A 54,527-nucleotide genomic window follows, 5' to 3' on the forward strand; every position below is an offset into this window, starting at 1 on the left:
TTCTGATAGCGCATCGTTGCCTCCTTCGCTTCCCGTTTCTAGGTTTACCGGCCTGCCTTGCCTTCTCCCCTTGTGGGTGATGGTGGTTTGGCGCGCAGCGCCAAGACGGATGAGGGGTGCTGGACGGAATGAGGCGATGCCTCGAGAGAGCTTGTGATGGACCAGAAAGTCGAAAACATCCCCTACGACGTCGAGGCGATCCGCCGCGACTTTCCGATCCTGTCGCGGGAAGTCTACGGCAAACCGCTGGTCTATCTCGACAATGGCGCCTCGGCGCAGAAGCCGCAGGCCGTGCTCGACGCCATCCAGCACGCCTACGCTCAGGAATACGCCAACGTCCATCGCGGGCTGCATTTCCTGTCGAACGCCTCGACAGATGCCTTTGAGAACGCGCGCAAGATAGTGCAGAGATTTCTCAACGCGCCAAGCACCGACAACATCGTCTTCACCTCGAACACGACCGCGGCGATCAACACCGTCGCTTATGGTTATGGCATGCCTAATATCGGCGAGGGCGATGAAATAGTCCTGTCGATCATGGAACACCATTCCAACATCGTGCCGTGGCATTTCATCCGCGAGCGGCAGGGCGCGAAGCTGGTCTGGGTGCCGGTCGACGATCTCGGCATCTTCCACATCGGGGAGTTCGAGAAGCGGCTGAGCGACCGCACAAAACTGGTCGCCATCACGCACATGTCGAATGCGCTGGGCACAGTGACGCCGATCAAGGAGATCGTCCGCATCGCGCATGCGCGCGGCATTCCGGTGCTGGTCGACGGCAGCCAGAGCGCCGTGCATATGCCGATCGACGTCCAGGACCTCGATTGCGATTTCTTCGTCTTCACCGGCCACAAGGTTTATGGGCCCTCTGGCATCGGCGTACTCTATGGCAAGAAGGACATGCTGGAGCGCATGCGCCCGTTCATGGGCGGCGGCGAGATGATCGAGGAGGTGACGCAAGACATCGTCACCTACAACGATCCGCCGCACCGCTTCGAGGCCGGCACGCCGCCGATCGTCCAGGCGATCGGGCTGGGTGCAGCGCTCGAATATATGGAAAAGGTCGGCCGCGAGCGCATCGCCGCCCACGAGGCCGATCTCAGGGATTATGCCCATCAGCGGCTGCGCGCCATCAATTCGCTGCGCATCTTCGGCGATGCGCCTGACAAGGGCGCCATCATCTCCTTCGAGCTGCAAGGCATTCATGCCCACGACGTGTCGATGGTGATCGACAGGCAAGGCGTCGCCGTCCGTGCCGGCACCCATTGCGCCCAGCCGCTGTTGAAACGTTTCGGCGTAACCTCCACATGCAGGGCATCGTTCGGCATGTATAACACCAGGGCCGAAGTCGACGCTTTGGCCGATGCGCTCGAAAAGGCGCGAAAGTTTTTTGGGTGACGATCATGAATGATGCAGGCCGCACCGCTGAGACCTCTTCGGAGACGACTGCCAACGGTCTGGATTCCGCCTCGGCCATTCCCGTCGACGAACTGGCGCGGCTGACCGACGACATCGTCTCGGCGCTGAAGACGGTCTATGATCCGGAAATCCCGGCCGACATCTACGAGCTCGGCCTGATCTACAAGATCGACATCGAGGACGACCGCTCGGTCAAGATCGACATGACGCTGACCGCGCCGGGCTGCCCGGTGGCCGGCGAAATGCCGGGCTGGGTGGAGAATGCCGTCGGCGCCGTCGAAGGCGTTTCCGGCGTCGAGGTCAACATGACCTTCGATCCGCCCTGGTCGCCCGACCGCATGTCGGAAGAGGCGCAGGTCGCGGTTGGGTGGTATTGAGGCGCACTTGCGCCAGGCAGAAAACTTCACCATTTTAGGTGAAGACTCATTCCGCAGGCCTTGAACCTGCGCGAACGCGGAGAAAAAGAATGGGACGCTTCGCCGTCATCACGATGACCGAAAAGGCTGCCGATCGGGTTCGCGAGATCGTCGCGACCCGTGAGAATGCGCATGGCATTCGCCTTGGCATCAAGAAGGGCGGCTGCGCCGGCATGGAATATACGGTCGATCTGGTGACCGAGCCCAACACCAAGGACGATCATATCGAGCGCGACGGCGCCCATGTCTATGTCGCGCCTGAGGCAGCGCTTTTCCTGTTCGGCACCGAGATGGATTTCGAGCAAACGACGCTGCGCACCGGCTTTACCTTCCGCAACCCGAACCAAAGCTCGGCCTGCGGCTGCGGCGAATCGGTGGAGCTCAAGCCGGCCGACCTGAAGGCCCTGGCCGAGGCGCGCGCATCGGCCTGATCTTCCCTTCTCCCCGTTTACGGGGAGAAGGTGGCCCGAAGGGCCGGATGAGGGGCAGAGCCGGCCTCAGTGATGCTTGCGCCGCCCCATAGCTTAGCTCCTCTCCCCGTAAACGGGGCGAAGAAATGCTAATCCAGCCACATTCCCGTCCGCTTGTGCCAGTCTGCGATCGATTCCTCGGGATAGACGTCGAAGACCTTGTCGCCCTTGCCGATCACGGGCTCGACCCAGTTCGCCTTGTATTTCAGCATGAGGTGCACCTTTTCAGGTGGTTTTGGCAGGTCTGTGTCGATCGCCGAGGCGAAGGGGTGGACCAGTTCCGGCCAGGTCCGGTCATAGAGCCACAGTGCCGAACCACATTTTTTGCAGAAATTTCGCTCGCCTGACGAGATCTCGCATTGCGGATGCTCGTCGTCGTCGATCTCGGCCTGGTAAACGCCAAGATGGCGCTTGCCCTTGATTTTCAGCGTCTCGAAATCGGCGCCGAGATTGATGGCAAAGCCACCGCCGCCCTGCTGCTTGCGGCAGATCGAGCAATAGCACAGCATGAACGGCACCGGCGTGTGGCTTTCCACCTCGAAGCGGACGGCATTGCACCGGCAGGACCCTTTGAGCAGAAGCGGCATGAAAAACTCCGACGAAATTGGCTTTCAACTTGTCAGGATGGTGCCGGCTGCGGCGATGACAAGGGGAAATCCGGGTGACATGATCGCGGCATGGACAATGAACGCATTGCCGAACTTTTCGAAGGCCTCGGACCGGTCAGCATTCGCAAGATGTTCGGCGGCAAGGGCATCTATTTCGACGGCGTGATCGTCGCCATCGTCATTCGTGACGAATTGATGCTGAAAGCCGATGCGGAAAGCGCGCCCGAATTCGAGGCGGCCGGCTGCCGGCAATGGACCTATACGGGGTCGCGGCACGGCAAGCTGGTGTCGATGCCGTATTGGAGCGTTCCCGACAGCGCCTTCGACGATCCGGATGAGATGGCGGTCTGGGCACGCCTGGCCTATGAGGCGGGGCTGCGTGCCGGCAAATAGGTGTGTCCGCTAGCCACTCAGCTAAAGACAATCGCTCCAGGTTGGCGCCGCCCCTCCCCGTGAAGGACGGGGAGAGGGGTCGCCGGCGTCGCGGCCAAGCCCCTTCTCCCCGTCCTTGACGGGGAGAAGGTCCCGGCAGGGGGTTGAGGGGCGGCGCCAACATCCGGGGTTTCAAGCCAGGTCGCGCGCCTCGGGCACGAATGCCAGCGCCTCGGCAAAGATAGCGCTCGTGAAGGTGGCGCTCTCGACGGCGAGCATTGCTGCGGCAACGCCTTCGCGCAGCGCTGCGCCCAGCGTTAGGCCGCGCAGCAGGGCGGCCATCGTCGCGCCCGCCAGCGCATCGGCGGCGCCGGTCGCATCCGCCGGCTTTTGTGACGTAGGCGGAGAGATCGAAAACGCGTCGGTTTCGTCGAAACCGAGCACTGGACCGTCGCCAGTGGTGACCACGCCGCCTCTGAGGCCCGCACGCCTCAGGCCGTCGATGATATCTTGCTCCGCAGCGTCGATACCGACAGCGGCGAGCGCGCCGGCCTCGCGCCGGTCCATGAAGGCCAGCGCCAGACTGCCCAGCACCGGCGCGAGCCGCGCCGCCTTGTCTGGTGAAGCGGCGAGGGCGAAGACAGGCTTGCCGGCGGCAAGCTCCACCAGCCGCTCGAGCGCCGCCGACGGCAGGTTTGCGTCGCAAAGGACTGCATCGGCGGTGCTGATTGCCTCGCGCACCTTGGCACGGCGGATCTGCTTGGCAAGCGCCAGGTCGTAGAGCGCCATGTCGGCGAGGCCGGCGATCAGCGCGCCGTCGCCGTCGATCAGCACTGTGTTGCTCGGCGTCGTGCGATCGAGGAACACCACGGAAAGATCGGCAATCCCCGCCACAGCAATGGCGCGTGAAACGGTATCGGCCAGAACATCGCCGCCGCGAACCGAAAGCAGCGAGCCGGAGATGCCGCGGCGCACGGCGCAGCGCAGGGCATTGAAGACGGCGCCGCCGACTTCCTCGCGCATCGTGCCGGGGTTCGACGCCGCCGGCACGAAGGCGCCCGAAACCTGGCCGCGCCGCTCGATATAGACGCCGCCTACTGCCAGGATCGTCGGCGACTTCATCATGCCGATGAGATGACCTTTGCTGTTCCCGGTGAGACTAGGTTGCCAGGCGGAACCCGGCAACCCGAAGCGCGATTCGGAAGATGCCCAGCAGAATCCTGCGGGGGAAACGGGATACATCCTGGGGTGAAAGCGCGAAACAAAAAAAGAACAAATCCGGATATTGTTGGTTTTTCAATCGGTTGTATCCCCTTGCCAATCGAGAACAAAAAAGGTACAAATTGATAGGGATTACGGATTGTCCGGCCTTCATTGACGACCAAGGGGTGATGTATCATGGCTCAGAATTCTTTGCGGCTTGTAGAGGACAAAACGGTGGACAAATCAAAGGCTCTGGATGCGGCGCTGTCGCAAATCGAGCGTGCCTTCGGCAAGGGCTCGATCATGCGGCTCGGCGCAAACGAGCAGGTCGTCGAGATCGAAACGGTGCCGACCGGTTCGCTTGGCCTCGACATCGCGCTCGGCGTCGGCGGCCTGCCGCGCGGCCGCATCATCGAGATCTACGGGCCGGAAAGCTCGGGCAAGACGACGCTGGCGCTGCACACTGTGGCGGAGGCCCAGAAGAAGGGCGGCATCTGCGCCTTCGTCGATGCCGAGCACGCGCTCGACCCGGTCTATGCCCGCAAGCTCGGCGTCGACCTCGAAAACCTCTTGATCTCGCAGCCCGATACCGGCGAGCAGGCGCTGGAGATCTGCGACACGCTGGTGCGTTCCGGCGCCATCGACGTGCTGGTGGTCGATTCGGTCGCGGCGCTGACGCCGCGCGCCGAAATCGAAGGCGAGATGGGCGATTCGCTGCCCGGCCTGCAGGCCCGCCTGATGAGCCAGGCGCTGCGCAAGCTGACCGCCTCGATCTCGCGCTCCAACACCATGGTCATCTTCATCAACCAGATCCGCATGAAGATCGGCGTCATGTTCGGCTCGCCAGAGACCACGACCGGCGGCAACGCGCTGAAATTCTATGCTTCGGTGCGCCTCGACATTCGCCGCATCGGCTCGGTCAAGGACCGCGACGAGGTCGTCGGCAACCAGACCCGCGTCAAGGTGGTCAAGAACAAGCTGGCGCCGCCCTTCAAGGTGGTCGAGTTCGATATCATGTATGGCGAGGGCGTGTCCAAGACCGGCGAGCTGGTCGACCTCGGCGTCAAGGCCGGCGTGGTCGAAAAGTCGGGCGCCTGGTTCTCCTACAATTCGCAGCGTCTCGGCCAGGGCCGCGAGAATGCAAAACTGTTCCTGCGCGACAATCCCGATACGGCGCGCGAAATCGAATTGGCACTACGGCAGAATGCCGGGCTGATTGCAGAAAAGTTCCTCGAGAATGGTGGTTCCGAAGGCGGAGACGATGGTTTCGAGGACGAAGCCGGCGCCATGTAGGCTTCGGCAGTGGCCGGAGTTTGGCCATGATTCCCGCGCATCAGCTCCAGCCTGTGTAATCGAGTCCTGTATTGTTGCGTTCGAACCGCCGGCCTAGCGCCGGCGGTTTGCGTTTCAGCGGTGGCGCCGAGATGACCGGCAAGCCGGCAACGAGATGACCGGCAAGCCGGCAACGAGATGACCGGCAAGCCCCGCAAATTGGCCCAATTCCGTGTTTCTGGACAGGGTGCAACGCGGCGGCTAAAAGGCCATGTCCATTTGCCGTCGGCCGCGCCGGCGGCTCTCTCTAAAAGCTAAAAGGCAGTATTCATGAGTGGCGTGAACGAGATCCGGTCGACATTCCTCGACTATTTCCGCAAGGAGGGTCACGAGGTCGTCGCGTCGAGCCCGCTGGTGCCGCGCAACGACCCGACACTGATGTTCACCAATGCCGGCATGGTGCAGTTCAAGAACGTTTTCACCGGCCTGGAAAAGCGACCCTATTCGCGTGCCACGACGGCTCAGAAGAGTGTTCGCGCCGGCGGCAAGCACAACGATCTCGACAATGTCGGCTACACCGCACGCCACCTGACCTTCTTCGAGATGCTCGGTAATTTCTCGTTCGGCGACTATTTCAAGGAGCGCGCCATCGAGCTTGCCTGGAACCTGATCACCAGGGAGTTCGGGTTGAAGAAGGACAAGCTGCTGGTCACGGTCTATCACACCGACGACGAGGCTGCCGGCTACTGGAAGAAGATCGCCGGCTTTTCCGACGATCGCATCATCCGCATTCCGACCTCGGACAATTTCTGGGCGATGGGCGACACCGGACCTTGCGGTCCGTGCTCGGAGATCTTCATCGACCGTGGCGAGCACATCTGGGGCGGCCCTCCCGGCAGCCCCGAGGAGGATGGCGACCGTTTCCTCGAATTCTGGAACCTGGTGTTCATGCAGTATGAACAGGTGACGAAGGATGAGCGCATCGACCTGCCGCGCCCGTCGATCGACACCGGCATGGGCCTGGAGCGCATGGCCTCCATTCTGCAAGGGGTCGAGAGCGTCTTCGAGACCGACCTGTTCCGTCACCTGATCGAGGCCGCGTCATCCGCGCTCGGCCGCGGTCCGGATGCCGACACCGTCGGATCGTTCCGCGTCATCGCCGACCATTTGCGTTCGTCCTGCTTTCTGGTGGCCGACGGCGTGCTGCCGTCCAATGAGGGCCGCGGCTACGTGCTGCGTCGCATCATGCGCCGCGCCATGCGCCATGCGCAGCTATTGGGCGCCGGTGATCCGCTGATGTGGCGGCTGGTGCCGGCGCTGGTGCGCGAGATGGGCCAGGCCTATCCGGAACTGGTGCGCGGCGAACAGATGATCACCGAGACGCTGAAGCTTGAAGAAACCCGTTTCCGCAAAACGCTGGTGCGCGGCTTGGGCCTGCTTTCGGAAGCGACGGAAAAGCTGGGTGCCGGCGACATGCTGGATGGCGAGACCGCCTTCAAGCTCTACGACACCTATGGCTTTCCGCTCGATCTGACGCAGGACGCGCTGCGTCAGCGCAACATCTCGGTCGATCTTGCCGGCTTCACCAATGCGATGGAGCAGCAGAAGGCCGAGGCGCGCAAGAGCTGGGCTGGTTCCGGCGAGGCGGCGACCGAAACAGTGTGGTTCCCGGTGCGCGAGAAGCATGGCGCCACCGAGTTCCTCGGCTACGAGACCGAGCAGGCGGAAGGCCTCATCCAGGCGCTGGTCAGGGACGGCAAGATCGTCGACAGCGCCGCCAACGGCGAGGCGGTTGCCGTAGTCGTCAACCAGACGCCGTTCTATGGCGAATCCGGCGGCCAGGTGGGTGATACCGGCGTCATTTCAGGCGAAGGGTTCTCAATCGAGATCTCCGATACGCAGAAGAAGGCCGACGGGCTTTTCGTGCATCTCGGCAAGGTGGCCGACGGCACGGTCGACACGGGCGCGACCGTCGAACTGAAGGTCGACCATGCGCGCCGCTCCAGGCTGCGCGCGAACCATTCCGCGACGCATCTGATCCACGAAGCGCTGCGCGAGGTGCTCGGCACCCATGTCGCGCAGAAGGGCTCACTGGTCGCGCCCGAGCGTCTGCGCTTCGACATCTCGCACAACAAGCCGATCTCGCCTGACGAGATCGAAGAGGTCGAGCGGATGGCGAACGAGATCGTCGTCCAGAACAGCCCGGTCACCACGCGGCTGATGTCGGTCGACGATGCCATCGCCGAAGGCGCCATGGCGCTGTTCGGCGAAAAATATGGCGATGAGGTGCGCGTCGTTTCGATGGGCACGGGCTTGCATGGCGCCAAGGCCAACCGGCCCTATTCGGTCGAGCTATGCGGCGGCACCCATGTCAGGGCGACCGGCGATATCGGTCTGGTGCGCATCGTGTCGGACAGCGCCGTCGCCGCCGGCGTGCGCCGCATCGAGGCGCTGACCGGAGAGGCGGCCAGAAAGCATCTCGACGAGCAGGACAAACGGTTGAAGGCCACTGCGGCGGCGCTGAAGATTTCGCCGACCGACGTGCCGGCGCGCGTCGAGGCGCTGCTCGACGAGCGAAAGAAGCTCGAGAAAGAACTGACCGAAGCGCGCAAGAAACTGGCGCTGGGCGACCGCTCGCCAGCCGGCGTGCCTGCCGAGAACGAGACCATTGCCGGTGTCGGCTTCCTCGGCAAGGCGGTATCGGGCGTCGCGCCGAAGGATTTGAAGCCGTTGGCCGATGCCGGCAAGAAGTCGCTCGGCTCCGGCGTCGTCGTCTTCGTCGGCGCCGGCGAGGACAACAAGGCCAGCGTCGTGGTCGGCGTCACCGACGACCTGACCGGCCGCTTCAGCGCTGTCGATCTGGTCCGCGTAGCGTCCGCGGCATTGGGCGGGCAGGGCGGCGGCGGTCGGCCTGACATGGCCCAGGCCGGCGGCCCGGACGCCTCGAGGGCCGAAGACGCGATCGCTGCGGTGAAGGCGGCCCTGGAGGCGGCCTGATCGGTTGCTGGGAGGCACCCCCCTCTGTCCTGCAGGACAGAGGGGGGTGCTGTCCCTCGGCCTTTCGGACTTTGTCACCCGGCCTTTTCAGTACGGGCAAAACTCTCCCGTCCGGCGATGCGAGCCCACCAGTCCCGAATATCGGCAAACTCCGCCAGCAGGTTTTGCCCCTCAGTGACCTTGACGAAATAGCCGATGATGGGTGCTGCATGCAGGTCGGCCAGCGTCAGTTGCTCGCCCAGCAGCCACGGCCCGGCGGCTTTCAGTGAGGTGAGTGCGCGAAGCACTGTCGCCGCCTGCAGAAGCCCATTGGCGATCAAAGCCTCGTCAGGCGCCGTTTTCTCCAGCCGCTCGACGGCGACATCCCAGACCATGGCTCGATAGGCATAGGCGTCGAGCATGCCGATGATCTGGTTCATACGTGCGCGAGGCCGGGCTTCGGCCGGTTGCAACGTGGGGCCTTCGAAGGCTTCGTCGACATAGCGGGCGATCGCGCCGGTCTCGAAGAGGCGGAACCCGTCATGCTCGAAGGCCGGGATGCGGCCGAACGGCTGATGGTCGAGATACCAGCCCGGAAAGCCGTCCGCCGCAAAGATGTCGACCGGCACGAGTTCGTAGCCGATGCCTTTTTCCTCGAGTGCGAGGCGGACGATGCGCACATAGACGCTGTAGTCCGCCCCGTAGACGACGGGCCTGCTCACAACGCTGGTCAGGCCATCGCCTTCTGCAGATTCTCGTCGATCTTGTCGAGGAAGCCGGTGGTCGAAAGCCATGGCTGGTCGGGACCGATCAGCAGCGACAGATCCTTGGTCATGAAGCCGGCTTCGACGGTCTGGATGCAGACTTTTTCCAGCGTCTCGGCAAAACGCATCAGCTCGGCATTGTCGTCGAGTTTGGCGCGGTGCGCCAGGCCGCGCGTCCAGGCGAAGATCGAGGCGATCGAATTGGTCGAGGTTTCCTCGCCCTTCTGGTGCTGCCGATAATGACGGGTGACGGTGCCGTGCGCCGCCTCCGCCTCCACCGTCTTGCCGTCCGGCGTCATCAGCACCGAGGTCATCAGGCCGAGCGACCCAAAACCTTGCGCCACGGTGTCCGACTGAACGTCGCCATCATAGTTCTTGCAGGCCCAGATATAGCCGCCCGACCATTTCAGGCTGGAGGCAACCATGTCGTCGATCAGCCGGTGCTCGTACCAGAGCTTCTTGGCTTTGAACTCGGCTTCGAACTCTGCCTCGTAGACTTCCTGGAAAATGTCCTTGAAGCGGCCGTCATAGGCCTTGAGGATGGTGTTCTTGGTCGAGAGGTAGACCGGGAAGTTGCGCAGCAGGCCGTAATTGAGCGAGGCGCGGGCGAATTCGCGGATCGAGTCGTCGAGATTGTACATGGCCATGGCGACGCCGGCGGCCGGCGCATCGAACACGTCATGCTCGATCACCTTGCCGTCCTCGCCGACGAACTTGATCGTCAGCTTGCCCTTGCCGGGGAAGCGGAAGTCGGTGGCGCGGTACTGGTCGCCGAAAGCATGACGGCCGACGATGATCGGCTTGGTCCAGCCGGGCACCAGCCGCGGCACGTTCTTCATGATGATCGGCTCGCGAAAGATGGTGCCGCCGAGGATGTTGCGGATGGTGCCGTTCGGCGACTTCCACATCTTCTTCAGCCCGAATTCCTCGACACGCTGCTCGTCGGGGGTAATCGTCGCGCATTTCACGCCGACCCCATGCTTCTTGATGGCATTGGCCGAATCGATGGTCACCTGGTCGTTGGTGGCGTCGCGGTGCTCAACGCTGAGGTCGTAATATTCAAGCTTGAGGTCGAGATAGGGGTGGATCAGCTTGTCCTTGATGAACTGCCAGATGATGCGGGTCATCTCGTCGCCGTCGAGTTCGACGACCGGGTTCGCCACCTTGATCTTCGCCATGGAAAGAATGCCTCATCGTTGGGGATCGGAACGGCCTTGCCCGCATGGCTTTGGCCGGGGATGCGGCCCGTATATCAAAGCATTTTTGGCCGCGCAAACGGCGATCCGCCCCAGCGGGCTCGCCCCTGGCATCGGGCGTTGCCTGCCAAAGCTTCATTTTCGCGGCCGGATATGGCAGGGGACGCTGAAATGCCGCAAACAGCAGTTCATTGAGACAATGCAAGCCAGCAACGACATCCTTCCTGCCACCGGCCCGGCGATCATCCTGGTCGAGCCGCAGCTCGGCGAGAATATCGGCATGGTCGCGCGCGCCATGGCGAATTTCGGTTTGTCCGAGCTGCGCCTCGTTAATCCGCGCGACGGCTGGCCGAGCGAAAAGGCGCGCGCTGCCGCGAGCCGCGCCGACCACGTCATCGATGCCGCTGGAGTATATGACGATCTGGCCTCGGCGGTCGCCGACCTGAACTTCGTCTTCGCCACCACGGCGCGCGCGCGCGATAATTTCAAGCCGGTGCGCGGACCGGTCGAGGCGGGCAGGGCGCTGAGAGCGCGCCAGCGATCCGGACAGCGCACCGGCATTCTGTTCGGCCGCGAGCGGTTCGGGCTCTACAATGACGAGGTCGGCCTCGCCGACGAGATCGTCACCTTCCCGGTCGATCCCGCCTTCTCCTCGCTCAACATCGCCCAGGCTGCCTTGCTGATGTCCTATGAGTGGATGAAGTCGGGCCTGGAAGACGAGACCAAAACCAATTTTTCCAGTCCCGACATGATGCCGGCGGCCAAGGAACAGTTGCACGGCCTGTTCGCCTATCTGGAAGGCGCGCTCGAAGCGCGCGGCTATTTCCGCCCGGCGGCGAAGAAGCCGAAAATGGTCGACAACCTGCGCGCGGTGCTGACGCGCGCCGGCTTCGCCGAGCCGGAGCTCAAGGTGCTGCGCGGCATAATATCATCGCTGGACAGGTTTTCGCCGGCCATGCCGCGCGGCGACGGATCGCCGGGCGATGATCCAAGGCGGCTTCCGGCAGCGGCCCGCGCCGCCAAGGCGACAGACAAGGACCAGGCGTAAGAGACAGTCTCTAGCCGTAACCGAATGTTATTTGCTGTGGTCCATCATCCAAAAATGATGGATCAGGATTTGTGACCATCTTCCCGCCGCGGACCCGCAGCCTTCTCCGCCTTCTCCTGTAGACGATGACAATGACCGATCCTTCAAGCGCCCGCCCGATCCTAATGTTCGATTCCGGCATCGGCGGCCTGACCGTGCTGCGCGAAGCGCGGGTGCTGATGCCCGACCGCCGCTTCGTCTATGTCGCCGACGACGCGGCTTTCCCTTACGGGGCTTGGGAGGAAGCGGCACTGAGGGCACATGTGTTGGAGCTGTTCGGCAAGCTGCTTGATCGTTTTTCGCCGGCCATTTCGGTCATCGCCTGCAATACCGCCTCGACGCTGGTCATCGATGCGCTGCGCGAAAGATTTCCCGGTCATCCTTTCGTCGGCACGGTGCCGGCGATCAAGCCGGCAGCGGAACGCACGCGCTCCGGGTTGGTTTCGGTGCTGGCGACGCCCGGCACCGTCAGGCGCCAGTATACCCGCGACCTGATCGGCAAATGGGCGCAGAAATGCCATGTCCGCCTGGTTGGCAGCGACCGTCTGGCGGGACTGGCCGAAGTCTATATGCGCGATGGCTTTGTCGATGAAGAGGCGGTGCGTGCCGAGATCGCGCCGTGCTTCGTCGAACATGACGAATTGCGGACCGACATCGTCGTGCTTGCCTGCACCCACTATCCCTTTCTGGCCAATCGCATGCGCAAGACGGCACCCTGGCCGGTCGATTGGCTCGATCCCGCCGAGGCGATCGCACGGCGGGCGCTCTCGCTGCTTGCGCATGCCGAGGCCAGCCACCGCGGCGAGGCGTTGCCGGAAGGCGCCGACCTTGCTGTCTTCACCTCGATGCGGGTCGATTTCCCGACTCGCCGCCTGATGCAGGGGTTTGGGCTGGCGATTTCCTGATATCCGGGAACATCACCACGACCGCTGCGTTTTTCCCGCATCGCAAGACGGGAGAAACGATCATGCCAGCCAGTTCAAAAGCCCAGCAGAAAGCCGCCGGCGCGGCATTGTCCGCCAAGCGTGGCGAGACCAAGAAGAGCGAGCTCAAAGGCGCTTCGAAGGGAATGTACAAATCGATGAGCGAAAAGCAGCTCGAGGAGTTTGCCGAGACCAAGCGCAAGGGCCTGCCCGAGAAGAAATCGAAACACTAGCCGCTCGTCCGCAGCCGAGGTCCGGTCCCATGGTTGGATAGCCGCGGTCAGCACGTCCGCGGGGGGAACTGCGGCTGCCATCACCGACGCCAGTGGCGAGCTTGACACCAGTTGAATCTCCGTCTAATCAGCCCACCAACACCGGGCCGCAATGTCCGGTGGTTTCTTTATGTGCGCAAGACATTTGGGAAGCCGCTCTATTCCTCCCGGAGTCTTGTCTAGAATGACGTGTCCCGTGGGTTTTCCGCCGCGTTGCGTGGGAGAACCCTGTCAGGTCTCGAAAACGGGGGCCAGAGGAGGGCGCGTTTCCTTCACCCGGACCATGAGGTGCCGGGTGTGTCTTTTTGAAAGGGAATGCGATGAGCAAGCGCGAATCCGCGAAATACAAGATCGACCGCCGTCTCGGCGAAAACATCTGGGGCCGCCCAAAATCCCCGGTCAACAAGCGCGAATACGGTCCCGGCCAGCACGGCCAGCGCCGCAAGGGCAAGCTTTCCGATTTCGGCCTGCAGCTGCGTGCCAAGCAGAAGCTGAAGGGTCACTACGGCGACGTGTCGGAAAAGCAGTTCCGCAAGGTCTATGAAGAGGCGAACCGCCGCAAGGGCGACACCTCGGAGAACCTGATCGGCCTGCTCGAGTCGCGTCTCGACGCGGTCGTCTACCGCGCCAAGTTCGTGCCGACCATTTTTGCCGCTCGCCAGTTCGTCAATCACGGCCACATCAATGTCAACGGCAAGCGCGTCAACATCGGCTCGTACCGCTGCAAGCCGGGCGATGTCATCGAAGTGCGCGAAAAGTCGAAGCAGCTGGTGATCGTCCTGGAATCGGTAGGCCTGGCTGAGCGCGACGTGCCTGATTACATCGAGGTCGATCATAACAAGATGACGGCGTCCTTCGGGCGCATCCCTGGCCTGTCGGATGTTCCCTTCGCCGTGCAGATGGAACCGAACCTGGTCGTCGAATTCTATTCGCGCTGATCGATTTTTTTCATCTGCGACATCATCGAAGGCCGCCCTCGAGGCGGCCTTTTCTTTGCGGTTCCGAAAATCGATTTCGATTTGCGGGCCGATGCGCTACTCCGGGCAGCAACAAGGATTTTTGGGGCCGCCGCGCCATGAACATGCTGCCAGAAACAATCGAACCGATCACTGACGCCGCACGCGGCTTTCATCCGCTGTTTGCCGATGTGCCGTCCTCCGTCGAATTCAACAAGCTGCGCAAGCGGCTGCTGCGTCTCGCCCGTCAGGCGATCGACGATTTTTCGATGGTCAGGCCCGGCGAACGCTGGCTGGTCGCCTTGTCTGGCGGCAAGGATTCCTACGGCCTGCTTGCGTTGCTGCTCGACCTCAAATGGCGCGGGCTGCTGCCGGTCGACCTGCTGGCCTGCAATCTCGACCAGGGCCAGCCGAACTTTCCAAAGCACATTCTGCCCGATTATCTCAACACATACGCCATTGCGCATCGCATCGAATATCAGGACACCTATTCGGTGGTGACCGACAAGCTTCCCCAGGGCAGCACCTATTGTTCGCTGTGCTCGCGGCTCAGGCGCGGCCATCTCTACCGCATCGCGCGCGAGGAGGGCTGCTCGGCTTTGGTGCTCGGCCACCACCGCGAAGACATTCTCGAGACCTTTTTCATGAACCTGTTGCATGGCGGGCGCCTCGCCGCCATGCCGGCAAAACTGCTCAACGACGACGGCGACGTCATGGTGCTGCGGCCGCTTGCCTATTGCGCCGAGGCCGATCTCGAAAAATTCGCCGGCGCCATGAAGTTCCCGATCATCCCGTGCGATCTGTGCGGCAGCCAGGACGGCTTGCAGCGCAATGCGATGAAGGCGATGCTCGACGACCTGGAAAAGCGCATGCCCGGCCGCAAGGACACGATGATCCACGCCATGACCAATGTGCGGCCCTCGCATCTGCTCGACAGAAAGCTGTTCGATTTCGCCGCACTCAACGAAACCCTGACCGCAAGGCAAGACATTCCCGATGACATTTGACGATACCGCGATCGACTGGCTCGCCACGCTTCTGTCCGACGCTGCCATTGCCGAGATCATGCCGCGCTTTCGCCGGCTGGATGAGGGCGACGTCCGCCAGAAGACCTCGGCAGCCGATCTGGTGACGGAGGCCGATGTGAGTGCCGAGCGACTCATCACCGTCAGGCTGCGTGAGCGCTACCCGCAGGCGATGATCGTCGGCGAGGAAGCCTGCTCCGACGACCCGGCGCTGCTCCAGGGCCTCGGCGAAGCCGATCTCGCCTTCGTCATCGATCCCGTCGACGGCACTTTCAATTTCGCCTCAGGCGTGCCGCTGTTCGGCGTCATGCTCGGCGTCGTCGTGAAGGGCGAGACCATCGCCGGCATCATTCACGATCCGATCGGCAAGGACTGGCTGATCGGCGCCAAGGGTGCTGGCAGCCACATACGGCATGCGCATGACACTTTGGAGAAGGTGCATGTCGCCGAGCCTGCGCCGATCTCGCAAATGACCGGCGCGTTTTCCTGGCAATACATGCCCGAGCCGGAACGGTCACGGCTGGCGAGCAACCAGACGAAATGCTTGTCGCAATTCGGCTATCGCTGCGCGGCCCACGAATACCGCCTGCTGGCGAGCGGCCACGCCCACTTCGTCGTCTACAACAAGCTGATGCCGTGGGATCATCTGGCCGGTGTGCTGATCCATGCCGAGGCCGGTGGTTACGCGGCGCGTTTCGACGGCAGCACCTATCGGCCGTCGCATGTCGGCGGCGGCCTTCTTGTCGCACCGGACGAAGCAAGCTGGCGCGAACTGCGCCGGGAACTGTGGGCGGAATAGGCCGTTTGGCATCGATCCGATTCGGGCCATGCCCGGCCGATCCGATTTTTGGGATCATGCGCTAATGCGGCGGTCAAACTCGACGCGCTTTAGGCGGAGCTGACGCCCAGGTTTCCGCTATGGCGACTACCGCGGCATTGATGGGTCCGCTCGGGATCGTCGGCATCACCGACGCGTCGACGATGAAGACGTTGTCGAAGCCGTTCAGCCGCAAATCCGGGTCGATGACTGCGTCGGCATCCCCGCCCATCCTGCACGTGCCGGCAGGATGATGATGTGTGGAGGCAGCGCTGGCGATGAAAGCGTCAAGCTCGTCGTCCGACTGCACCTGTGATCCCGGCAGGATTTCCACATCGCGCCACTCGTCGAGCGCTCGATGATGGCCAATCGCGCGCGCCGTCTTCAGCGCTATCCGGAAAACGGCCCGGTCATGTTCGGTTTCGAGATAATGCGGATCGATGATCGGTGCATCGTTCCGGCCCGGCCCGCTCGGTGCGATGCGCCCACGACTGGTCGGCTGGGTGACGCCGCAGAGTATCGTGAAAGCCGAGCCGTAGGGCGGCGCATTCAAGCCCACTGCGGCCGATGGAGCAACGACGCAGGCGAGTACGATATCGGGGCTTCCCGTCGAACGGGTCGGGTCGCTGCCGTGCAGGTACATCAGCGATTCCGAGTGCTGCAGGCGCGACGGGGGCAGCGGCTTTTTCGTGCTGTAGACGTTGCCAAGGGCCAGCAGATGGTCCTGCAGATTGCGGCCGACATCGCGCCGGTCGGCACGACAGCGAATCCCCGCCCGCTTCAGCGTATCCGGATCGCCGATGCCCGATCGCATGAGGATGAGCGGCGACGACACCGCGCCGGCACAAAGAATGATCCTGTCGGCGGAGATCGTCATGCTCTCCCCATCGCACACGACAGCCACACCCGTGGCCCGCTGGCCTTCCAGCACGAGGTGCTCGACTTCGTGAGCGGTGAGCAGAGCGAGGTTCGGTCGCACCATGACCTCCGGCGGCAGATAGGCGTCGGCGACGCTCAGGCGCTTGCCGGCGCGGATGTTCAGCGAATTAGGGCTCGTGCCAGCGAGCTCGCCGCTGTTGTGGTCGGTCAGGACGGGAATCCCCATGGCCTGTCCAGCGGCTATATAGGCGCGGACGACGGGGCTGACCTCCGCCTCCGGCAGATAGACGTCCAACGGTCCGCAGCGACCGCGCGACGGCGCGTCGAAGGCGGTGAAAGCTTCGCTGCGGACGAAGCCCGGCAACAAGCCCGAAAAGGACCAGCGCTCGCCGCCTGCTACTGCCCAGGGCTGGAAATCATCGGGATGGCCACGCACATAGGCCATGGCATGCAGGCAGCTAGAACCGCCAACGATCTTCCCGCGCGGCCATTCGTGGACGCGGTTTGCGGTAAAGGGTTGCGGCACCGTCCGATAAGCCCAGTCATAGGCGCGGCCCTGCAGCATCGTCCATTTCAACGGGTCGGCGATATCGGGATCGGACGGCATGACCCCGGCTTCGATCAGGCCGACCTGGCACGCGCTGTCCTCGCTTAACCGGCTAGCCACCACCGAGCCGGCAGATCCGGCGCCGACGACCAGCACGTCGAAATGACGCATCAATTTGAAAGTTCCCGCGCGCAGGCTGTCTGGCTAGAATACGAGACGCTCATGCCGCAAAAGCGCCGGCATTCGACCGCTCCGTGATTCGTCTTTGCACGGATAGCAAATGCGCGCGCATGGCCGCTTCGGCTGCTTCGGGGTCGCGTTTCGAGATCGCTTCGGCGATCAGACGATGTTCGCCGTCGCGCTCGGCGATCCGCTTAGGGCAGGTGGGTGCTGCGGTCCGTGCGACCTTGACCCGCGCATCGATCCCGACCTGGCGCAGCATCTTGTAGAATTCGGCGGCAAGATGGTTGCGGGCGGCAGCGACGATGGCGGAATGAAAAGCGAAATCGACCGCGCCAGACGAGGCATTCTCCGGCGTGGTTGCCGCATCGATGATCCGGGCCGTCTCGAACGAGGAGGCGCGCAGCGATGCCAGCCGGGCGAGGCCCGGTTCCATGAGCAGGCGCAACTCCAGAACCTCGATGGGGTTGGTTACCCTGACAAGTTCTTCGCCATATCGGGGCAGGGCGGTCGGCGCACGCCTGGCGCGCGTCGGTTTCAAATCACCTGATTGGCGCAGCATCTCGAGCGCCTTGCGAAGCTGATGACGTTTCACGTTGAGATGTTCGGCAAGGTCACGCTCGGAAGGAAGCTTGCCGCCGCCCTGCTGCAACTGGCGGACCGCTGCGATGATGTCGTCGAGGTCCGAAGATACGACCTGCGGCTCGAATGCGCTCAAAACCAAATCTCCTGTCTGATCGGCAACGGTCGACTCGACGTCCCGATATCAAGTTGTGACACGGAATCGATGAGAACGGCACTCAACCAACTCAACCAATCTACATCTGCGCCCGGTGGTTGACAACACCAGTTGCGCGATGGTTGAGTACCGCAGTTGTTTCTTTGACGGCTCATATCTCGGCGGGGCCGTCTTCTCCCGAGGACAGTGCATGCCGTTTGGGGAAACTTTCGACTATGTCATTGTCGGAGCCGGGTCGGCCGGCTGCGTCCTTGCAAACCGCCTGAGCGAAGATCCTGATGTTTCCGTGCTGCTCCTGGAAGCCGGCGACTGGGATCGCGATCCGATGATCCACATCCCGCTTGGCTGGGGTAAGATCCTGACCGAACGCCGTCACGACTGGATGTATTTCTGCGAGCCCGAGGCCAATGTCGGCGGACGCAAGGTCGAATGTGCGCGCGGCAAGGTCATCGGCGGCTCCTCCTCCACCAACGCCATGGCCTATGTGCGCGGCAATCGCGGCGATTACGATCGCTGGGCGGCCAGCGGTCTCACCGATTGGTCATTCGACAAGGTGCTGCCCTATTTCAAGAAGCAGGAGCGCTGGGAAAAGGGCGAGAGCGACTATCGCGGCGGCAGCGGGCCGTTGAACACGCAGTTCTGCCGCTACAAGGACGAGCTGATCGATGCCTTCGCTACGGCGAGCCGGGATGCCGGATATCCCCAGACCGACGATTACAATGGCCCGGTGCAGGAAGGCTTTGGCCGCCTGCAGATGACGATCGCAAACGGTCGCCGCTGCTCGACCGCGTCGGCTTATCTGCGTCCCGCCATGCGCCGCAGCAATGTCAAGGTGCTGACCGGCGCGATGGCGACGCGGATCGTGCTGAAGGATGGGCGAGCGACCGGCATCGCCTATACCAGGGGCGGCGCGACCCACCAGGTGCTGGCGCGGCTTGAGGTCGTGCTTGCCGGCGGCGTCATCAACACGCCGCAGTTGCTGATGCTGTCGGGGATCGGCGATAGCGGCGAGCTCGCCGCGCATGGCATCGAGACGAAAGTAGATCGTCCGCAGGTCGGCAAGAACCTGCAGGACCATGTCTCGGTCATTCTGATGTATCGGCGCAAGCAGCCGGGGCCATTCCACAAGATGATGCGGGCCGATCGTATCGGGCTGGATTTCGTCAAGACCTATTTTACCGGAAAGGGCTTTTCGGGAGATGTGCCCGGCGGGGTCGTGGCGTTTCTGAAAAGCGATGCAAGCCGGCCGTTGCCGGATGTTCAGCTGCTTTTCACGGCTGCGCCGCTTGCCGCATGGCCTTACATGCCGCCATTCAAAGCTTCCTTCGCCGATGGCTTTGCGACCCGCATCGTCGCCGTCCAGCCGAAGAGCAGGGGGAGCGTGGAACTGGCGTCGAACGACCCGTTGGCCGCGCCGCTGATCCACCAGAATTTCCTGTCATCGCCGCACGATTGGCAGTCGCTTCGCGCCGGCTTCCGCGTCGCGCGCAACCTCGCTGCACAACCGTCGATGACGCCGTTCATCGCCTCGGAGTTCTTTCCGGGCTCGCAATGCCAGAGCGACGACGAGATCGATGAGCATATTCGCAAAACCTCGATCACTGTGCATCATCCGGCCGGCACCTGCCGCATGGGTGTCGACGCGGGCTCGGTGGTCGACCCGCAACTACGGGTGCGCGGCGTTGCCGGCCTTCGCGCGGTGGATGCTTCCGTGATGCCGGATCTCGTTTGCGGCAACATCAATGCGGCGGTCATCATGATCGCCGAAAAGGCCTCGGACCTGATCCGCGGCCGTGCTGAACAAAGCATGGCCGCCTGATTGCTGTCACCCGGGTTCAACCAAGTTCCTTTGGTTGAAAACAAAATTCGAGTTGGTTGGGCTGCCGAGCGATTGCCACGGCCGCAATGGTACGATCCGCCGGCCATTTTCTCGCATCTTTTCGACTTTCTTGCCCCCTTTTGGGGCCATTCGGCCTCCATAGGAGCACTCAACCAAAAATTTTTAAAATTCTCAGTTTTGGGATTGTCCAGAAAAACCAATCCGAATACGGTTGAGTTGGTTAAACACATTTTCTTCGTGAAGAGAGGTGTCAGAGATGTCCTTGGCGCAACCGGCAGACCTTACCGTCACCAACAAGAAGGCAGCGCTGAAGGGCCTTTATGACGCCCTCTACGAAAAGAATATGTTCCCGTTCTGGGCGACGTCGGAAGGCGTCGATCACGACGAGATCAAGCAGCTCATGGCGACCTCGAAGGCGATCCCCTTCGTCTGGTCCTATGCCGATATCGAGCCGCTGCTGCAGCGCGCCGCCGAACTGGTGACCATGGACGACAGCGAGCGCCGGTCGCTGATCTTGGTCAATCCGGGGCTCGCGCCCAAGCGCGCCTCGGTCAGCACCATGTACACCGCCTATCGCCTGAATGATCCGGACGAGATCATGCCGCCGCACAAGCATTCGCCGAGCGCCATACGTTTTGGCCTGACCGGCAAGGGCAATTTTACCGGCGTCGAGGGCGAGGACGTGGTTTTCGGCCCCGGCGACATGGTGCTGACGCCGAACGACGCCTGGCACAATCACGGCACGGTCGGCGGCGAACAGGCGGTCAACCTTTCGGTACTCGACCTGCCGCTGGTCGAGACGCTGCACGCCGTGCATTTCGATCACAAATACACCGAGATGGTCGACGGCAAGGAAGTCGAGAAGAAGGTGCAGACCGCGCGTTTTCCGAGCGATTATTCGCAGCGAATCTATGGCGAGGGCGGCCTGATGCCGCGCTTCGTCGACCACAAGCGCGGCGGTGGCCTGTCGTCGCCGATGTATGTCTATCGCTGGGAAAAGATGGAAGCGATCCTCGACGCGCACAAGGATTGGGACGGCGATCCGCATGAAGGCATCGTCATCGACTATGTCGACCCCACCACCGGCGGCCCGGTCTTCCGCACGATCAACTTCTACGTGCAGATGTTGCGGCCGGGCGAAAAGACGCTGCCGCAGCGCGAGACCGCCAGCCTGCTGTTGGCGCCTTTCCGCGGCAATGGCCATTCGATGATCGACGGCAAGCGCTACGACTGGAACCAGTTCGACACGATCGCCATACCGGGCGGTTGCTGGGTCGAGCATGTCAATGGCTCCTCGACCGAGCCGGTCATCTTTTTCGGCGCGACCGATGCGCCGACACAGAAGGCGCTGCTGCTCTACAAACGCTGGGGCCGCAACCAGGCCGGCGATCTGCTCCGCATCGTCTAGTTTGCAGCGGAAACCGTCCGCGCCGCCATAATGGCGCGGACATCGAACGAGACGGTTCAGCAGCAAGGGCGGATGCATTTGGTTTCGGCGTTCAACACAAAGCAGATCGGCCATGTCGACTGTCCGGGCGGTGGTCAGGTCTGGGTCGACGGCAACATTCTCTATATCGGCCACATGCGTCCGCCGAGCGGCACGACGCTTGTCGACATTTCCGATCCGCGCAATCCCAGGAAGGTCGCGACGATCGACGTTCCGCCCGGCTGGCACTCGCACAAGGTGCGCGCCCAGGACGGTCTGATGATCATCAACCACGAGCGCTTCGGCAATGCGGGCCCGGCCGATTTCGGCGGTGGCCTGGCGCTCTACGACACGACCCGACCGGCGGAGCCGAGGCTGATCTCGAAGTGGATAACCGGCGGCCATGGCGTGCATCGCTACGACTATGACGGCCGCTACGCCTATATCTCGCCGACCGCCGACGGCTATGTCGGCAACATCGTGATGATCCTAGACCTGATCGATCCGGTAAATCCGGTGGAAATCGGCCGCTGGTGGATACCGGGGCAATGGACCGGCGGCGGCGAGGAGTATCCGTGGCATGATTACGTCACGCCGCGCTGCCACCATCCGTTGCGCATGGGCGACCGGCTCTATGTCAGCTACTGGCATCACGGCCTGTTCATCCTCGACATTTCCGACATTTCGACGCCGAAGCTTGTCTCGCATGTCAATTCGAGCCCGAGCTTCCCGCATCCCACGCACACATGCCTGCCGATCCCGCAGCCGCTCAAGGGCCGCAACATCATGGTGGTGGCGGACGAGGATGTCGCCAAGCTCCGACCTTCGCCGCCGGCCTTCACCTGGATCTACGACATCACCGACGAAACGAACCCGCTGCCGATCTCGACCTTCCAGGTGCCTGGCCTCGACCCGGATGGCGAACCACAACCGCCAATGACCGGCTGCCATCAGCCTTCCGAGCGGTTCAAGGGCACCGTCATTCCGTTTGCATGGTTCGCCCAGGGGCTGCGGCTGGTCGACATCGCCGACCCGTTCGCACCCAAGGAGGTCGGCCATTTCGTGCCCGATACGCCTGAGGGCGCCGAGCGATCGTCTTCCAACGACGTCACCGTCGACGATCGCGGCATCGTCTACCTCATCGACCGCGTCCGTGGCGTCGATATCATCGAAACCAGCGTTCTCTAGGGGGATAGGTTGAGCGACAGCACGCGAAAATCCGCCAGCCACTACGCCATTGGCAAGAAGAATCCGAACCTGCCGTTTCATCCGGCGGTGCGTGCCGGCGATTTCATTTTCGTCTCCGGCCAGGTGCCGAAGGACGAGAACAACAACATGATCAGCGGCACGATCGAGGAAGAGACGCTGGCGACGCTGAGGACCATCGCGCGCGTCATTGCCGATGAGGGCGCAACGCTCTCCGATGTCGTGCGGATCACCACCTATCTCGAGGATACGCGCGACTTCGGCCGCTACAACAAGGCGTTTCTCGAAGGGATCGGCGACGCGGTGCTGGCGCGCACAACGGTGGAGGCAAAGGCCGTCATCAACACCAAGATCGAAATGGACGCTATCGTCTACAAGCCGCTGCCGGCCGGCAAGTAGGCAACGACACAATCGAGGAGATGATATGTACAAGCTCTTAGGCCGCCAGACATCGGGCAACGTTCAAAAGGTGCTCTTCATGCTCGAAGAGCTTGGCGCGCCATACAAGCGCGAAGATTACGGCCGCCAGTTCGAAAACACCCAGACGGCCGAATACAAGGCGCTTAATCCGACGTCGAAAGTCCCGACGCTGGTCGACGGCGACACCGTGATCTGGGAGTCCAACACCATCCTGCGCTATCTCGCGGCATCCGGCGGTGAGCGGCTGAATGGCGCCACCCCTGCGGAAAAGACCGAGGTCGAGCGCTGGATGGATTTTCTGCTGGCGGCGGTCAATCCTGGCTATATGGCTGCCTTCAAGGGCGCCAAGCTGACGCCAGAGGAACAGACCGCCGAATACGAGGAACAGGTCAAGGACCTGGTGGCGCAGCTCAAGATCGTCGACGGGCATCTGGCCGGCAAGGAATTCCTGGCGCTGGGAAAGCTGACCATTGCCGACATCGCCTGCGCACCGATCCTGAAACGCTGCATCGACTTCAAGATTGACCGGCCGTCGCTGCCCAATCTCGAGCGCTGGGTCGCCGCAATCGCCGCTCGTCCAGCCTTCAAGGCGGCAATCGCTGCGGCTCCCGCAAGGGCCGCATGATGATCAAGCGCGCCGCTCTCATCGGACTGGGAACGATGGGTCCGGGCATCGCCGCGCGGCTTTCGCGCGGCGGGCTCGACGTGGCGGCGTACGATGTTTCCGATGTCGCGGTCGAACGCGCCCGCGGCACGCTCGACATCGCCGGCGGGGTTCTGGACCGTCTCGACATCAAGGTGCCGGCAACGGGCGCCGGCACGGTGCGCTTCGTCCGCACCATCGCCGAGGCCGTCGATGGGGCGGAACTGGTCATCGAGAATGTGCCTGAGAATATCGACACCAAGGCCGAAACCTATCGCGCCATCGACCCGCTGATCGGCTCTTCGGTGATCGTCGCCTCGGACACGTCGGGTATTCCGATCACCAAGCTGCAGGCCCATATCTCGCACCCCGAGAGGATGGTCGGCATGCACTGGTCGAACCCGCCCCACATCATCCCAATGATCGAGGTGATCGGCGGCGAGAAGACCGCGCCCGAAACGGTGGCGACGATACGCGACCTGATCCGCTCGATCGGGCTGTTGCCGGTGGTCGTGAAGAAAGACGTTCCCGGATTCGTCGAAAATCGCGTGCTTTATGCGCTGCTGCGTGAAGCGGTGGATCTGGTCGAGCGCGGCGTCATCGAACCGGAGGATCTCGACACCTGCGTATCCTGGGGCATCGGCTACAAGATCGCCGTCATCGGGCCAATGGCGCTGCTCGATATGGCCGGCCTCGATATCTACAAATCCGTCTCTTCGTTCCTGAACGCCGATCTCTCCAATCGGGATGATGTGGCGCCGATGGTGCTGGAGAAGACCGGTGCATCGAAGTTCGGCATCAAGTCGGGCGAGGGCATGTTCTCCTACACGCCCGAACAGATAAGGGCGCTGCAAGGCGAACGGGCGCGCAAGCTGGTCGCGGTGCGCCGCATCCTTGAGGGCCGGGAGTAGCCGATGGCACGAGTTAGGCATGAGGCTGGCCATGCCGGGGACTTCACCCGGTTGGCCGTTCATGCGGACTGTGCCATCAAGACAGCGCTGCTGCCGCCAATCACGATGCATGGGGTGATCGACCATGCAGGTTGAAACCATTCGACCCGCCGGCGGCCGACCGACCCACATGCGCCACGACGACCTCATTTCCGCCAAAGGCGTTTCGGTGGTCATGGGCGCGGATCGGGACCGCCAGCTGATCCTCAGGGATATAGACCTTGCAGTTCCGCAAGGCTCGTTCGTTTCCCTGATCGGCCCTTCGGGTTGCGGCAAGAGTACGCTGCTCAAAGTGCTGGCTGGGTTGGTAAATCCGAGCAGCGGCAGCGTCTCGGTTGCCGGCGTTTCGCCAGGCGAAGCGGCGCGCAAGCGGATGATCGGTCTGGTCTTTCAGGATGCCAATCTGCTGCCGTGGAAAAACGCCGTTGACAATGCCTCGATGCTGCTCGGCATCGCCGACAAATCGATGTCGCGCTCGGCGCTGCGGGCGCGTGGACAGGAAATGCTGGACCTGGTGGGACTTGGCGATGCCGCCCACAAGCGCCCAAACGAACTGTCTGGCGGCATGCGGCAGCGGGTTGCCATCGCCCGGGCTTTGGCGCTCGATCCGGCGGTCTTGCTGATGGACGAGCCGTTTGGCGCCCTTGACGCGATCACCCGCGATTCGATGGGCCAGTCGCTGCTGGAGATCTGGCAGCGGACCGGCAAGACGATCGTCTTCGTGACGCATTCGATCGACGAAGCCATTCAGTTGTCGCGCCAGGTTCATGTGCTGGGAATCAAACCGGGGCGCATTACCCAGAGCCTGGACATTCCGCTGCCTTATCCGCGCGACGCTTCCGTGACCGAAGTCCCCGAGTTCGTCAGGCTGGTGCTTCAGCTTCGAACGATGCTGCGCTCCAGTCATCAGCCGGGAGGCGCGACGTGAGCAGGCAACCCCTCATGAATGTCTCATCGCCGCAACCGGTTTCCGGCTGGGACGCGGCAACAAGCAGCTGGCTTCCGGCGGCTATCCTTCTGCTGGTGACGATCGTGTTGTGGGAAGCCGCGGTGCGGATATTCTCGATATCTTCCTTTATCGTTCCTGCCCCATCCGAGATTGCGAAATCGCTGGTCGCGCAGTGGGGCACTCTCATGCAGGCGACGGTGGTCACGGCAGGCGAAATCCTGTTTGGCTTTCTTGTCTCGGTCATAGTCGGCATTGCGCTTGCTCTCGTCATCGTGCGCTTCGATTGGCTGGGCCGCGCGCTCTACCCGCTCGTCGTGCTGTTCCAGAATGTGCCGAAGGTCGCGCTGGCGCCGATCTTCATCCTCTGGTTCGGTTATGGGCTCGCTCCCAAAATCGGTCTGATTCTGGTCATCGCCTTCTTCCCGGTGACGCTGTCGATGCTGGCCGGCATGCAATCGGTCGACCGTTCGCTTCTGTCGCTGATGAATTCGGTCGGCGCCAGCCCGACCCAGATCCTGTTCAGGATCCGTGTCCCCCACTCGCTTCCGAGCCTGATGGCCGGGACCAAGATAGCCGCGACCCTGAGCGTGATCGGCGCCATCGTCGGCGAATTTGCCGGAGCCTCGGACGGGCTCGGCTACGTCATCCAATTCGCGTCGACCCAACTCGACACGGCCCTTGTCTTCGCGGCGCTGCTGCTGGTTTCAGTGCTCGGCATCGCCTTCTACTACGCAGCCGAAATTCTTGAACGTGTCGTGGTGCCGTGGGCGCCGAAATTCAGCCAAGCCTAGGATCTTTCGAACAACCAAACAAGGGAACAGACAATGCTGAGACGCTCTCTTATCAAGGCAGCCACCTTTGCGGCGTTTGTCGGCGCGCTTGGGTTCTCGAACGCGGCGCTGGCGGCGGACACGGTCAACGTCCAGCTCGACTGGGTGGTGCGCGGCAATCACGCCATGTTCTTTGTCGGCAAGGAAAAAGGCTTCTTCGCCAAGAACGACATCGATGTGAGCGAGGTCCGCAAAGGGTCCGGCTCGCCGGACGCCATGCGGCTGGTGGGCAACGGCAACGCTGAATTCGGCTTCGGCGATCTTCCCACGCTCGCCGTGGCAAGGTCGCAGAATGTTCCCGTCGTGGCGCTCGCGGCGGTCAACCAGCAGTCGCCGCTGGGCATTATTTCGCTCGCCAAGACGCTTAAGCTGACCAAGCCTTCAGACCTCAAGGGCCTGACCATCGGGATCCACCCGGCGGGCTCCACCTACATTTTCTTCAGGGGCTTCCTGGCTGCCAACGGCATGAGCGAGAAGGACATGACGCTCAACAGCGTCTCGCCGCCTTACGAAAGCTACCTGCTGCTCGGACGGGTCCAGACGGTCGTCGGTTATCTCGACGCCGAAGTGCCAGAACTTGAAGCCAAGGCTGGCGGACCAGGGTCGCTGAGCATCATGCTCGGCGCGGATCACGGGTGGAAGGCCTATGGCTCGGGACTGTTCACCTCTGAAGCGATGATCAAGGACAATGCCGATGTCGTGCGCCGCTTCGTGAAGGCCTACAGGGAGGCTTTCGACTATGTCGCGGCCCATCCGGAAGAAGCTGCCGAAATCACCGCCAAGGCCGTTCCTGGCTATGCGGAGAAGAAGGATGTGCTGCTGGCCCAGCTCAAGGCCGACATAGCTTCGACGTTCAACAGCCCGGCGACGAAGGAACACGGCCTCGGCTGGATGACGAAGACCCAATGGGAAGAGACCTTGAAGACGCTGACGGATCAGGGCGTGCTCAAAACGGCACTGTCGGCCGACGACGTCTTCACCGACAAATTCCTGGCGGCAGAGTGAAGGTCGGGGGCGGTGTCTGACCTGGCAAAAAGCGAGCGTCTACCGGCAGACCAGGCTGTCGTCCGCTCTGCTACAGGTGACGGCCATTTGCCCCTTTCTTGCACTGGTCCGGTCGAGCACGATTTGCACGCGCGTGGCGTATGCTTGTCTGGCGAGGCCGCACCACAGCCGCTCGACGGGCAGGTTTTCGCGCTTGTCGTTGAGGATCGCAAATGTCCCGGTTTCTGGATCGAACCACAGCTCGACACGGGCGCTCTTGCCAGGCGCCGCGGTGGCGATCGTGGCCGAATACCAGTGGGCGAAGTCTGCATTGCAGGAAAGCGCCTCACGCCCCGCATTCGAGATCGTCAGCGGCACCGGATCGAGCCCTTCGGTGCCGGTTCGCACAGTGATGTGCCGCAATTCAACCGCGTTGGCGAACGATGTGAACGCCAGAATTATCGGAAGAATGTATCGCACAACCACCTTGCCTGAACTCCGTGTGGAATTGTTCAGGCAGTCTACCTCGCTTTTGCGCAATAACAATAAGAATATCTTGGGTCAACCGAACAGAGAGGGTAACATGTCTAAGTTCCTGAAGGGTAGCGTAAGCGCTGTTATATTAAGCGGCCTCTTGCTGGGTAATGCACTTGCCGCCGAAGTCAAGTCCATTGCCATCCTGACGCCGGAAGAAGGCACCGATTATGGCTGGAACCAGCAAGGCATCGACGCTGCCAAGGCAGCGGCGAAAGCTGCCGGTGTCGAGATAGTGACGGCGCAGGGGCTCGGCTATGGCGACGTGCGCCCGACATTGCGCGAACTGGCAGCCGACGGCGCCAGCCTGTTGATTGCCCATGCCAGCGGGTACAACACCGCGGCTCCCGAAATCGCCAAGGAAACCAAGGTGCCAGTGGCGATCGTCGACACGCCGACCGGCCTGGAGGCCGGGCTCGTCGCAGACTACACGCTGAGCGGTCACGAAGGCGCGTACCTTGCCGGCCGTCTCGCCGCCAAGATGTCGCGTTCCAAGTCGGTCGGCATCGTCGTGTCCGGCGAGCCTCCGTCGTGGAACTCGCAGTCGGCGGCGTTCGCGCAAGGTGTGAAGGCCGAGAACCCGGACGTCAAGGTCACCTATGCGGTGATCGGACCCGCCGCCTACAGCGATGCGGCCGGCGGCAAGCGCGTTACCGAAAGCGTGATCGCATCGGGCGCCGACATCATCTTTGGCCAGGGCAACGGCTCGAGCTTCGGCATGCTGCAGGCGGTCGAGACGACCAAGGCCGGCGATGGCGGCAAGGTCTATTTCATCGACGTCATCGGCGACAAGACGCCGATCGACAAAGGCTTCCTGCTGTCGTCGGTGGTTTGGAACATCGAGCCGGTCTATGCGGCGATGATCGCCGACCTCAAGGCCGACACGTTCGGCACCAAGAGCTACTCGATCGGCCTCAAGGACGATTCGGTCAAGCTTCTGAAAACCGCTGCGATCCCGGACAATGTATGGGCGGAGATCCAGGCGCTGCGCGAGGACATCGTTTCCGGCAAGACCAAGGTCGATCCGGTCTATGATGCAGCAGCCGTCAGGGCGCTGATGACCAGCGTTGCCCAGTAAGGCGCTTCAATGCACGCTTCCGGAGGGGTGACAATTCACCCCTCCGGACCGATTTCATGTTTTCAAGGCCTTGGCTTTCATGAGTAGTGGGTCCTCATTGTCGGTCGACAAGCACGACATCGTCGCGCTTGAAGGCGTGACCAAACGGTTTCCCGGCGTCGTCGCCAACGACAGCGTCGATCTGGCGATCCGTCCGGGTGAAGTGCATGTGCTGCTCGGTGAAAACGGCGCCGGAAAATCCACCTTGATCGGCATGCTGTCCGGCCTGCAGCAGCCGGACGAGGGCCGCATATTGGTCGACGGCGAGCCTATCGCGATCACCTCGCCGCGCCATGCGCTGGCGCTCGGCATCGGAACCGTATTCCAGCACATGATGCTGGTGCCGACGCTGACGGTCGCGCAAAACCTGTTGCTCGGCGGCCCGTGGTGGCAGCGGCCCAAGACCGAGGAACTGGAAGCGCGCGTCGCCGAAATCACCAGGGCGCTCGGTATCACGGTCAAGCTGCATGCCAAGGTGTCGGAACTCTCGCTCGGCGAACAGCAGCAGGTCGAGATCCTGCGCGCGATGGTGCGCAACAGCCGGATTCTGATCCTCGACGAGTCGACCTCGATGCTGACGCCGAAAGGCATCGATGAGCTGGGAGCGCTGATGCGCCGCCTTGTCGAACAGGGGCTGGCAATCGTCCTCATCACCCACAAGCTCAAGGAGGCGGCGGCCTTCGGCGATCGAATCTCGGTGCTGAAACTCGGCCGCAAGGTCGGCGAAATTCCTCCCGAGCGGTTTCGGGCGCTAGGCGAGCAGGCGATCGTTTCGGAGATCGTCGAATTGATGTTCGGCAAGCAGAAACACGACCCGGAAGCGTCCGAGCGTCCGGTTCGCACCATTCACGCCGGAGCGGCTCCGCTGCTTCAGGTCCATGAACTCGCGGTCGCACCGACAGACGACGCGCCGGGCCTGTTATCGATTTCGTTCGACATCCGTCCAGGCGAGCTGCTGGGCATCGCTGGTATCGACGGCAATGGCCAGAAGCAACTGGCGGAGGCGCTGGCCGGCCAGCGGGCGACGGTGAGCGGTTCGGTGCGGCTGCAGGGCACGTCCATCGAGGCGCTGAGCGTCGGCGAACGCCGTGAGCGAGGCCTTCGCTACCTGACCGACGATCGGCTCGGCGAGGGCACGGTCGGGACTTTTCCGGTCTCGATCAATTTCTTCCTCAAGCAGGTCGGCGCCGCTCCCTTCTGGCGCAACGGCGTCGAGCAGCGCGCTGAAATCGACAAGCGCGCCGCTCAGCTCGTCCGCGAATACGACGTGCGCACGCCCAGCCTGAAAACGCCGGTCGCCCGACTCTCCGGGGGCAATATCCAGAAGGTGCTGCTGGCGCGCGAACTCGCCGAAGGCGCAAAAGTGGTGATCTTCAACAAGCCGACCTATGGCCTCGATCTCGCCAATACATTGGCTTCGCGCCAGCGAATCCGCGATACGGCGGCACGCGGCCTTGCCGTGCTGCTCATCTCCACCGACCTGGAGGAGTTGCTCAGCATGTGCGACCGCATCGCCGTCATCTCGAACGGCTCGCTGGTCGGCACGGTCGAGAATGTCGGCGATGCCCGCTCCAAGATCGGTCGCTTGATGATCGGACTTGCCGCATGAGCATCGACACCGTCCCAGCCGCCGGCGCAACCGCACTCGATGCCACGGCCGCTGTGGTCACGCGCCGCGATATCCAGCATCGGCTGCTGATGACCATCGGCCCTATACTGGCCGCGCTTATCATCGCCGGCTGCATCCTGCTTGCCGTCGGCGTCGACCCGTTTGCATATTATGGCTTTGTGCTCGAGAGAGGGCTTTTGTCGCCGCTCGGCATCCAGCAGACGCTGACGCGCATGGCGCCGCTGCTGTTTCTTGCCGCCGGCCTGATCGTGGCCTTTCGCGCCGGCATGTGGAATCTCGGCGGCGATGGCCAGTTCCTGCTCGGCGCGGTAACGGCCGCCGCCAGCGCTCCGGTTTTCGTGGAAGTCATGCCTGCCTGGCTGGCGCTAATCTGCTCGTTCGTCATCGCCATGGCGGTTGCGATGCTCTGGTCGCTGGTGCCAGCCCTTTTGCGGGCCTATCAGGGCGTCAACGAGATCATCACCACGCTGATGATGACGTTCCTGGGCACCTCGCTTGCCAATGTGCTGGTCAAGCTGATGATTCGCGATCCGGGCACGACCGTGCCGCAGACCCGCACCTTGCCGGTCGAGGACCGGCTGCCGCGCCTGTTCGACACGACCATCACCAGCGGCCTGCTTCTGGGACTGGCGGCGATCATCACCGTACATCTGGTGATGACGCGCACGGCCTTCGGCCTGAGGCTGAGGATCGTCGGGGCCAACCCACGCGCGGCCATCCATGCGGGGCTCGGCGTGCCGAAGCTCACCATTGCCGTCTTCGCCATTTCGGCCGGGCTGGCCGGACTTGCCGGCGCTGTCGATATCCTCGGCGTCCAAGGTAACGTCCGCGCCGACTGGAACCCCGCTTATGGGCTGGCGGTCATTCCCGTCGTGTTCCTCGCCCGCATGAACGGCTTTGCCGCCATCGGTTTCGTGTTCCTGCTTTCGGTGCTGTCGATCGGCGGGGAGAGCGCGGCCCGCCGCCTCGGCGTGCCCAATCATTTCACGCTGGTGCTGGTCTCCATCGTGCTGATCGTGCTCGCGCTCGCCGAATACGTCGATCACCGCTACAATCAGTCGCGGAGGGCCTGAAGTTATGACCGGGCTGTTCAGCGAAGTCTTTCTCAGCGCGCTTTTGTTTGGCGCCGTCACCGCGGCGATCCCGCTGCTGCTGGCTGGCCTCGGCGAACAGATGTCCGAAAAGGCCGGCGTGCTCAATATCGGCATCGAAGGCATGATGCTGGCCGGCGCCTATCTCGGCTTCGTCGGCGCCTTCTATTCCGGATCGCTGTGGCTGGGCTTTCTCACCGGCGCCGGCGGCGGTATCGCCGTGGCGCTGGTCATGGCGCTGCTTTGCGTGCGCATCGGCTTGAACCAGATCGTCACCGGCATAGCGCTGACATTGGGACTTGAAGGCCTGACGGCGCTGCTCCACCATTTCCAGTTTTCGCGCAGCTATCCCCGCCTGCCAGCGGTGGATGTGACCGTCATTCCGTTGCTGTCGGGCATTCCGGTGATCGGGCCGGCGTTGTTCAGGCAGCATCTGATCGTCTACCTGGCGGTAGCACTGGTTTTCGCCATGGGCTACATCTATCGGCGCACGCAGCTCGGCCTGAACCTGCAGGCGGCGGGCGACAAGCCGGCCGCGCTTGACGTCGCCGGCATCGACGTCGCACGAACCCGCACCATCGCCGTGCTGACGACTGGAGCGCTGGCAGGGCTTGGCGGCGCCTTTCTCGCCAATGTCGGCGCCGGCCTGTTCATTCCCTTCATCACCAATGGCGCGGGCTTTCTCGGAATCGTGCTGGCCATGCTGGCGCGTGGTCGCCCGGTCTGGGTGCTGTTCGGTGCCTTGTTGTTCGGCGTGTGCCTGTCGCTGATGACAGCCATGCAGGTGGCCGGCATCAACATACCAACCGACGTCATCCAGATGCTGCCGTTCCTGGCGGTGATGATCATGCTGGTTCTGTTCGGCCGGCGGGCCAGCCTGCCGGCAGCGCTCGGCATTCCATACGAGCGCGGCGTGCGCTGATCAGGTTCAGGCGCGGACGGGACCCGCGCCAACAGAGGAGAGAACAAAATGTCGGATACCAAGGTCTACCTGCTCGATGGTGGCTCGCTCGTTCTCGACGGCTATCACGTGTTCTGGAATCGCGGCCCCGGCGGCGAAGTGCGCTTTCCCGTCTATTCGATCCTGATCGAGCATGCCGAGGGCCGGTTTCTCATCGACACCGGCTACGACTACGACCACGTCATGAAGGTGCTGCCTTTCGAAAAGCCGATCCAGGAAAAGCACCAGACCATTCCCGGCGCCTTGGCGCTGCTCGGCCTCGAGCCGAAGGATATCGACGTCGTCGTCAACTCGCATTTCCACTTCGACCATTGCGGCGGCAACAAGTATTTTCCGCATGCCAAGAAGATCTGTCATCGCACCGAGGTGCCGCAGGCCTGCAATCCTCAGCCTTTCGAGCACCTTGGCTATTCGGATCTGAGCTTTTCAGCGGAGGCTGCCGAAGCGCGTGGCGCGACCGCGCAATTGCTGGAGGGCACGACGCGGGCCAACTCGACCTTCGAGGGCATCGACGGCGATGTCGAGCTTGCCAGGGGGGTCAAATTGATCTCGACGCCCGGCCATTCTATCGGCCATTACAGCTTGCTTGTCGAATTTCCCAAGCGCAAGCCGATCATGTTCACCATCGATGCGGCCTACACGCAGAAGAGCCTTGAAACGCTGTGCCAGGCGGCCTTCCATATCGACCCGGTGGCGGGTGTCAACTCGATGCGCAAGGTCAAGAAGCTCGCCGAGGATTATGGGGCCGAGCTGATGTATTCGCACGACATGGAAAACTTCAAGACCTATCGGACCGGCACGCAATTCTACGGCTGACCGCCGCCAACGAAGAGACAAAGACCATGCGCTATCTCGAACACGCCGAACCGGTCATCACGCTCACCGCCGGGCCGGTGAACGCCTATCCCGATGTGCTGCGCGGCCTCGGCCGCACCGTGCTCTACGATTACGACCCGGCGTTCCAGCTCTTTTACGAGCGTGTGGTCGACAAGGCGCAGAAGGCGATGCGGCTGTCCAACAAGCCGGTCATTCTGCATGGCGAGCCGGTCCTTGGCCTGGAGGCCGCGGCAGCCTCCCTGATCACGCCCGACGACGTCGTGCTCAACCTTGCCTCGGGCGTCTACGGCAAGGGTTTTGGCTATTGGGCAAAGCGCTATTCGCCGCATCTGCTCGAAATCGAGGTGCCCTATAACGAGGCGATCGACCCGCAGGCGGTTGCGGCAATGCTGGAAGCGCATCCGGAAATCAACATCGTTTCCGTCTGCCATCACGACACGCCGTCGGGCACCGTCAACCCGATCGATGCCATCGGCGCGCTGGTTTCGGGGCATGGCGCCTATCTGATCGTCGACGCCGTTTCGTCCTTCGGCGGCATGAAAACGCATCCGGAGGACTGCAAGGCCGACATTTATGTCACCGGCCCGAACAAATGCCTCGGCGCGCCTCCCGGGCTGACGATGATGGGCGTCAGCGAGCGGGCCTGGGCGAAAATGAAGGCCAATCCACTGGCGCCGCGCGCGTCGATGCTCAGCATCGTCGATTGGGAGCATGCGTGGTCGAAGGACAAGCCGTTTCCGTTCACGCCGTCTGTCGCGGAAGTGAACGGGCTCGACGTCGCGCTCGACCTCTACCTCAATGAGGGACCGGCGGCGGTGTGGGCGCGCCACGCGCTCACCGCCAAGGCCATGCGCGCCGGCGTCGCCGCGATGGGTCTGTCGATCTGGGCGGCCAGCGACATCATCGCATCGCCGACCACGACTGCCGTCCGGACGCCCGAAGGCATCGACGAGGAGGCGCTTCGCCAGGCTGCGCGCGCCCGTTACGGCGTGGTGTTTTCGTCGGGCCGGGGCGAGACATTGGGCAAGTTGACGCGCATCGGCCATATGGGCCCGACCGCCCAGCCGATCTATGCGATCGCGGCGCTGACGGCACTTGGCGGCGCGATGAATGCTTTGGGCGAAAAGCTCGCGGTCGGCAAAGGCATCGACGCGGCGCTCGCCGTTATCGACGCCGACGCCTGAGATGAAGTCACAGATCACATGGAGCACGGAAATGACTGAACGGCTTGCGGGAAAGACCGCCCTGGTTACCGGGGCCGCACAAGGCATCGGCAAGGCGATCGCCGCGCGCTTGGCCGCCGATGGCGCGACCGTCATCGTCAGCGACATCAATGCGGAAGGCGCCGAAGCGGCGGCGGCGGCGATCGGCGCAAAAGCGAAGGCGATCGCCGCTGACATCTCCGATCCGGCATCCGTCAAGGCGCTGTTCGCCGAGATCCAGGCACTGACCGGTGGCATCGATATCCTGGTCAACAACGCCAGCATCGTGCCCTTCGTCGCCTGGGACGATGTCGACCTCGACCATTGGCGCAAGATCATCGACGTCAATCTGACCGGAACCTTCATCGTCAGCCGCGCGGCAACGGACCAGATGCGTGCCGCCGGCAAGGCCGGCCGGGTGATCAGCATCGCCTCCAACAGCTTCTTTGCCGGCACGCCGAACATGGCGGCCTATGTCGCGGCCAAGGGCGGCGTCATCGGCTTCACCAGGGCGCTCGCCACAGAACTCGGCAAATACAACATCACCGCCAACGCGGTGACGCCGGGCCTGATCGAGAGCGATGGGGTCAAGGCGAGCCCGCACAACGAGGCGTTCGGCTTCGTCGAGATGCTGCAGGCTATGAAAGGCAAAGGGCAGCCGGAACATATCGCCGATGTGGTGTCGTTCCTGGCCTCGGATGACGCACGCTGGATCACCGGCCAGACGCTGAACGTCGACGCCGGCATGGTGCGCCACTAAAGCGCCGACGTCTGAAAGGATCCATCCGCAGCGCTGATACTCGATGGAAGCTTTCGTCGATAAATTCGATTACATTTATCGCGCGAAACCGGAGACCCGAGATGAAACCTCGGTCCGCAATTGTCGCCCTTACCCTTGCCCTGGTTGCCGGGCCTGACGCGGCAACATCGCAGGAACGCGGCTGTCGCAATCCCGATCCCATCAACACCATAAACGAGATGTTCTCCGCGATCGTCGCCTGCTGGGAGCCGCCGCCCGGAACCGCGGGCATGACCCTGACGCTGCAGTTCTCAATTCGCCGAAACGGCACACTTATCGGCAAGCCTCGCGCCACCTACTCCCGTCTGGGGGATGATGGCAGCCTCAACCGGGCTTTCGTCGCCTCCGTCCTCGAGGCCCTCGACAAGGCTCTGCCACTGCCGGTTTCGGACAGGATGGGTGGGGCGATCGCAGGGCGTTTGCTGTTCCCTCGCTTCACCGCAGCGAGCGGGGATGAATCCTGAAACGCGCCCGGCCTTAAACCGGCGGGTTCTGCGGCTGGAAGAATTTGCCGCGCTCGGCGATCAGCACCATCACCAATGCGCCAAGCGAAACGCTGCAGAATCCGGCGGCCAAGGGCGTCACCGTGCCGTTGAAGGCTTGGCCGATCAGCGTGCCGAGCACGCCGCCGAGGAAGGTCTGCATGAAGCCCAGAATGGACGACGCCGTCCCGGCCAATTGGCCGAGCGGCTCCATTGCGAGTGCGTTGAAATTCGCGCCGAGTGCGCCGAACGGGACCATCGTGCCGGCAAAGAAGGTGATGAAAAGCCAGAGCGGCATCTTCATCTGGATGGAAACGACCAGCCAGGCGAGGCTGATGGCCAGAAACAAGAGCAGCGCGCTTTGCGACAGGCGGCGCATACCGATGCGGCCGACAAGGCGCGAATTCAAATAGCTCGAAAAGGAGAGCACGCCGGCGATCCCTGCGAAAATCAGCGGGAACATCTCGCCGACGCCGAAGACGTCGACATAGATCTGCTGCGCCGAGTTGATGAAGCCGAACATCGCACCGAAGGCAAAAGTGCTGGCGAAGGCATAGCATAGCGCGATGCGATTGGTCAGCACGATGCGGAAACCGCCAAGGACGGATGATGCCGTCAGCGGCCGGCGATATTCGGGATGCAGCGTTTCGGGCAGCCGCAGCAGCGACCAGGCTGAGACGACCAGTGCGCCTGCCGCCATGGTGATGAAGATCCAGTGCCAGGAGGCAAACAGCATGATGAACTGGCCGATGCCTGGCGCCACCACCGGAATCGCCATGAACACCATGAAGATCAGCGACATCACCTCGGCCATGCGCCGACCGTCGAACGTATCGCGCACGATCGAGACGGCGATGACACGTGTGGCCGCGGCGCCTATGCCTTGCACCACCCGGCACAGGATAAGCGTAGCGAATGTCGGGGCGATCGCCGCCGCACTCGCCGCTGCGACATAGATAACCAGTCCGACGACGAGCGGAGCGCGGCGTCCGAAGCGGTCCGAGATCGGCCCGAAGAAGAGCTGTCCGCCGCCAAAGCCGAGAATGTACGCGGCAATCACATATTGGCGGTGGTTTTCATTTTCCACGCCCAGCGAGGCGCCGATCTGCTGCAGCGCCGGCAGCATGATGTCGATGGCCAGCGAGTTGAGCGCCATCAACGCCGCGCACAGCGCGATGAATTCCCAGCGCGGAATAGGCAAGGTGCTTGCCTGTTGCTGCGCTTCTGCATGCTGATCCACGGCAAAGTCCGATCTTCAAACGAAAAAGCGCCGGCGCACCGGCGCATTCATTCGTCTTGTGCCCCGATACCGGGGAGATAGTCAGCTTGGCGAAGTGCCCTAAATGTTCGTCAGGCGGCGCCTTTGACGCTGACGCCCTTTTCGACGAGGAACGTCTGCAGTTCGCCAGCCTGGAACATCTCACGGACGATGTCGCAACCGCCGACGAACTCACCCTTGACGTAGAGCTGAGGGATCGTCGGCCAGTTGGAGTATTCCTTGATACCTTGCCGCAGCTCGGCCGAGGTCAGCACGTCGACGCCCTTGTAGTCGGCCCCGATATAGTCGAGGATCTGCACGACCTGACCGGAAAATCCGCATTGCGGGAAACCGGGCGTGCCCTTCATGAAGAGAACGACGTCGTTGGCCTTCACTTCGCTGTCGATGTAGTCGTTGATACCGCTCATAGAAAATCCTTTCATGCCCGCGGGAGCCGGGCTCGAAACATTCCCTTTCAAATAAACCCATAGGTTGCCTGAAACAAGACGTTTGCCGCCTTGTCACGCAAATGGCGCAAAGGATGGCCTGGGCCAAGAGCATCGGACGGCTATCTTCCCAAGCCAGCAAAGTCCTAAAAAAGCTTACTCCGGCACGCTGGTCTGCAGTGCGAGCGCGTGCAGCACGCCGCCCATATTGCCCTTCAGCGCGTCATAGACCATCTGATGCTGCTGGACGCGGCTTTTGCCGCGAAAGCTTTCGGCCACCACTTCGGCCGCATAATGGTCGCCGTCGCCGGCCAGGTCGCGAATCGTCACCTTGGCGTCCGGAATGCCTTCCTTGATCAACCGTTCGATGTCGTGCGCGTCCATTGCCATGCGAGGATTCCTTGTTCAGATCTCATAGATATGATCGAAACGGCGGATGAACCACACCGCAACGACCCCGCTCGATCAAATCAGGGGTCCACGACCTCATTTGCCATGAAGCGAGGAAACCAGGATTCGTGGGCAGCGGTCAATTCGCCGACAGCGATCGCCCGCGCCTCGCCGAGTTTCAGGTCGCTGCCGCCGGTCGAGCCGATCCACGGCGCGAAGATGCCGAGCTTGCTCTGCTCTTCGCGAATGGCGTCCCATTCCTCGCTTTGCGGATCGATCGACAGCGTCAAGAGGTAGCGGCCCTGATCCTCGCCGAACCAGACCGGGATCGGGTCGGTCCCGACCAGGCCGGGGACGGTTGCGCCGATGCCGGACGCCATCGCCATCTCGGCCAGCGCGACGGCAATGCCGCCATCGGAAACGTCATGCGCTGATGTGACGACGCCGGAGGCGATCAGAGTGCGTACATGGTCGCCGACGCGCTTTTCGTGGTCGAGGTCGACCGGCGGCGGCGGGCCATCGGTGCGGCCATGGATGTCGCGCATATAGGCCGACTGGGCGAGATGCGTTCCCCACATCGACGGCGCGCCGACCAGCAGGATCATCTGGCCCTCGGCGGCAAAGCCGATCCGCGCCATCTGGGACCAGTCGGCGATCAGTCCGACGCCGCCGATGGTCGGCGTCGGCAAGATGCCTTGCCCGTTGGTTTCGTTGTAGAGCGAGACATTGCCGGAGACGATCGGAAAGCCGAGCGCGCGACAGGCGTCGCCGATGCCTTTCACGGCGCCGACCAACTGGCCCATGATCTCGGGTCGTTCCGGGTTGCCGAAATTGAGGTTGTCGGTGGCCGCGAGCGGCAGCGCGCCGGTGGCGGTAAGATTGCGCCAGCATTCGGCCACCGCCTGCTTGCCGCCCTCGTAAGGGTCGGCCTCGCAATAGCGCGGCGTCACGTCGGAGGAGAAGGCGAGCGCCTTGGTCGGATGGCCCTCGACGCGCACCACGCCGGCATCGCCGCCCGGAAGCTGCAGCGAATTGCCCTGGATCAGCGTGTCGTATTGTTCCCATACCCAGCGGCGCGAGGACAGGTCGGGCCCGCCAAGCAGTTTCAGCAGCGCCTCGGCGACATCCGCTTGCGGTGCATCGCCGGCCGCCATCGGCGCCGGCTTCTTCGGCTCGGTCCAGGGACGGTCATATTCTGGCGCCTGGTCGCCAAGGTCCTTGATCGGCAGATTGGCGACTTCATCGCCCTGGTGCAGCACGCGAAAGCGCAGATCGTCGGTTGTCTTGCCGACGATGGCGAAGTCGAGGCCCCATTTGTGGAAGATCGCCTCGGCTTGCTTTTCCTTTTCGGGGCGCAGCACCATCAGCATGCGCTCCTGGCTCTCCGACAACATCATCTCATAGGCGCTCATGCGCTCCTCGCGCACCGGCACCTTGTCGAGGTCGAGCTCGATGCCGAGGTCGCCCTTGGCGCCCATCTCGACCGCCGAGCAGGTGAGGCCGGCAGCACCCATGTCCTGGATGGCGATGACGGCGCCGGACGCCATCAGTTCGAGGCAGGCTTCGAGCAGGCATTTTTCGGTGAACGGGTCGCCGACCTGAACGGTGGGCCGCTTCTCGTCGATCCTGTCGTCGAATTCGGCCGAGGCCATGGTGGCGCCGCCGACACCGTCGCGGCCGGTCTTGGCGCCGAGATAGACGACCGGCAGGCCGACGCCCTTGGCTTCCGACAGGAAGATCGCATCGGTCTTGGCCAGCCCCGCCGCAAAGGCGTTGACCAGGATGTTGCCATTGTAGCGCGCGTCGAAATTGACTTCCCCGCCGACCGTCGGCACGCCGAAGGAATTGCCGTAGCCGCCGACGCCGGCAACGACGCCGGCAACCAGGTGCCTGGTCCTGGGATGGTTCGGCGCGCCGAAGCGCAGCGCGTTCATTGCCGCGATCGGCCGGGCGCCCATGGTGAAGACATCGCGCAGGATGCCGCCGACGCCGGTCGCCGCACCCTGATAGGGCTCGATGAAGGAGGGATGGTTGTGGCTCTCCATCTTGAAGACGACGCAGTCGCCGTCGCCGATATCGACCACGCCGGCATTCTCGCCCGGGCCCTGGATGACCTGCGGCCCGGTGGTGGGCAGCGTGCGCAGCCACTTTTTCGAGGATTTATACGAGCAGTGCTCGTTCCACATCGCCGAAAAGATGCCGAGCTCGGTAAAGCTCGGCTCGCGCCCGACCAGATCGAGGATGCGCTGATATTCGTCGGGCTTCAGCCCGTGCGCGGCAATGAGTTCCGGAGTGATCGGCACGGAATTGGAAATGGTCATGGGCGTCAATTTATGTCCCTGGGATCGAGCCCCGTCTTATCGCAAGCTTTGCAGCCGATACACCCATCAAGCGACGAAAAACGATGGAAAGCGGTAAGAGACTGTTTTCGAAATTCGCTCTGGCGAGTCACATGGTGGTGGTTTCGAGAACCGGCGCGCAGCGGACATTTAGGTCCGTGAGCACCGGAAGCGCAGAAAACGCTGCCAGATGGCCGCCAGAGTAGAGTTTCCAAACGGTCTCGGTGCAGCAAGTAGCGAAAGATCGCCATTCGGCCCGCCGGTTTCAAGCCGGTTCAGGAGAAACTGTCGTAGCCGGCGCGGCCCTCGTCCAGCAGCCGCCGGATCACGCCGACGCCGCCCGCGATGTCCTCTCGTCGCTCCGGCTGTGAAACGCCAAACCGCACGCCGTGAAAAACCTGCTCGGAACGCCCGGCCTTGAACTCGTCCTCATCGTCGATGAGCACGCCATGTTCGAGACAGGCGTTCTTGAAGGTGCCGGAAAGCCATGGATCAGGCAGGGTGAGCCAGACGAAGGGCACATTGTCTAGTGCGTTGAAGTCGAACCCGGCTAGTGTCTCGCGCACGATCGCCACGCGCGCGTTGATCTCGACGATGCTGCGCTTGCGCATCTCGCTGGCCTGGCCGGACAGAACCAGTCGGCTACACACTTCCGCCAGCAGGAAGGGGAGGCCACCCGTCAGCATCTTGTGAGCGACCCGGATCCGGTGGCGATAGGCCGGCGGACAAGCGAGCCAGCCGCCGCGAACGCCGGCCGCAACCGATTTCGACAGGCCGCCGGCAACGATGGTCCGTTCGGGGGCATATTCGGCCAGGAGCGGCGTCGGGTCGTCGGTCAGATCGCCATAGAGATCGTCCTCGATCAGGATGACATTGTATTCGCGCGCGACGCGCGCGATGGCCTCGCGGCGCGTCGCCGACAGCGTCACCAGTGTGGGGTTCTGTGCCGTCGGCATCAGGAACATCATTTTCGGGTGTTTTTGCGCGCAGACGCGCTCGAAATCCTCTGGATCGAGCCCTTCCGCGTCCGACGTCACCAGCGCGGTGCGGCGACCGATCAGGCCGGCGCTGCGAGAAATCTGCGAATAGGTGAGGTGCTCGAAGACGATATAGTCGCCGGGCGTGGTCAGCGCGGCAATCGCCGCCATAACCGCGGCATGGGTGCCGAGCGTCGGAACGATGCCATCGGGGCTTGGGCGAAACGAATTTCGCGACAGCCAGCTGCAGCCGGCCTCGACCCAGCGGTTGGGAAAATCCCGCGTATAGCTTGAAATCTCGTACGGATGCTCCTGCGCCGTGCGCGAAAGCACATCGGCGACAATGGCGCCCTGGCCGGTATCAGGCGCAGCCGTGCTGTCGAAGCGCAGTTTGCCGCGAGGCGCATCGATATAGCGCGTGCCTTCCACCTGCGGGTCGGGCGCCAGCAGATCGGTCTTGGCATCATGCCGGCCAAGCACATAGGTTCCGCGTCCGACTTCGCCGCTCACCAGGCCCCGCTCGCGCAACAATTGGTAGGCCCTGCCGACCGTGCCGACGGTCGTGCCGATGTCGTATGCCAGATCGCGCTGCGGCGGCAATTTTGCCCCGGCGGCGATCAAGCCACGGTCGACGTCCGTTTCGATGGAATCTGCAAGCCGCTGATAGAGCGGCCCGGAGCCGGTGGAAAGGTCGGGAAGCCAATTTGTCATGGTGACAATTTTCTATATTGCACCGAATTAAGAGTCAATACATATGATTTGCGCGATAAAAGGGTACAATCTCGAAATTTTGGTGGCAAGAAAATGGCTGCAATCGATACAATCCGTTACAAAAGAGCTGAATTGCCCGGAGCGCGCCTGTCAGGCCGGCAAGGCTATGTCCGTCGCCTGGTTCGTATGGTCAGGTCACTCGCAAACCGGATCGACAGCCTGCTGGATCGCCGGCGCAGCCGGCTGGTCTTGCTGGAGATGACCGACGATCAGCTTAGGGATATCGGCATCTCGCGTGCCGACGCCCATCGTGAGGGTCTGAGGCCGTTCTGGGACTGAGAATACGCCGGCTTCGACTGCAGGCAGCGGCTCACTTCCCTATGCAGCCGCACCGCAGGCCGGATTGCCAGCCTGCCAGCGGGCAATGTCAGAACTGATGCGTGCGCCGAGCGGTTCGGCCATCAGCGGACCGTACACGTCCACCCGGCGTGAATTGCCCTGTGCCTGCACGACCAGCAACGGCTTTCCGCCATAATGCTTGACCGGGACCAGCAGGAAGCGCGGCGTGCCGGTGAACGAATTCAGCTCGTTGGCCATCTGATAGGGCTTGAAGGCGGGATCCTTGCTGGCGATCCAGCATTTGTGGGCGGCGATCGCCACCTGTTCCATGGCAAGCAGCGCCGCGCTCTTGCCAGAAGGCGCCGGCGCGTTCTTCGGCTTCGACTGGCAGGAGGCGAGCACAAGGCCGGCGGCGGCGACAAGAGCGAGGCGGGCGATCGTCTGTCTCGGGCTCATGCGGCGCCTATTTCGAATTCGGAAAAAAGATGAACGCTGAAGATATCAAGCGGCGATGCCAAGCGCGCTTTCGAACAGCGCCCGGCCGTCGCTGCCGCCATGCGCCGCTTCGATCAGGTTCTCGGGATGCGGCATCAGGCCGAGCACATTGCCCTGGCCGTTGATGATGCCGGCAATGTCGTTGATCGAGCCGTTGGGATTGGTGCCTTCGGCATAGCGGAACACGACTTGGCCTTCGCCTTCGAGCCTGCGCAGCGTCTCGGCGTCGGCAAAGTAATTGCCGTCATGATGCGCCACCGGCGAGCGGATGATCTGGCCCGGCTGGTAGCGGCGGGTGAACATTGTGTTGGCGTTGGCGATCTGCAGCTTGACCTGTCGGCAGACGAATTTCAGCGACGTGTTGCGCATCAAGGCGCCCGGCAAGAGGCCGGCCTCGACCAGGATCTGGAAGCCGTTGCAGACGCCGATGACCATCACGCCCTTGGCCGCCTTTTCGGCGACCGCCCGCATCACCGGCATGCGCGCCGCAATGGCGCCGCAGCGCAGATAATCGCCGAAGGAGAAGCCGCCGGGAATGGCGATCAGGTCGACGTCGGGGATTTCGGTGTCGGTCTGCCAGACCGTGACCGGCGGCGTTCCCGAAATCTTGGTCAGCGCCGCGATCATGTCGCGGTCACGGTTGAGGCCTGGCAGGAGGACGACGGCTGATTTCATTTCGGTTCGTAAGGCCTCTGGGCTTCGGCAAGCTCGCGCAGGTCTAAGCGGCGTTCAATATGTTCCAGGCGCTCGTCCTGGCGAGCCAGCACGCCATAAATGTTCTTCACGTCGCCCTCGGTGGCGATGAGATGGCCGCGGATAGAGCCAAGCTCGGACTTTACCTCCCCGAGCGTCAAATCCATCCTGTCCAGACGCGACTGAATGGACTTGAGGACTTCAAATATCAAGCTCCCATCAATCTCGGCCATCTGCCCTCCGGCACAACCTCAGGTAATGGCCACACTATAGTTCTCAATCACCGTATTCGCCAGAAGCTTGTCGCACATGGCTTTGAGATCGGCTTCGGCCTTGGCCTTGTCGCTCTCAGCAAGCTCGACGTCGAAAACCTTGCCCTGCCGAACCTGGCCGACGCCGTCAAAGCCCATCCCGGACAATGCGTGTTCGATCGCCTTGCCTTGCGGGTCGAGCACGCCGTTCTTGAGAGTGACGGTAATGCGGGCCTTGATCACGCTGGACATGCTCCTGTTCGACGTGTTGAGCGGCAAGAAATCTCAGTGCGGCTTGCCTTTGAGGCCATCGGTCGAGGCGACGAGCACCGGCCCGGCGGGACGCGGCGGCTCGTTCTCGTTCATGATGCCGAGGCGGCGGGCGACTTCCTGATAGGCTTCGACCAGACCGCCCATGTCGCGGCGGAAACGATCCTTGTCGAGCTTGTCCTGGGTCGCCACGTCCCACAGACGGCACGAGTCCGGCGAAATCTCGTCGGCAACGACGATGCGCATCATGTCGCCTTCGAACAGCCGGCCGCATTCGATCTTGAAGTCGACAAGCTGGATGCCTACGCCCATGAACAAGCCGGAGAGGAAGTCGTTGACGCGGATGGCCAGCGCCATGACGTCGTCGATCTCCTGCGGGCTTGCCCAGCCGAAAGCAGTGATGTGCTCTTCAGACACCATTGGGTCGTCGAGCGCATCGGCCTTGTAATAGAATTCGATGATCGAGCGCGGCAGCACAGTGCCTTCCTCGATGCCGAGACGCTTGGCCAGCGAGCCGGCGGCGACATTGCGCACGACCACCTCGAGCGGGATGATCTCGACTTCCTTGATCAGCTGCTCGCGCATGTTGAGCCGGCGGATGAAATGGGTCGGAATGCCCATCCGGTTGAGATGGTTGAAGATGTGCTCGGAAATGCGGTTGTTGAGCACGCCCTTGCCATCGACGATTTCGTGCTTCTTCTTGTTGAAAGCGGTCGCGTCGTCCTTGAAGAATTGGATCAGTGTTCCCGGCTCAGGGCCCTCATAGAGGATCTTGGCCTTGCCTTCATAAATGCGGCGGCGATTTTTCATCTGATCTTTTCTCTGGATTTCCGGGCAGGCGGCAAGCGACCAGTTCCTGTCCGTACGCCTAAATTAGTGCGGCAACGGTAGGGGTTCAATGCCGGTGTCTATCCCAATCGCAGTGTTTGCTCAATCGGCAAATCCTTTCAATCACCGCTTTCCGGAATGAAATGCCGCAGCGCAGCAAGTGATGTAGCATATTGACCGGCCCGCGGCCTTTTGGTTTGTGCTGGGCAAGACACATACTTCGACTGCCAACCAAATCGGATTTGACCGGAGGGATGCCATGAGCAGCATGAAAGATCGCGAGGAGGGCTTCGAGCGCAAGTTCGTAATCGACGAGGAACTCCGGTTCAAGGCTGCGGCCCGCCGCAACAAGGCGCTCGGCCTGTGGGCCGCCGAAAAGCTCGGCAAGGCCGGGGCCGACGCCGAAGCCTATGCCAGCCAGGTCGTCCTCGCCGATATCGAGGAAGCCGGCGACCACGACGTTTTCCGCAAGATCCGCAAGGATTTCGACGAAGCCGGGGTCGTCCAGTCGGACCACCAGATTCGCCGCACCATGGACGATCTGATGGCGCAGGCAATCGAGCAGATCAAGAACACCTGACCCTTTGCTCTTAGCCAATCGACACGCTGGACCAATCGACCGCCTCGCCCCTCCGGGCGGTTTTTCTTTGCCTTTGCAGCTGTTTCCGGCTGAACTGCATTAGAGCGACGTGCATCCATTCGGAAAGTACGCTCTAAAACTTTGACTCCTCGCGTCGGGCCGACTTTGTCGGCGATTTTGGGCCGATGCGAGGTCGAATAAGGAAGGCGCCCATGTCCCTCAAGTCACGCCTTGCGGCCGATGAAACCTTGTGCACCGCATGGTCCGGCGTGCCTGATGCCCTGACGGTCGAGATTCTTGCCAGACAGGGGTTCGATGCCGTCACGCTCGACATGCAGCATGGCGGACATCATGAGGACAGCGTGCTGCGCGGCCTTGGGCCGGTGCTGGCCGCCAACAAACCGGCGCTGGTGCGCATTCCGGTCGGCCGCTTCGACATGGCCAGCCGCGCGCTCGATTTCGGCGCCGAGGCGGTGATTGCGCCGATGGTGAATTCGGTGGCGGACGCCAGGCTGTTCGCTACCGCCATGAAGTATCCGCCGCTCGGCGAGCGTTCCTGGGGCCCGACTTATGCCTTTCCGCGTCATGGCAAGGGCGACTATGCCGACTGGCTGCGCGACAGCAACGCGCGCACCATGGCCTTCGCCATGGTCGAAACGCGCGCCGCGCTCGATGCACTCGACGGCATCCTCGACACGCCGGGTATCGACGGCATCTTCCTCGGGCCATCGGATTTTTCGATTGCCTGGTCGAACGGCGCCGCCGTCAACTCGACGCTCGAAAGCATGATGGAAACAGTCGCCTCGATCGCCGAGCGGGCGCGCAAGGCCGGCAAGCATGCCGCGATCTACGTCATTGAGCCGGCCATCGCCGGCCGTGTGGTGTCGATGGGCTACCGGCTGCTGGCGATGGGCTCCGAGCATGCGCTGATCGGCCTGGGGGCAAAGACCCTGCTGAAGAGCGTCAGGGACTCGGTTGGCCCCTAAAGGTCGGTCAGGAATTTCGCAAAAGTCATCGAGCCTTCGGGCCACGGGCCGAAGCCGGCATCGGCGTTGAGATGTCCGGCCTCACCGGCGTCGATGAACAGCGAGCCCCAGGCGCCGGCAATGTCCTCGGCCACCTCGAAGGTGCAGAACGGGTCGTTGCGGCTGGCGATCACCACCGAGGGAAATGCCAGCGGCTCGCGCGGATAAGGGCCGAAGGTCATCAGGTGCCTGGGTTTTATCTCTGGGTTGGCGACGTCGGGCGGCGCCACGAAGAAGGCTCCGGCGACCGGACGCTGGAACTGTGGCATTGCCTGGATCACGGCGGCGACGCCGAGCGAATGAGCGACGACAACGACCGGTCGCTCGGCCTCGTTGACCGCCTTCGCCACGCTCGCCGTCCAGTCTTCGCGCACTGGCTTCGACCATTCAGCCTGCTCGACGCGCCGCGCCGTCGACAATTTCGATTGCCAGCGGCTCTGCCAATGGTCGGGGCCGGAATTGGTGTAGCCCGGCACGATAAGAATGTCTGCATCCCTGACTTTCATGGCGCGCATGTAGCGAGGGACACGGTTTCGTGCAACCGTGATGATGACCGGTGCGATACTCACAAATAGTGAACACCATGTTCGCTTCTTGCCGTCTTGTGTGAACGATCGCGATCGACGACCTGTTATCGGGAAAAGAAACAGCCGTGTAATGAGAACCAGGATTTGGAACTGACACGACGTACGATGGTAGGTGGCGCCGGGCTCCTGGTTTTGGGGATTTCGTCGAAGGCCGCCCAAACGGAGACTTTGATGAGTGAATTGCCTTTTGCCGCCACGACCCCGGTCAGCGTTGCCCGCGTCGGGCTGCGCGCGCGGAACGCTGAAAGCCTGGCCGCTTACTATCGCGATGTCGTCGGGCTGCGGGAACTGAGCCGCACCGGCGGCACGATCACGCTGGGCGCCGCCAATCGTCCCTTGCTCGACATCGAAGCGGATGCAGCGGCGAAGCCTGACGATCCGCGCAGCGCCGGCCTGTTTCACACTGCCTTCCTGCTGCCCAGCCGGGCCGACCTCGGGCGCTGGATCAACCACGCCATCGCCAACAATATCGGCATCGACGGCGCTTCCGACCATCTGGTCAGCGAGGCGCTCTACCTGACCGATCCCGAAGGCAACGGCATCGAGATCTATTCCGACCGCCGCCATGAGGACTGGAAGTGGAATGGTGACAAGATAGCGATGGCGACCGAACGGCTCAACATTTCGTCGGTCGTCGCCGACGTGCCCGCCGGCAATGCCGCCTGGCAGGGCATGCCGGACAACAGCATCATCGGCCATGTCCATCTGCGCGTCGGACGGCCGGAAGACGCCGAGGCCTGGTGGCACCAGGAATTCGGCTTCGATACCATGGCGAAATATGGTGGCGCGGCGGTGTTCCTGTCATCAGGCGGCTACCACCACCACATCGGCGCCAATTCGTGGCAGAGCGCCGGCGCCGGCCGTCGCGATCCTTCCCGGTCCGGCCTCGCCTGGGTCGAAATGCGGTCCGACAATGCGACTGATGCAGCGACGCGCGAGGACCCGTGGGGAACGGTGATCAGGACCGTTCCCGGCAAGGCTTGATTATTCGAACCTGACGGTGCGGCGAGGTCGATGCCGTCGTACCTTCTCCCCTTGTTTGTGGGAGAAGGTGGCCGCCCACGGGTCTTGCTTTCGGCAAGCCCGAGGACAGGCTCCGCGGTCCGATGAGGGGTGCTCCAGCTTGGAACCGCCGGCTGGGACCGGTCAAAACCGCGTGGCCTCACGCTTCTCCGAACACCCGCTTGAAGATCGTGTCGACATGCTTGGTATGATAGCCAAGGTCGAATTTTTCACGAATTTCGGCCTCGGGCAAGGCTGCGGTGACCTCCTTGTCGGCCAAAAGTTCGTCAAGGAAATCAGCGCCTTGCTCCCATACCTTCATGGCGTTTCGCTGCACCAGCCGGTAGGCGTCCTCACGGCTGACGCCGGCCTGGGTCAGCGCCAGCAGCACACGCTGCGAATGCACGAGGCCGCGGAACTTGTTCATGTTCTTCAGCATGTTGTCGGGATAGACGAGCAATCTGTCGATGACACTGGTCAGCCGCGATAGCGCGAAATCGAGCGTAACAGTCGCATCCGGGCCAATCATGCGCTCGACCGACGAATGCGAAATGTCGCGCTCGTGCCAGAGCGCCACGTTCTCCATCGCCGGCATCGCGAACGAACGCACCATGCGCGCAAGCCCGGTGAGGTTTTCGGTCAGCACCGGGTTACGCTTGTGCGGCATCGCTGACGAGCCCTTTTGCCCGGGCGAAAAATACTCTTCGGCCTCCAGCACCTCGGTGCGCTGCAGATGGCGGATTTCTGTCGCCAGCCGTTCGATCGACGAGGCGATGACAGCGAGCGTCGCAAAGAACATCGCATGGCGGTCGCGCGGGATCACCTGCGTCGACACCGGCTCCGGCTTCAATCCGAGTTGCTTCGCCACATGCTCTTCGACATAGGGATCGATATTGGCGAAGGTGCCGACTGCACCTGATATGGCGCATGTCGCAATATCCTCGCGCGCGTGCACCAGCCGCTCGCGGCAGCGCGAGAATTCGGCATAGGCCTGCGCCAGCTTGACGCCGAAGGTGGTCGGCTCCGCATGGATGCCGTGGCTGCGACCGATGGTGACGGTGTCCTTGTGTTCGAAGGCGCGGCGCTTGAGCGCCGCAAGCAGGCCGTCAATATCGGCCAGAAGGATGTCGCTGGCGCGGGTGAGCTGCACGGCAAAGCAGGTGTCGAGAACGTCCGAGGAAGTCATGCCCTGATGAATGAAGCGGGCGTCCGGACCGACGAATTCGCCGAGGTGGGTGAGGAAGGCGATGACGTCGTGCTTGGTGACGCGCTCGATCTCGTCGATCGCCTCGACGTCGAACTTGGCGGCCCCGCCTTTTTCCCAGATGGTTTTGGCGGCCTGCTTCGGGATCACGCCGAGCTCGGCCAGCGCGTCGCAAGCGTAGGCCTCGATCTCGAACCAGATGCGGAACCGGGTTTCGGGCGACCAGATGGCCACCATTTCCGGCCGGGAGTAGCGAGGGATCATCGGTCAGTCCTGACTTGCGAGGGCGTTCGCCCGCGTCGTAACAGAGGCAGACAAAATGCTCAACGCTGCTGCCGCGCAAACCAGATGCTGGCGAGAGCAAGCGCGATGAAACCGAGCGGAAAATAAAGCCGGATACCCAGCACGATGAATTGATAGAACGCCGTTGCCATGGTGTGCACGAACTGGATGGACCAGCCAATGGTCAGTGCAGGTTCATGCCACTGGGCATAGTAGGAACGGTATTGCAGCGCAAAGAGCCCACCGGTGAAGCCGATCGTGGTGGCAAGAAGGCAGACAAACGCGGCCGCCAAGGCTACTTGCCAATGCCGCCCGAGCGAGACGAGCCGCGCCAGGAACAGGCCAACCGGAAAGGCGAGCGCACCGCCCGCCGCATAGAGCAACGAGACGAAGCGGATATTTGCCGGGGTCACCCAGTCGTCCAGCAGCAGATTGACAAGTGCGCTGGCGCCCATCGCGGCGGCCCACAGCAGGGCGCCGCAAACTGCGGCGGACGGCGACGGCAAGGCCTTGCGGATGCGATCCAGGACGCCGTTGCGTATGGCGGGGAGCGACGTCACAGCCGGCCGGTCACCGCGATCCAGCGATAGTCAGGCCCTTCGAAGCCGTACTGGCGCACCGCGATCAGCACGGCATAGGCGCTGAGGCCCTGCATGGAAAATGTCTGCACCGCGCCGATTCGATAGCCGTTCGGGCAGCCTCGGCTTTTGGGGATCGACTTGTCCTCGTGCAGGAGTTCAGTCTTGCCGCCGCCTTTCGCCTCGATGCGCAACAGGCGAAAGCCGTTGATCTCGCCAAGGTTTTGGCAGGTTTCGGTATCGTTCATGCCGATCTCGTCGAGTCGGAACTCGAGCGGATCATCGACCGGCGAAAAGATCGGCCGCGGGTTGACCACCATGCGGAACGGATCGGCCGAAAGCTCGGTCACCGGGTTGGAGCCGGCCGTGATGCCGCGATTCGCCGTCAATTCCGCCTGTTTGATGATAGCTTCACCTTTCTGCCGGGCTGCAAGGCGCGCCGCGTCGAGCGTTGCGTTCTCGTCGTCAAGCCGCACCCTGATCGGTGTGCCCTTGAGAAAACTGTCGTCGGCGGTGTTGATGTAATAGCGATTGGCATAGGGAAACCCCGACCCGTCCTGGACACCGTACTCCTCGAAGGCGAAGGCGCCGCCATCCCCGGTGAAGCCGAGGATTTCAAGCTCGGCAACATCGCCGGCATGCGCGGCGAGCGAAGTTGCAAACTGGGCAAGGAGGGACACAGCAAACAGGACGAGAATTCGCATCGGATTTCCGTTTGAGCAGCCAGCATTGTTTCGATCACTATCACGACGTCGTCAAAACGTCGTGCCCTCTGAGACGCAACCCGATGCATCCAATCGTGCCGTCATTTGTTTATGTTGGCAGCTTCACCGCATCGACCCGAAAATCGGAATCGATATTCGGAAAGTACGATGCGTTGATTTAAAGTGTTAGGGCGTCCTTTGCGCGTCCAAAAGGACGCGCGGCGCTCTAATGGAGAACCCACAATGACCGATGCAGCCAGCATTCGCGAACATATGGAAGTGATCGGCGCCGACGGCGTCCATGTCGGCACTGTCGACAAAGTTGAGGGACAACGAATCAAGCTGACCAAGCGCGACAGCGGCGAGGGCGCCCACAGGGGGCATCACCACTTCATTCCGCTCAGCCTCGTAGCCGAAGTCGAGGGCCAGAAAGTGCGGCTGTCGGCAAATTCGGATGTCGCGGTCACGTTCGAGGAGGAAAAATCCGACCCCACCTGATGAGGGGCCACGGCAGCCCGCATTCAGCGCGACGACCAGACCGGAAACAGGTCGCCATCGGCGGGCGTTGCGGCAAAGACGCCGCGGCTGATGGCGCGCGCCATGGTGGCGCCGGCCGCGGCGTAAAGCTCGATGGCGTCGTTGGGCGCGAGCTCGATGCCGCTCTTGCCGGTCGCCAGCGCGAAAACCAGATCGCCGTCGGCCGGCGTATGTGTCGGCCAAATGGCGCGCACGAAGCCGTCATGCGCTGATATCGCCAGGCGTTTTGCGGCGGCCTTGGTGAGAAGGGCGTCCGTGGCGATGACGGCGATGGTCGTGTTGCCTCCGACGTGCTTGTCGCGAAATTTCAGCAGGATCCTTTTCGCGTCCGCCGGCATCGGCGCGGGATAACCAAGCCCGCCGAACTCGTCGCCGATCTCGAAGGGCGCTGCCCAGAAGTGCCTGCTTCGGGCGATCGTCACCGAGCCGGTCGGATTGACGGCGGCGAGTGCGCCGATGGTGACGCCGCTGTCGAGCATCGTCGAGGCCGATCCGAGGCCGCCCTTGAGGCCGGAACTCAGGGCACCGGTGCCCGCGCCGACCGTGCCGAGCGGAAAATCGATGCCGACTGCCTGTGCCGCCTCATAGCCGAGATCGCGGTAGGGCGGATAGCGGCCCCAGTCCTTGTCGCCGCCGTTGCGCAGGTCGAACAAGATCGCCGCCGGCACGATCGGCACGCGAAAGCCGCCGACCTCCACGCCGATGCCGTTTTCGCGCAGTGCCGCCTGCACGCCGGAGGCGGCATCGAGACCGAACGCCGAGCCGCCCGAAAGCACCACGGCATGGATCGCCTCGATTGAATTGTGCGGCTCGAGCAGGTCGGTCTCGCGGGTGCCCGGCGCACCGCCCAGGATCTGCACACCGGCCACTGCCGGCTCGTCGCAGACGATGGTGGTCACCCCGGACTTCAGCCTCGCATCGGAAGCGTTGCCGACACGCAGTCCGGCGACATCGGTGATGAGATTGCGCGGCCCGGTGCGAAACATCATTTGGCCTCCGCCGGCACGAAATTTGCGCCGTTGAAACGGAAGACCCGATAAAGGTTTTCGGTCAAGTCGCCCTTGCCGTCAAAGCGGATCGGCCCGATCGCGGTACTGAAGTCATGCGCGGCGAGCGCATCGGCCAGTGGCCTGCCGGAGGTTTCGGCCGTCGCCGCCCTGGCGATCTCGACCGCCGCATAGGCCGGCAGCGTGTAGCCCTCCGGCACGATCTTTTGTGCGGCAAAGCTTTCGAGCACCTCGGAGTCGGCGACATCGGCCCATTCGGGCGGCGCAAACATCAGCGTGCCCGGGGCATAAGGCACGTCGCCGGGCGCTGTGCGCAGCGCTTCGCCGCCGGCAAAAATGATGCCAACGTCGAGCTGGCCGGCGTCGCGGCCCATGATGGCGATGTCTTCGCCGTCGCCGCCGGCAAAGACATGCGTTGCGCCGGCCTTCCTTAGCCGCCCGATCAGCCCGATCTGGTTGTCGAGCTGCGGCCTGAATGTGTCGACGAACACCGGTTTCAGCGCCGCCTGCTCGGCTGCCGCCCGAAGCGTCTCGGCGATTTCGCGGCCGTAAATCGTGCCGTCGTCGATGATGGCGAACAGCTCGTTCTGCCATTGGCGGGTGAGATTGAAGGCGACGGCGTTGCGCTCGTCATCGCCGCGCGGCCCGAGCCGAAAGATCGGCCAGCCGGTCTTGGCGCGCCGGTCGGTCAGGCTTTCGGTGCGCACGCCGACGGTGATGACCGGTATGTTGGCGTCCTTCAGGATCGGCAGTGCCGCCTCGATCGCCTCGGTGCAGAGGAAGCCGACGACCACGCCGACCTTCGCCGCAACGAATTCCCTCGCCGCGGCAGCCCCGCCATCGGCCGTGCAGGCGTCGTCGACAACCTTGAGTTGAGCACCGTTCGCCGCTGCTGCCAGGCCTGCGCCCGCCTCGATCTGCTTGCCGAGGGTCGCCGACGGCCCGGACAGTGGTGCCGCGACACCGACCAGCAGCGTCTCAGCGTTCGCATCACCGGCGAGAGACAGCCAGGCCAGCACCGCTATTGTCGTTGTCGCGCCTATTGTCCGGGGTCGCATGCGAGCGAAGAATTCCTCCGCGCCGATCGCGTGTTTGCCGGCGCCACTTCCTGCCAAGACCTAAAGGCTGGTCAGCTTTCACGCAACTCGCGAAATTCAGGATGCATGTCAACCACTTCGCTTGTGGCATGCAATATGCCGCCATATATAACGGTTGGGTTCATCTCGCTTCAAACCAATGGAAATCGCCGGTGCTGAAGAAGAACGACATAGGGCCGCAGGCCTATCGCGACGCGATGGCCCATTTTGCCGGCCACGTCCATGTGGTCACCACCGATGGTTCCGCCGGCAGGCGGGGTGCGACTGTCATTGCAGCCTGTTCGGTGTCGGACACGCCGCCGACCGTCCTGGTCTGCCTCAATCGCGAAAATCCCAAGAACGAGCCGTTCGTGAAGAATGGCAGGTTCGCCTTGAACGCGCTGGCTTCGGACCAGGAGGCGCTGTCGGTCGGCTTTTCCGGCCTCACCGGCCTGCCCGTCGAGGAACGCTTCGCGCTCGGCGAGTGGGATATGATCTCGACCGGCGCGCCGACACTGAAGGGCGCGCTTGCCGTGTTCGACTGCGAACTGATCGATACCAAGGATCTGGCCACCCACCGTGTGCTTTTTGGCAAGGTGACAGGCCTGCGTATCGGCGATAATTTGCGGCCGCTGATCTATCACGACCGCGGCTATCACGCTCTGTAGAGGCTCTGGATGGGCCGCACCCACGGAGAGAGAATGACCGGGTTGAAACCGCACCCCACGCCGCGGACGATCGACGAGACGCTCGATCTCCTGACCGGTGCGGACTATGTGGCGGACCGGTCGCTGGCGACCGTGCTGTTCTTGTCGCTGCGCATGAAACGGCCGCTGTTCCTCGAGGGCGAGGCCGGCGTCGGCAAGACCGAGATCGCCAAGGTGCTGGCGCAAGCGCTCGGCCGCCGGCTGATCCGCCTGCAATGC

Annotated in this window: 59 protein-coding genes (1 of these 59 running past the window's edge); 36 read left to right on the forward strand and 23 right to left on the reverse strand. The window is 62.7% G+C overall.

Annotated features, from left to right (window positions below; translation table 11 throughout):
- The first annotated feature begins 156 nt into the window (after window positions 1–156).
- From AC0L18_RS22320 to sufA, 3 genes are all read left to right on the forward strand, one after another.
- A complete protein-coding gene (locus tag AC0L18_RS22320) occupies window positions 157–1,398 on the forward strand; it encodes a cysteine desulfurase (protein WP_473494218.1) in 1,242 nt (413 codons plus the stop codon).
- 5 nt (window positions 1,399–1,403) lie between these two features.
- Window positions 1,404–1,796, forward strand: coding sequence for an SUF system Fe-S cluster assembly protein (locus AC0L18_RS22325; RefSeq protein ID WP_473494219.1), 393 nt, complete (start codon window positions 1,404–1,406; stop codon window positions 1,794–1,796).
- An 89-nt stretch (window positions 1,797–1,885) separates the two neighbouring features.
- Window positions 1,886–2,266: a Fe-S cluster assembly scaffold SufA gene (gene sufA, locus AC0L18_RS22330; RefSeq protein WP_006206001.1), complete on the forward strand. Its 381-nt coding sequence runs from the start codon at window positions 1,886–1,888 to the stop codon at window positions 2,264–2,266.
- A gap of 128 nt (window positions 2,267–2,394) precedes the next feature.
- On the opposite strand, the gene AC0L18_RS22335 is transcribed toward sufA, so the two are convergent.
- Entirely contained in the window at window positions 2,395–2,892 is a 498-nt protein-coding gene (locus AC0L18_RS22335) for a GFA family protein (RefSeq protein WP_473494220.1), read from the reverse strand.
- A 90-nt stretch (window positions 2,893–2,982) separates the two neighbouring features.
- Here AC0L18_RS22335 and AC0L18_RS22340 point away from each other — a divergent pair, with 90 nt between their 5' ends.
- Window positions 2,983–3,306 carry a TfoX/Sxy family protein gene (locus tag AC0L18_RS22340; protein WP_091591417.1) on the forward strand — a complete coding sequence of 108 codons (324 nt, stop codon included), beginning with the start codon at window positions 2,983–2,985 and terminating at the stop codon, window positions 3,304–3,306.
- Between the two features lie 171 nt (window positions 3,307–3,477).
- Here AC0L18_RS22340 and AC0L18_RS22345 read toward each other — a convergent pair whose 3' ends face one another.
- On the reverse strand, window positions 3,478–4,410 hold the full coding sequence (locus AC0L18_RS22345) for a carbohydrate kinase family protein (protein WP_473494221.1): 933 nt from the start codon (window positions 4,408–4,410) through the stop codon (window positions 3,478–3,480).
- Window positions 4,411–4,683: 273 nt separating this feature from the next.
- On the opposite strand from AC0L18_RS22345, the gene recA reads away from it, so the two are divergent.
- Both recA and alaS read left to right on the forward strand, forming a co-directional pair.
- Window positions 4,684–5,781: a recombinase RecA gene (gene recA / locus AC0L18_RS22350; protein WP_023798282.1), complete on the forward strand. Its 1,098-nt coding sequence runs from the start codon at window positions 4,684–4,686 to the stop codon at window positions 5,779–5,781.
- A gap of 309 nt (window positions 5,782–6,090) precedes the next feature.
- Window positions 6,091–8,757, forward strand: a complete 2,667-nt coding sequence (gene alaS / locus AC0L18_RS22355; RefSeq protein ID WP_473494222.1) for an alanine--tRNA ligase — start codon at window positions 6,091–6,093, stop codon at window positions 8,755–8,757.
- A 74-nt stretch (window positions 8,758–8,831) separates the two neighbouring features.
- On the opposite strand, the gene AC0L18_RS22360 is transcribed toward alaS, so the two are convergent.
- Together AC0L18_RS22360 and AC0L18_RS22365 are read right to left on the reverse strand one after the other, a co-directional pair.
- Entirely contained in the window at window positions 8,832–9,458 is a 627-nt protein-coding gene (locus AC0L18_RS22360) for a glutathione S-transferase family protein (RefSeq protein ID WP_473494223.1), read from the reverse strand.
- A gap of 8 nt (window positions 9,459–9,466) precedes the next feature.
- Window positions 9,467–10,678 carry an NADP-dependent isocitrate dehydrogenase gene (locus AC0L18_RS22365; RefSeq protein WP_473494224.1) on the reverse strand — a complete coding sequence of 404 codons (1,212 nt, stop codon included), beginning with the start codon at window positions 10,676–10,678 and terminating at the stop codon, window positions 9,467–9,469.
- Window positions 10,679–10,895: 217 nt separating this feature from the next.
- Here AC0L18_RS22365 and AC0L18_RS22370 point away from each other — a divergent pair, with 217 nt between their 5' ends.
- The 6 genes from AC0L18_RS22370 (at window position 10,896) to AC0L18_RS22395 (ending at window position 15,758) form a co-directional block, all read left to right on the forward strand.
- Window positions 10,896–11,744: an RNA methyltransferase gene (locus AC0L18_RS22370; protein WP_473494225.1), complete on the forward strand. Its 849-nt coding sequence runs from the start codon at window positions 10,896–10,898 to the stop codon at window positions 11,742–11,744.
- Between the two features lie 131 nt (window positions 11,745–11,875).
- Window positions 11,876–12,688 carry a glutamate racemase gene (gene murI / locus AC0L18_RS22375; RefSeq protein WP_473494226.1) on the forward strand — a complete coding sequence of 271 codons (813 nt, stop codon included), beginning with the start codon at window positions 11,876–11,878 and terminating at the stop codon, window positions 12,686–12,688.
- Window positions 12,689–12,750: 62 nt separating this feature from the next.
- The gene (locus AC0L18_RS22380) at window positions 12,751–12,939 is read left to right on the forward strand and encodes a DUF3008 family protein (protein ID WP_473494227.1); all 189 of its coding nucleotides are present in this window, start codon (window positions 12,751–12,753) and stop codon (window positions 12,937–12,939) included.
- 359 nt (window positions 12,940–13,298) lie between these two features.
- Window positions 13,299–13,916: a 30S ribosomal protein S4 gene (gene rpsD, locus AC0L18_RS22385; protein ID WP_023798277.1), complete on the forward strand. Its 618-nt coding sequence runs from the start codon at window positions 13,299–13,301 to the stop codon at window positions 13,914–13,916.
- Window positions 13,917–14,053: 137 nt separating this feature from the next.
- Window positions 14,054–14,941 (forward strand): tRNA 2-thiocytidine(32) synthetase TtcA, encoded by an 888-nt coding sequence (ttcA, locus tag AC0L18_RS22390; protein WP_473494228.1) that lies wholly within the window; start codon window positions 14,054–14,056, stop codon window positions 14,939–14,941.
- Entirely contained in the window at window positions 14,931–15,758 is an 828-nt protein-coding gene (locus AC0L18_RS22395; RefSeq protein ID WP_473494229.1) for an inositol monophosphatase family protein, read from the forward strand. Before ttcA ends, AC0L18_RS22395 begins: the two co-directional genes overlap by 11 nt.
- 73 nt (window positions 15,759–15,831) lie before the next feature.
- On the opposite strand, the gene AC0L18_RS22400 is transcribed toward AC0L18_RS22395, so the two are convergent.
- Together AC0L18_RS22400 and AC0L18_RS22405 are read right to left on the reverse strand one after the other, a co-directional pair.
- Window positions 15,832–17,376, reverse strand: coding sequence for a GMC family oxidoreductase (locus AC0L18_RS22400; RefSeq protein ID WP_473494230.1), 1,545 nt, complete (start codon window positions 17,374–17,376; stop codon window positions 15,832–15,834).
- Window positions 17,377–17,422: 46 nt separating this feature from the next.
- Window positions 17,423–18,100 carry a FadR/GntR family transcriptional regulator gene (locus AC0L18_RS22405; protein WP_473494231.1) on the reverse strand — a complete coding sequence of 226 codons (678 nt, stop codon included), beginning with the start codon at window positions 18,098–18,100 and terminating at the stop codon, window positions 17,423–17,425.
- Between the two features lie 211 nt (window positions 18,101–18,311).
- Between AC0L18_RS22405 and AC0L18_RS22410 the strand changes: the two genes are divergently transcribed.
- The 9 genes from AC0L18_RS22410 (at window position 18,312) to AC0L18_RS22450 (ending at window position 27,390) form a co-directional block, all read left to right on the forward strand.
- On the forward strand, window positions 18,312–19,940 hold the full coding sequence (locus tag AC0L18_RS22410) for a GMC family oxidoreductase (RefSeq protein ID WP_473494232.1): 1,629 nt from the start codon (window positions 18,312–18,314) through the stop codon (window positions 19,938–19,940).
- A gap of 277 nt (window positions 19,941–20,217) precedes the next feature.
- Window positions 20,218–21,369 (forward strand): cupin domain-containing protein, encoded by a 1,152-nt coding sequence (locus AC0L18_RS22415; protein ID WP_287193486.1) that lies wholly within the window; start codon window positions 20,218–20,220, stop codon window positions 21,367–21,369.
- Between the two features lie 72 nt (window positions 21,370–21,441).
- The gene (locus AC0L18_RS22420) at window positions 21,442–22,575 is read left to right on the forward strand and encodes an LVIVD repeat-containing protein (protein ID WP_473494233.1); all 1,134 of its coding nucleotides are present in this window, start codon (window positions 21,442–21,444) and stop codon (window positions 22,573–22,575) included.
- A gap of 9 nt (window positions 22,576–22,584) precedes the next feature.
- Window positions 22,585–22,992, forward strand: coding sequence for a RidA family protein (locus tag AC0L18_RS22425; RefSeq protein ID WP_027154168.1), 408 nt, complete (start codon window positions 22,585–22,587; stop codon window positions 22,990–22,992).
- Between the two features lie 25 nt (window positions 22,993–23,017).
- Complete coding sequence (locus AC0L18_RS22430) at window positions 23,018–23,638, forward strand: glutathione S-transferase family protein (protein WP_473494234.1); 621 nt, start codon at window positions 23,018–23,020, stop codon at window positions 23,636–23,638.
- Window positions 23,638–24,567 carry a 5-formyl-3-hydroxy-2-methylpyridine 4-carboxylate 5-dehydrogenase gene (gene fhmpcd1, locus AC0L18_RS22435; protein ID WP_353839983.1) on the forward strand — a complete coding sequence of 310 codons (930 nt, stop codon included), beginning with the start codon at window positions 23,638–23,640 and terminating at the stop codon, window positions 24,565–24,567. Before AC0L18_RS22430 ends, fhmpcd1 begins: the two co-directional genes overlap by 1 nt.
- A 124-nt stretch (window positions 24,568–24,691) precedes the next feature.
- Window positions 24,692–25,534: an ABC transporter ATP-binding protein gene (locus AC0L18_RS22440; protein WP_473494235.1), complete on the forward strand. Its 843-nt coding sequence runs from the start codon at window positions 24,692–24,694 to the stop codon at window positions 25,532–25,534.
- Window positions 25,531–26,346, forward strand: coding sequence for an ABC transporter permease (locus AC0L18_RS22445; RefSeq protein ID WP_027154172.1), 816 nt, complete (start codon window positions 25,531–25,533; stop codon window positions 26,344–26,346). The genes AC0L18_RS22440 and AC0L18_RS22445 overlap by 4 nt, the downstream gene beginning before the upstream one ends.
- A gap of 33 nt (window positions 26,347–26,379) precedes the next feature.
- Complete coding sequence (locus AC0L18_RS22450) at window positions 26,380–27,390, forward strand: ABC transporter substrate-binding protein (protein ID WP_128168455.1); 1,011 nt, start codon at window positions 26,380–26,382, stop codon at window positions 27,388–27,390.
- Window positions 27,391–27,429: 39 nt separating this feature from the next.
- Here the strand turns inward: AC0L18_RS22450 and AC0L18_RS22455 are convergent, their stop codons facing one another.
- Window positions 27,430–27,849, reverse strand: coding sequence for a hypothetical protein (locus AC0L18_RS22455; protein WP_473494236.1), 420 nt, complete (start codon window positions 27,847–27,849; stop codon window positions 27,430–27,432).
- 103 nt (window positions 27,850–27,952) lie between these two features.
- Here AC0L18_RS22455 and AC0L18_RS22460 point away from each other — a divergent pair, with 103 nt between their 5' ends.
- From AC0L18_RS22460 to AC0L18_RS22495, 8 genes are all read left to right on the forward strand, one after another.
- Window positions 27,953–28,981 (forward strand): putative B6 ABC transporter substrate-binding protein, encoded by a 1,029-nt coding sequence (locus AC0L18_RS22460; protein ID WP_128173179.1) that lies wholly within the window; start codon window positions 27,953–27,955, stop codon window positions 28,979–28,981.
- 79 nt (window positions 28,982–29,060) lie between these two features.
- On the forward strand, window positions 29,061–30,629 hold the full coding sequence (locus AC0L18_RS22465) for a putative B6 ABC transporter ATP-binding protein (protein ID WP_473494237.1): 1,569 nt from the start codon (window positions 29,061–29,063) through the stop codon (window positions 30,627–30,629).
- Complete coding sequence (locus AC0L18_RS22470) at window positions 30,626–31,723, forward strand: putative B6 ABC transporter permease subunit 2 (RefSeq protein ID WP_473494238.1); 1,098 nt, start codon at window positions 30,626–30,628, stop codon at window positions 31,721–31,723. The genes AC0L18_RS22465 and AC0L18_RS22470 overlap by 4 nt, the downstream gene beginning before the upstream one ends.
- Window positions 31,724–31,727: 4 nt before the next feature.
- Window positions 31,728–32,663 carry a putative B6 ABC transporter permease subunit 1 gene (locus AC0L18_RS22475; protein ID WP_473494239.1) on the forward strand — a complete coding sequence of 312 codons (936 nt, stop codon included), beginning with the start codon at window positions 31,728–31,730 and terminating at the stop codon, window positions 32,661–32,663.
- 48 nt (window positions 32,664–32,711) lie between these two features.
- The gene (pldA, locus tag AC0L18_RS22480) at window positions 32,712–33,518 is read left to right on the forward strand and encodes a 4-pyridoxolactonase (RefSeq protein ID WP_091591383.1); all 807 of its coding nucleotides are present in this window, start codon (window positions 32,712–32,714) and stop codon (window positions 33,516–33,518) included.
- A gap of 26 nt (window positions 33,519–33,544) precedes the next feature.
- The gene (ppaT, locus tag AC0L18_RS22485) at window positions 33,545–34,723 is read left to right on the forward strand and encodes a pyridoxamine--pyruvate transaminase (protein ID WP_473494240.1); all 1,179 of its coding nucleotides are present in this window, start codon (window positions 33,545–33,547) and stop codon (window positions 34,721–34,723) included.
- A gap of 31 nt (window positions 34,724–34,754) precedes the next feature.
- Window positions 34,755–35,501, forward strand: a complete 747-nt coding sequence (gene pldH / locus AC0L18_RS22490) for a pyridoxal 4-dehydrogenase, SDR-type (RefSeq protein ID WP_023798256.1) — start codon at window positions 34,755–34,757, stop codon at window positions 35,499–35,501.
- A gap of 101 nt (window positions 35,502–35,602) precedes the next feature.
- The gene (locus tag AC0L18_RS22495; RefSeq protein ID WP_473494241.1) at window positions 35,603–36,004 is read left to right on the forward strand and encodes a hypothetical protein; all 402 of its coding nucleotides are present in this window, start codon (window positions 35,603–35,605) and stop codon (window positions 36,002–36,004) included.
- Window positions 36,005–36,017: 13 nt separating this feature from the next.
- On the opposite strand, the gene AC0L18_RS22500 is transcribed toward AC0L18_RS22495, so the two are convergent.
- The 5 genes from AC0L18_RS22500 to AC0L18_RS22520 form a co-directional block, all read right to left on the reverse strand.
- The gene (locus AC0L18_RS22500; protein ID WP_473494242.1) at window positions 36,018–37,262 is read right to left on the reverse strand and encodes a multidrug effflux MFS transporter; all 1,245 of its coding nucleotides are present in this window, start codon (window positions 37,260–37,262) and stop codon (window positions 36,018–36,020) included.
- 110 nt (window positions 37,263–37,372) lie between these two features.
- Window positions 37,373–37,708 (reverse strand): Grx4 family monothiol glutaredoxin, encoded by a 336-nt coding sequence (grxD, locus tag AC0L18_RS22505; RefSeq protein WP_023798253.1) that lies wholly within the window; start codon window positions 37,706–37,708, stop codon window positions 37,373–37,375.
- 174 nt (window positions 37,709–37,882) lie between these two features.
- Window positions 37,883–38,116 carry a BolA/IbaG family iron-sulfur metabolism protein gene (locus AC0L18_RS22510; protein WP_023798252.1) on the reverse strand — a complete coding sequence of 78 codons (234 nt, stop codon included), beginning with the start codon at window positions 38,114–38,116 and terminating at the stop codon, window positions 37,883–37,885.
- A gap of 80 nt (window positions 38,117–38,196) precedes the next feature.
- Window positions 38,197–40,437 carry a phosphoribosylformylglycinamidine synthase subunit PurL gene (gene purL / locus AC0L18_RS22515; protein WP_473494243.1) on the reverse strand — a complete coding sequence of 747 codons (2,241 nt, stop codon included), beginning with the start codon at window positions 40,435–40,437 and terminating at the stop codon, window positions 38,197–38,199.
- 293 nt (window positions 40,438–40,730) lie between these two features.
- On the reverse strand, window positions 40,731–42,143 hold the full coding sequence (locus tag AC0L18_RS22520; protein WP_473494244.1) for an aminotransferase-like domain-containing protein: 1,413 nt from the start codon (window positions 42,141–42,143) through the stop codon (window positions 40,731–40,733).
- Between the two features lie 93 nt (window positions 42,144–42,236).
- On the opposite strand from AC0L18_RS22520, the gene AC0L18_RS22525 reads away from it, so the two are divergent.
- Window positions 42,237–42,482, forward strand: a complete 246-nt coding sequence (locus tag AC0L18_RS22525; protein ID WP_473494245.1) for a DUF1127 domain-containing protein — start codon at window positions 42,237–42,239, stop codon at window positions 42,480–42,482.
- Between the two features lie 39 nt (window positions 42,483–42,521).
- On the opposite strand, the gene AC0L18_RS22530 is transcribed toward AC0L18_RS22525, so the two are convergent.
- From AC0L18_RS22530 to purC, 5 genes are read right to left on the reverse strand one after another with little or no spacing between them, the layout of a single operon-like run.
- Entirely contained in the window at window positions 42,522–42,938 is a 417-nt protein-coding gene (locus AC0L18_RS22530; protein ID WP_287221121.1) for a hypothetical protein, read from the reverse strand.
- Between the two features lie 45 nt (window positions 42,939–42,983).
- Window positions 42,984–43,652 (reverse strand): phosphoribosylformylglycinamidine synthase subunit PurQ, encoded by a 669-nt coding sequence (gene purQ / locus AC0L18_RS22535; RefSeq protein WP_023798248.1) that lies wholly within the window; start codon window positions 43,650–43,652, stop codon window positions 42,984–42,986.
- Window positions 43,649–43,903 (reverse strand): hypothetical protein, encoded by a 255-nt coding sequence (locus AC0L18_RS22540; protein WP_091591367.1) that lies wholly within the window; start codon window positions 43,901–43,903, stop codon window positions 43,649–43,651. Before AC0L18_RS22540 ends, purQ begins: the two co-directional genes overlap by 4 nt.
- A gap of 18 nt (window positions 43,904–43,921) precedes the next feature.
- Entirely contained in the window at window positions 43,922–44,164 is a 243-nt protein-coding gene (gene purS / locus AC0L18_RS22545; protein ID WP_023798246.1) for a phosphoribosylformylglycinamidine synthase subunit PurS, read from the reverse strand.
- Window positions 44,165–44,206: 42 nt separating this feature from the next.
- Complete coding sequence (gene purC / locus AC0L18_RS22550; protein ID WP_023798245.1) at window positions 44,207–45,001, reverse strand: phosphoribosylaminoimidazolesuccinocarboxamide synthase; 795 nt, start codon at window positions 44,999–45,001, stop codon at window positions 44,207–44,209.
- Between the two features lie 277 nt (window positions 45,002–45,278).
- Here purC and AC0L18_RS22555 point away from each other — a divergent pair, with 277 nt between their 5' ends.
- Both AC0L18_RS22555 and AC0L18_RS22560 read left to right on the forward strand, forming a co-directional pair.
- Entirely contained in the window at window positions 45,279–45,599 is a 321-nt protein-coding gene (locus tag AC0L18_RS22555; protein ID WP_091591813.1) for a DUF1476 domain-containing protein, read from the forward strand.
- A gap of 212 nt (window positions 45,600–45,811) precedes the next feature.
- Window positions 45,812–46,585: an HpcH/HpaI aldolase family protein gene (locus tag AC0L18_RS22560; RefSeq protein ID WP_473494246.1), complete on the forward strand. Its 774-nt coding sequence runs from the start codon at window positions 45,812–45,814 to the stop codon at window positions 46,583–46,585.
- Here the strand turns inward: AC0L18_RS22560 and AC0L18_RS22565 are convergent.
- Complete coding sequence (locus AC0L18_RS22565) at window positions 46,582–47,130, reverse strand: RBBP9/YdeN family alpha/beta hydrolase (protein ID WP_287247701.1); 549 nt, start codon at window positions 47,128–47,130, stop codon at window positions 46,582–46,584. The genes AC0L18_RS22560 and AC0L18_RS22565 overlap by 4 nt on opposite strands.
- A 252-nt stretch (window positions 47,131–47,382) precedes the next feature.
- Here AC0L18_RS22565 and AC0L18_RS22570 point away from each other — a divergent pair, with 252 nt between their 5' ends.
- Window positions 47,383–48,195 carry a VOC family protein gene (locus AC0L18_RS22570; RefSeq protein ID WP_473494247.1) on the forward strand — a complete coding sequence of 271 codons (813 nt, stop codon included), beginning with the start codon at window positions 47,383–47,385 and terminating at the stop codon, window positions 48,193–48,195.
- A gap of 178 nt (window positions 48,196–48,373) precedes the next feature.
- On the opposite strand, the gene purB is transcribed toward AC0L18_RS22570, so the two are convergent.
- The 3 genes from purB to AC0L18_RS22585 are packed head-to-tail and all read right to left on the reverse strand — an operon-like array spanning window position 48,374 to window position 50,981.
- Window positions 48,374–49,681, reverse strand: a complete 1,308-nt coding sequence (gene purB / locus AC0L18_RS22575) for an adenylosuccinate lyase (RefSeq protein WP_473494248.1) — start codon at window positions 49,679–49,681, stop codon at window positions 48,374–48,376.
- Between the two features lie 59 nt (window positions 49,682–49,740).
- Window positions 49,741–50,259, reverse strand: coding sequence for a hypothetical protein (locus tag AC0L18_RS22580; protein WP_287057604.1), 519 nt, complete (start codon window positions 50,257–50,259; stop codon window positions 49,741–49,743).
- On the reverse strand, window positions 50,256–50,981 hold the full coding sequence (locus tag AC0L18_RS22585; protein ID WP_473481753.1) for a DUF2259 domain-containing protein: 726 nt from the start codon (window positions 50,979–50,981) through the stop codon (window positions 50,256–50,258). Before AC0L18_RS22585 ends, AC0L18_RS22580 begins: the two co-directional genes overlap by 4 nt.
- Before the next feature lie 243 nt (window positions 50,982–51,224).
- On the opposite strand from AC0L18_RS22585, the gene AC0L18_RS22590 reads away from it, so the two are divergent.
- A complete protein-coding gene (locus AC0L18_RS22590) occupies window positions 51,225–51,479 on the forward strand; it encodes a DUF2171 domain-containing protein (protein ID WP_023798236.1) in 255 nt (84 codons plus the stop codon).
- 23 nt (window positions 51,480–51,502) lie between these two features.
- Here AC0L18_RS22590 and AC0L18_RS22595 read toward each other — a convergent pair whose 3' ends face one another.
- Together AC0L18_RS22595 and AC0L18_RS22600 are read right to left on the reverse strand one after the other, a co-directional pair.
- Entirely contained in the window at window positions 51,503–52,504 is a 1,002-nt protein-coding gene (locus AC0L18_RS22595) for a P1 family peptidase (RefSeq protein ID WP_473494275.1), read from the reverse strand.
- The gene (locus AC0L18_RS22600) at window positions 52,504–53,583 is read right to left on the reverse strand and encodes a branched-chain amino acid ABC transporter substrate-binding protein (protein WP_473494249.1); all 1,080 of its coding nucleotides are present in this window, start codon (window positions 53,581–53,583) and stop codon (window positions 52,504–52,506) included. The genes AC0L18_RS22595 and AC0L18_RS22600 overlap by 1 nt, the downstream gene beginning before the upstream one ends.
- A 191-nt stretch (window positions 53,584–53,774) precedes the next feature.
- On the opposite strand from AC0L18_RS22600, the gene AC0L18_RS22605 reads away from it, so the two are divergent.
- Together AC0L18_RS22605 and AC0L18_RS22610 are read left to right on the forward strand one after the other, a co-directional pair.
- Entirely contained in the window at window positions 53,775–54,269 is a 495-nt protein-coding gene (locus tag AC0L18_RS22605; RefSeq protein ID WP_473494250.1) for a flavin reductase, read from the forward strand.
- 33 nt (window positions 54,270–54,302) lie between these two features.
- A protein-coding gene (locus tag AC0L18_RS22610) for an AAA family ATPase (RefSeq protein WP_287322116.1) crosses the window boundary here: on the forward strand, window positions 54,303–54,527 show its 5' end (the start). The gene runs 705 nt beyond the window's last position; the window shows 225 of its 930 coding nt (coding positions 1–225); its start codon is at window positions 54,303–54,305; its stop codon lies off the right edge, out of view.

The sequence above is a fragment of the Mesorhizobium sp. WSM4819 genome (assembly GCF_055811215.1).

What these genes read in the sequence shown, in the direction of transcription:
- AC0L18_RS22320 (WP_473494218.1), top strand. Translation starts at nt 157, where the DNA reads ATGGACCAGAAAGTCGAAAACATCCCCTACGACGTCGAGGCGATCCGC.
- AC0L18_RS22325 (WP_473494219.1), top strand. Translation starts at nt 1,404, where the DNA reads ATGAATGATGCAGGCCGCACCGCTGAGACCTCTTCGGAGACGACTGCC.
- sufA (WP_006206001.1), top strand. Translation starts at nt 1,886, where the DNA reads ATGGGACGCTTCGCCGTCATCACGATGACCGAAAAGGCTGCCGATCGG.
- AC0L18_RS22335 (WP_473494220.1), bottom strand. Translation starts at nt 2,892, where the DNA reads ATGCCGCTTCTGCTCAAAGGGTCCTGCCGGTGCAATGCCGTCCGCTTC.
- AC0L18_RS22340 (WP_091591417.1), top strand. Translation starts at nt 2,983, where the DNA reads ATGGACAATGAACGCATTGCCGAACTTTTCGAAGGCCTCGGACCGGTC.
- AC0L18_RS22345 (WP_473494221.1), bottom strand. Translation starts at nt 4,410, where the DNA reads ATGATGAAGTCGCCGACGATCCTGGCAGTAGGCGGCGTCTATATCGAG.
- recA (WP_023798282.1), top strand. Translation starts at nt 4,684, where the DNA reads ATGGCTCAGAATTCTTTGCGGCTTGTAGAGGACAAAACGGTGGACAAA.
- alaS (WP_473494222.1), top strand. Translation starts at nt 6,091, where the DNA reads ATGAGTGGCGTGAACGAGATCCGGTCGACATTCCTCGACTATTTCCGC.
- AC0L18_RS22365 (WP_473494224.1), bottom strand. Translation starts at nt 10,678, where the DNA reads ATGGCGAAGATCAAGGTGGCGAACCCGGTCGTCGAACTCGACGGCGAC.
- AC0L18_RS22370 (WP_473494225.1), top strand. Translation starts at nt 10,896, where the DNA reads ATGCAAGCCAGCAACGACATCCTTCCTGCCACCGGCCCGGCGATCATC.
- murI (WP_473494226.1), top strand. Translation starts at nt 11,876, where the DNA reads ATGACCGATCCTTCAAGCGCCCGCCCGATCCTAATGTTCGATTCCGGC.
- AC0L18_RS22380 (WP_473494227.1), top strand. Translation starts at nt 12,751, where the DNA reads ATGCCAGCCAGTTCAAAAGCCCAGCAGAAAGCCGCCGGCGCGGCATTG.
- rpsD (WP_023798277.1), top strand. Translation starts at nt 13,299, where the DNA reads ATGAGCAAGCGCGAATCCGCGAAATACAAGATCGACCGCCGTCTCGGC.
- ttcA (WP_473494228.1), top strand. Translation starts at nt 14,054, where the DNA reads ATGAACATGCTGCCAGAAACAATCGAACCGATCACTGACGCCGCACGC.
- AC0L18_RS22395 (WP_473494229.1), top strand. Translation starts at nt 14,931, where the DNA reads ATGACATTTGACGATACCGCGATCGACTGGCTCGCCACGCTTCTGTCC.
- AC0L18_RS22410 (WP_473494232.1), top strand. Translation starts at nt 18,312, where the DNA reads ATGCCGTTTGGGGAAACTTTCGACTATGTCATTGTCGGAGCCGGGTCG.
- AC0L18_RS22415 (WP_287193486.1), top strand. Translation starts at nt 20,218, where the DNA reads ATGTCCTTGGCGCAACCGGCAGACCTTACCGTCACCAACAAGAAGGCA.
- AC0L18_RS22420 (WP_473494233.1), top strand. Translation starts at nt 21,442, where the DNA reads ATGCATTTGGTTTCGGCGTTCAACACAAAGCAGATCGGCCATGTCGAC.
- AC0L18_RS22430 (WP_473494234.1), top strand. Translation starts at nt 23,018, where the DNA reads ATGTACAAGCTCTTAGGCCGCCAGACATCGGGCAACGTTCAAAAGGTG.
- fhmpcd1 (WP_353839983.1), top strand. Translation starts at nt 23,638, where the DNA reads ATGATCAAGCGCGCCGCTCTCATCGGACTGGGAACGATGGGTCCGGGC.
- AC0L18_RS22440 (WP_473494235.1), top strand. Translation starts at nt 24,692, where the DNA reads ATGCAGGTTGAAACCATTCGACCCGCCGGCGGCCGACCGACCCACATG.
- AC0L18_RS22450 (WP_128168455.1), top strand. Translation starts at nt 26,380, where the DNA reads ATGCTGAGACGCTCTCTTATCAAGGCAGCCACCTTTGCGGCGTTTGTC.
- AC0L18_RS22460 (WP_128173179.1), top strand. Translation starts at nt 27,953, where the DNA reads ATGTCTAAGTTCCTGAAGGGTAGCGTAAGCGCTGTTATATTAAGCGGC.
- AC0L18_RS22465 (WP_473494237.1), top strand. Translation starts at nt 29,061, where the DNA reads ATGAGTAGTGGGTCCTCATTGTCGGTCGACAAGCACGACATCGTCGCG.
- AC0L18_RS22470 (WP_473494238.1), top strand. Translation starts at nt 30,626, where the DNA reads ATGAGCATCGACACCGTCCCAGCCGCCGGCGCAACCGCACTCGATGCC.
- AC0L18_RS22475 (WP_473494239.1), top strand. Translation starts at nt 31,728, where the DNA reads ATGACCGGGCTGTTCAGCGAAGTCTTTCTCAGCGCGCTTTTGTTTGGC.
- pldA (WP_091591383.1), top strand. Translation starts at nt 32,712, where the DNA reads ATGTCGGATACCAAGGTCTACCTGCTCGATGGTGGCTCGCTCGTTCTC.
- ppaT (WP_473494240.1), top strand. Translation starts at nt 33,545, where the DNA reads ATGCGCTATCTCGAACACGCCGAACCGGTCATCACGCTCACCGCCGGG.
- pldH (WP_023798256.1), top strand. Translation starts at nt 34,755, where the DNA reads ATGACTGAACGGCTTGCGGGAAAGACCGCCCTGGTTACCGGGGCCGCA.
- AC0L18_RS22495 (WP_473494241.1), top strand. Translation starts at nt 35,603, where the DNA reads ATGAAACCTCGGTCCGCAATTGTCGCCCTTACCCTTGCCCTGGTTGCC.
- grxD (WP_023798253.1), bottom strand. Translation starts at nt 37,708, where the DNA reads ATGAGCGGTATCAACGACTACATCGACAGCGAAGTGAAGGCCAACGAC.
- AC0L18_RS22510 (WP_023798252.1), bottom strand. Translation starts at nt 38,116, where the DNA reads ATGGCAATGGACGCGCACGACATCGAACGGTTGATCAAGGAAGGCATT.
- purL (WP_473494243.1), bottom strand. Translation starts at nt 40,437, where the DNA reads ATGACCATTTCCAATTCCGTGCCGATCACTCCGGAACTCATTGCCGCG.
- AC0L18_RS22520 (WP_473494244.1), bottom strand. Translation starts at nt 42,143, where the DNA reads ATGACAAATTGGCTTCCCGACCTTTCCACCGGCTCCGGGCCGCTCTAT.
- AC0L18_RS22525 (WP_473494245.1), top strand. Translation starts at nt 42,237, where the DNA reads ATGGCTGCAATCGATACAATCCGTTACAAAAGAGCTGAATTGCCCGGA.
- AC0L18_RS22530 (WP_287221121.1), bottom strand. Translation starts at nt 42,938, where the DNA reads ATGAGCCCGAGACAGACGATCGCCCGCCTCGCTCTTGTCGCCGCCGCC.
- purQ (WP_023798248.1), bottom strand. Translation starts at nt 43,652, where the DNA reads ATGAAATCAGCCGTCGTCCTCCTGCCAGGCCTCAACCGTGACCGCGAC.
- AC0L18_RS22540 (WP_091591367.1), bottom strand. Translation starts at nt 43,903, where the DNA reads ATGGCCGAGATTGATGGGAGCTTGATATTTGAAGTCCTCAAGTCCATT.
- purC (WP_023798245.1), bottom strand. Translation starts at nt 45,001, where the DNA reads ATGAAAAATCGCCGCCGCATTTATGAAGGCAAGGCCAAGATCCTCTAT.
- AC0L18_RS22555 (WP_091591813.1), top strand. Translation starts at nt 45,279, where the DNA reads ATGAGCAGCATGAAAGATCGCGAGGAGGGCTTCGAGCGCAAGTTCGTA.
- AC0L18_RS22560 (WP_473494246.1), top strand. Translation starts at nt 45,812, where the DNA reads ATGTCCCTCAAGTCACGCCTTGCGGCCGATGAAACCTTGTGCACCGCA.
- AC0L18_RS22565 (WP_287247701.1), bottom strand. Translation starts at nt 47,130, where the DNA reads ATGAAAGTCAGGGATGCAGACATTCTTATCGTGCCGGGCTACACCAAT.
- AC0L18_RS22570 (WP_473494247.1), top strand. Translation starts at nt 47,383, where the DNA reads ATGAGTGAATTGCCTTTTGCCGCCACGACCCCGGTCAGCGTTGCCCGC.
- purB (WP_473494248.1), bottom strand. Translation starts at nt 49,681, where the DNA reads ATGATCCCTCGCTACTCCCGGCCGGAAATGGTGGCCATCTGGTCGCCC.
- AC0L18_RS22585 (WP_473481753.1), bottom strand. Translation starts at nt 50,981, where the DNA reads ATGCGAATTCTCGTCCTGTTTGCTGTGTCCCTCCTTGCCCAGTTTGCA.
- AC0L18_RS22590 (WP_023798236.1), top strand. Translation starts at nt 51,225, where the DNA reads ATGACCGATGCAGCCAGCATTCGCGAACATATGGAAGTGATCGGCGCC.
- AC0L18_RS22595 (WP_473494275.1), bottom strand. Translation starts at nt 52,504, where the DNA reads ATGTTTCGCACCGGGCCGCGCAATCTCATCACCGATGTCGCCGGACTG.
- AC0L18_RS22600 (WP_473494249.1), bottom strand. Translation starts at nt 53,583, where the DNA reads ATGCGACCCCGGACAATAGGCGCGACAACGACAATAGCGGTGCTGGCC.